General features: G+C 63.3%; 43 protein-coding genes. 20 read left to right on the plus strand and 23 right to left on the minus strand.

The window, feature by feature from the left end:
• The coding region (locus IV500_RS22340; protein ID WP_196398435.1) for a Cys-every-fifth RiPP peptide CefA at positions 1–151 on the minus strand (151 nt) is incomplete at its 3' end.
• Positions 152–813: 662 nt separating this feature from the next.
• Here IV500_RS22340 and IV500_RS19040 point away from each other — a divergent pair.
• The 4 genes from IV500_RS19040 to IV500_RS19055 all read left to right on the plus strand — a co-directional run bounded on the left by IV500_RS19040 (position 814) and on the right by IV500_RS19055 (position 3,961).
• Positions 814–1,671, plus strand: a complete 858-nt coding sequence (locus IV500_RS19040; RefSeq protein WP_196398399.1) for a MurR/RpiR family transcriptional regulator — start codon at positions 814–816, stop codon at positions 1,669–1,671.
• A 31-nt stretch (positions 1,672–1,702) separates the two neighbouring features.
• The gene (locus IV500_RS19045; RefSeq protein WP_196398400.1) at positions 1,703–2,467 is read left to right on the plus strand and encodes a DUF1684 domain-containing protein; all 765 of its coding nucleotides are present in this window, start codon (positions 1,703–1,705) and stop codon (positions 2,465–2,467) included.
• A 93-nt stretch (positions 2,468–2,560) separates the two neighbouring features.
• A complete protein-coding gene (locus IV500_RS19050) occupies positions 2,561–3,403 on the plus strand; it encodes a fumarylacetoacetate hydrolase family protein (protein WP_196398401.1) in 843 nt (280 codons plus the stop codon).
• 87 nt (positions 3,404–3,490) lie between these two features.
• Positions 3,491–3,961: a GtrA family protein gene (locus IV500_RS19055; RefSeq protein WP_196398402.1), complete on the plus strand. Its 471-nt coding sequence runs from the start codon at positions 3,491–3,493 to the stop codon at positions 3,959–3,961.
• A gap of 19 nt (positions 3,962–3,980) precedes the next feature.
• Here the strand turns inward: IV500_RS19055 and IV500_RS19060 are convergent, their stop codons facing one another.
• The 6 genes from IV500_RS19060 to IV500_RS19085 form a co-directional block, all read right to left on the minus strand.
• Positions 3,981–5,216, minus strand: coding sequence for a cysteine desulfurase family protein (locus IV500_RS19060; RefSeq protein ID WP_196398403.1), 1,236 nt, complete (start codon positions 5,214–5,216; stop codon positions 3,981–3,983).
• Positions 5,213–6,139 (minus strand): carboxylating nicotinate-nucleotide diphosphorylase, encoded by a 927-nt coding sequence (gene nadC / locus IV500_RS19065; RefSeq protein ID WP_196398404.1) that lies wholly within the window; start codon positions 6,137–6,139, stop codon positions 5,213–5,215. Before nadC ends, IV500_RS19060 begins: the two co-directional genes overlap by 4 nt.
• Positions 6,136–7,884: an L-aspartate oxidase gene (locus tag IV500_RS19070; protein ID WP_312875989.1), complete on the minus strand. Its 1,749-nt coding sequence runs from the start codon at positions 7,882–7,884 to the stop codon at positions 6,136–6,138. The genes nadC and IV500_RS19070 overlap by 4 nt, the downstream gene beginning before the upstream one ends.
• Entirely contained in the window at positions 7,881–9,206 is a 1,326-nt protein-coding gene (nadA, locus tag IV500_RS19075; protein WP_196398405.1) for a quinolinate synthase NadA, read from the minus strand. Before nadA ends, IV500_RS19070 begins: the two co-directional genes overlap by 4 nt.
• 141 nt (positions 9,207–9,347) lie before the next feature.
• Positions 9,348–10,094 carry an NUDIX hydrolase gene (locus IV500_RS19080; RefSeq protein ID WP_196398437.1) on the minus strand — a complete coding sequence of 249 codons (747 nt, stop codon included), beginning with the start codon at positions 10,092–10,094 and terminating at the stop codon, positions 9,348–9,350.
• A gap of 302 nt (positions 10,095–10,396) precedes the next feature.
• A complete protein-coding gene (locus IV500_RS19085; RefSeq protein ID WP_196398406.1) occupies positions 10,397–10,870 on the minus strand; it encodes an Lrp/AsnC family transcriptional regulator in 474 nt (157 codons plus the stop codon).
• Between the two features lie 597 nt (positions 10,871–11,467).
• Here IV500_RS19085 and IV500_RS19090 point away from each other — a divergent pair.
• The 4 genes from IV500_RS19090 (at position 11,468) to IV500_RS19105 (ending at position 15,075) form a co-directional block, all read left to right on the plus strand.
• Complete coding sequence (locus IV500_RS19090; RefSeq protein ID WP_230855199.1) at positions 11,468–12,436, plus strand: thiamine pyrophosphate-dependent enzyme; 969 nt, start codon at positions 11,468–11,470, stop codon at positions 12,434–12,436.
• Positions 12,437–12,581: 145 nt separating this feature from the next.
• A complete protein-coding gene (locus IV500_RS19095) occupies positions 12,582–13,634 on the plus strand; it encodes an alpha-ketoacid dehydrogenase subunit beta (protein ID WP_230855200.1) in 1,053 nt (350 codons plus the stop codon).
• Positions 13,627–13,956, plus strand: coding sequence for a biotin/lipoyl-containing protein (locus IV500_RS19100; RefSeq protein ID WP_196398408.1), 330 nt, complete (start codon positions 13,627–13,629; stop codon positions 13,954–13,956). Before IV500_RS19095 ends, IV500_RS19100 begins: the two co-directional genes overlap by 8 nt.
• 297 nt (positions 13,957–14,253) lie before the next feature.
• Entirely contained in the window at positions 14,254–15,075 is an 822-nt protein-coding gene (locus IV500_RS19105; RefSeq protein ID WP_196398409.1) for an alpha/beta fold hydrolase, read from the plus strand.
• A gap of 194 nt (positions 15,076–15,269) precedes the next feature.
• On the opposite strand, the gene IV500_RS19110 is transcribed toward IV500_RS19105, so the two are convergent.
• Both IV500_RS19110 and IV500_RS19115 read right to left on the minus strand, forming a co-directional pair.
• Positions 15,270–16,421: an aminotransferase class V-fold PLP-dependent enzyme gene (locus tag IV500_RS19110; protein WP_196398410.1), complete on the minus strand. Its 1,152-nt coding sequence runs from the start codon at positions 16,419–16,421 to the stop codon at positions 15,270–15,272.
• Positions 16,422–16,542: 121 nt separating this feature from the next.
• Complete coding sequence (locus IV500_RS19115) at positions 16,543–18,036, minus strand: MFS transporter (RefSeq protein ID WP_312875990.1); 1,494 nt, start codon at positions 18,034–18,036, stop codon at positions 16,543–16,545.
• A gap of 142 nt (positions 18,037–18,178) precedes the next feature.
• On the opposite strand from IV500_RS19115, the gene IV500_RS19120 reads away from it, so the two are divergent.
• Both IV500_RS19120 and IV500_RS19125 read left to right on the plus strand, forming a co-directional pair.
• Positions 18,179–18,424 (plus strand): hypothetical protein, encoded by a 246-nt coding sequence (locus tag IV500_RS19120; protein WP_196398411.1) that lies wholly within the window; start codon positions 18,179–18,181, stop codon positions 18,422–18,424.
• Between the two features lie 105 nt (positions 18,425–18,529).
• Positions 18,530–19,177, plus strand: a complete 648-nt coding sequence (locus IV500_RS19125; RefSeq protein ID WP_196398412.1) for a phosphoribosyltransferase — start codon at positions 18,530–18,532, stop codon at positions 19,175–19,177.
• A gap of 17 nt (positions 19,178–19,194) precedes the next feature.
• Here the strand turns inward: IV500_RS19125 and IV500_RS19130 are convergent, their stop codons facing one another.
• From IV500_RS19130 to IV500_RS19140, 3 genes are all read right to left on the minus strand, one after another.
• A complete protein-coding gene (locus tag IV500_RS19130) occupies positions 19,195–20,523 on the minus strand; it encodes an MFS transporter (RefSeq protein WP_196398413.1) in 1,329 nt (442 codons plus the stop codon).
• Positions 20,524–20,702: 179 nt separating this feature from the next.
• The gene (gene hpaB / locus IV500_RS19135; RefSeq protein ID WP_196398414.1) at positions 20,703–22,157 is read right to left on the minus strand and encodes a 4-hydroxyphenylacetate 3-monooxygenase, oxygenase component; all 1,455 of its coding nucleotides are present in this window, start codon (positions 22,155–22,157) and stop codon (positions 20,703–20,705) included.
• A gap of 122 nt (positions 22,158–22,279) precedes the next feature.
• Entirely contained in the window at positions 22,280–22,867 is a 588-nt protein-coding gene (locus IV500_RS19140) for a flavin reductase family protein (protein ID WP_196398415.1), read from the minus strand.
• A 201-nt stretch (positions 22,868–23,068) separates the two neighbouring features.
• Between IV500_RS19140 and IV500_RS22445 the strand changes: the two genes are divergently transcribed.
• Positions 23,069–23,770: an IclR family transcriptional regulator gene (locus tag IV500_RS22445; RefSeq protein WP_196398416.1), complete on the plus strand. Its 702-nt coding sequence runs from the start codon at positions 23,069–23,071 to the stop codon at positions 23,768–23,770.
• Positions 23,771–23,773: 3 nt separating this feature from the next.
• Here IV500_RS22445 and IV500_RS19150 read toward each other — a convergent pair whose 3' ends face one another.
• The 6 genes from IV500_RS19150 to IV500_RS19175 all read right to left on the minus strand — a co-directional run bounded on the left by IV500_RS19150 (position 23,774) and on the right by IV500_RS19175 (position 31,672).
• On the minus strand, positions 23,774–25,036 hold the full coding sequence (locus IV500_RS19150) for an MFS transporter (protein WP_196398440.1): 1,263 nt from the start codon (positions 25,034–25,036) through the stop codon (positions 23,774–23,776).
• A gap of 251 nt (positions 25,037–25,287) precedes the next feature.
• Entirely contained in the window at positions 25,288–28,464 is a 3,177-nt protein-coding gene (locus tag IV500_RS19155; protein ID WP_196398417.1) for an AAA family ATPase, read from the minus strand.
• On the minus strand, positions 28,461–29,633 hold the full coding sequence (locus IV500_RS19160) for an exonuclease SbcCD subunit D (protein WP_196398418.1): 1,173 nt from the start codon (positions 29,631–29,633) through the stop codon (positions 28,461–28,463). Before IV500_RS19160 ends, IV500_RS19155 begins: the two co-directional genes overlap by 4 nt.
• Positions 29,634–29,729: 96 nt before the next feature.
• On the minus strand, positions 29,730–30,833 hold the full coding sequence (locus IV500_RS19165) for an aquaporin (RefSeq protein WP_196398419.1): 1,104 nt from the start codon (positions 30,831–30,833) through the stop codon (positions 29,730–29,732).
• A 78-nt stretch (positions 30,834–30,911) separates the two neighbouring features.
• On the minus strand, positions 30,912–31,319 hold the full coding sequence (locus IV500_RS21700) for a DUF202 domain-containing protein (RefSeq protein ID WP_230855192.1): 408 nt from the start codon (positions 31,317–31,319) through the stop codon (positions 30,912–30,914).
• Positions 31,316–31,672, minus strand: coding sequence for a YidH family protein (locus IV500_RS19175; RefSeq protein ID WP_196398420.1), 357 nt, complete (start codon positions 31,670–31,672; stop codon positions 31,316–31,318). The genes IV500_RS21700 and IV500_RS19175 overlap by 4 nt, the downstream gene beginning before the upstream one ends.
• A 126-nt stretch (positions 31,673–31,798) precedes the next feature.
• On the opposite strand from IV500_RS19175, the gene IV500_RS19180 reads away from it, so the two are divergent.
• Positions 31,799–32,887 (plus strand): ADP-ribosylglycohydrolase family protein, encoded by a 1,089-nt coding sequence (locus IV500_RS19180; RefSeq protein ID WP_196398421.1) that lies wholly within the window; start codon positions 31,799–31,801, stop codon positions 32,885–32,887.
• Between the two features lie 36 nt (positions 32,888–32,923).
• Here the strand turns inward: IV500_RS19180 and IV500_RS19185 are convergent, their stop codons facing one another.
• A complete protein-coding gene (locus tag IV500_RS19185; RefSeq protein WP_230855193.1) occupies positions 32,924–33,160 on the minus strand; it encodes a DUF1905 domain-containing protein in 237 nt (78 codons plus the stop codon).
• Complete coding sequence (locus IV500_RS19190; RefSeq protein WP_196398422.1) at positions 33,157–33,810, minus strand: maleylpyruvate isomerase family mycothiol-dependent enzyme; 654 nt, start codon at positions 33,808–33,810, stop codon at positions 33,157–33,159. Before IV500_RS19190 ends, IV500_RS19185 begins: the two co-directional genes overlap by 4 nt.
• A 52-nt stretch (positions 33,811–33,862) precedes the next feature.
• On the opposite strand from IV500_RS19190, the gene IV500_RS19195 reads away from it, so the two are divergent.
• The 4 genes from IV500_RS19195 to IV500_RS19210 all read left to right on the plus strand — a co-directional run bounded on the left by IV500_RS19195 (position 33,863) and on the right by IV500_RS19210 (position 36,338).
• Complete coding sequence (locus tag IV500_RS19195; RefSeq protein WP_196398423.1) at positions 33,863–34,534, plus strand: winged helix-turn-helix transcriptional regulator; 672 nt, start codon at positions 33,863–33,865, stop codon at positions 34,532–34,534.
• Positions 34,535–34,877: 343 nt separating this feature from the next.
• On the plus strand, positions 34,878–35,186 hold the full coding sequence (locus IV500_RS19200) for an immunity protein CdiI family protein (protein WP_196398424.1): 309 nt from the start codon (positions 34,878–34,880) through the stop codon (positions 35,184–35,186).
• A gap of 133 nt (positions 35,187–35,319) precedes the next feature.
• The gene (locus tag IV500_RS19205; RefSeq protein WP_196398425.1) at positions 35,320–35,868 is read left to right on the plus strand and encodes a hypothetical protein; all 549 of its coding nucleotides are present in this window, start codon (positions 35,320–35,322) and stop codon (positions 35,866–35,868) included.
• 215 nt (positions 35,869–36,083) lie between these two features.
• Complete coding sequence (locus tag IV500_RS19210; RefSeq protein WP_230855194.1) at positions 36,084–36,338, plus strand: hypothetical protein; 255 nt, start codon at positions 36,084–36,086, stop codon at positions 36,336–36,338.
• 147 nt (positions 36,339–36,485) lie between these two features.
• On the opposite strand, the gene IV500_RS19215 is transcribed toward IV500_RS19210, so the two are convergent.
• The gene (locus tag IV500_RS19215; protein ID WP_196398426.1) at positions 36,486–37,463 is read right to left on the minus strand and encodes a 3'-5' exonuclease; all 978 of its coding nucleotides are present in this window, start codon (positions 37,461–37,463) and stop codon (positions 36,486–36,488) included.
• Positions 37,464–37,495: 32 nt separating this feature from the next.
• Between IV500_RS19215 and IV500_RS19220 the strand changes: the two genes are divergently transcribed.
• On the plus strand, positions 37,496–38,101 hold the full coding sequence (locus IV500_RS19220) for an HAD family hydrolase (RefSeq protein ID WP_196398427.1): 606 nt from the start codon (positions 37,496–37,498) through the stop codon (positions 38,099–38,101).
• 284 nt (positions 38,102–38,385) lie between these two features.
• Positions 38,386–39,102 carry a VTT domain-containing protein gene (locus IV500_RS19225; protein WP_376770229.1) on the plus strand — a complete coding sequence of 239 codons (717 nt, stop codon included), beginning with the start codon at positions 38,386–38,388 and terminating at the stop codon, positions 39,100–39,102.
• A 68-nt stretch (positions 39,103–39,170) separates the two neighbouring features.
• On the opposite strand, the gene IV500_RS19230 is transcribed toward IV500_RS19225, so the two are convergent.
• Entirely contained in the window at positions 39,171–39,854 is a 684-nt protein-coding gene (locus IV500_RS19230; RefSeq protein WP_196398428.1) for a non-canonical purine NTP pyrophosphatase, read from the minus strand.
• A gap of 2 nt (positions 39,855–39,856) precedes the next feature.
• On the minus strand, positions 39,857–40,615 hold the full coding sequence (rph, locus tag IV500_RS19235; RefSeq protein ID WP_196398429.1) for a ribonuclease PH: 759 nt from the start codon (positions 40,613–40,615) through the stop codon (positions 39,857–39,859).
• 43 nt (positions 40,616–40,658) lie between these two features.
• On the opposite strand from rph, the gene IV500_RS19240 reads away from it, so the two are divergent.
• Positions 40,659–41,519, plus strand: a complete 861-nt coding sequence (locus IV500_RS19240) for an aldo/keto reductase (protein ID WP_196398430.1) — start codon at positions 40,659–40,661, stop codon at positions 41,517–41,519.
• Positions 41,520–41,948: 429 nt separating this feature from the next.
• On the plus strand, positions 41,949–42,506 hold the full coding sequence (locus tag IV500_RS19245; protein WP_196398431.1) for a DUF6318 family protein: 558 nt from the start codon (positions 41,949–41,951) through the stop codon (positions 42,504–42,506).
• Positions 42,507–42,986 lie beyond the last annotated feature (480 nt).

A 42,986-nucleotide genomic window follows, 5' to 3' on the forward strand; every position in this document is an offset into this window, starting at 1 on the left:
GGTCAACACTGCACAGGTCAACACTGCACAGGTCAACACTGCACAGGTCAACACTGCACAGGTCAACACTGCACAGGTCAACACTGCACAGGTCAACACTGCACAGGTCAACACTGCACAGGTCAACACTGCACAGGTCAACACTGCACAGAACGACGGGCTACAGAACGACGGGCTACAGAACGAGGCTGTAGAGAATGAGGCTTCCGGGACGGAGCCGGTCTGCGCGGTGACTATGCTGGCCGGTTTCCGCGTCATTACCGTCGACAGTTCAGTTCCGGGCCGCACGCATGGGTATCTGAGCCCGGAACAACTTCACTGGCTGGCGGGCGAGTTGGCGCAGGATGCCCGGAACGGGTCAATTCTGGTGGTCCACCATCCCCCGGTCGGACCGGTATCGCCGCTGCATTTCGGCATTGAGCTGCAGAATCCTGCGGACCTTGGACGCGTCCTCGCGGGGTCGGATGTGAAACTGATTCTCTCCGGCCACTACCATCATCATCTGATGGACAGTATCTTCACCGGGGAACGGCAAATTCCCGTGGTGGTGGCCGCAGCTGCGGTGCACACCAATGACCTTCTGGTGCCGGCCGGGCACGAGCGGGCGGTGACCGGCAGCGGCGGGAACGTCATCGAGCTCTGGGCAACATCGGCAGCCGAAACGGCCAGGGTTCGAGTGCTGCCCTTCACCACGCACACGGGCACCGAAATTTTTAATCTGGGGCCGGACGAGGTGGCTGAAATTTCCGGTCGGATCGCCATCCGGGACGAGGAACGGCTGGCCATGAAAATCGATACCGAAGAACACACTTCATGACTCCTGATCACGCTCCGGGACGGATCCTTGCGCAGATCCGTTCTTTACAGCCTTCCCTGTTGCCCGCAGAGCAGTCGGTGGCGGGTGTATTTCTGGCGCGCTCGGATCAGATCGTTGAGCTCTCCTCGCAACAGGTCGCCGAACTCGCGGGAGCCTCGCGCGCTACCGTGGTGCGGACATGCCAGAGCCTGGGATTCAGCGGGTATCAGCAGTTGCGTGTGCTGCTGGCCCGCGACGCCGGGTACGATCAGCCTCAGTCCCGGCCAGCCGCCGTCGGTCCGGCCGGCATGGTGACGGAGACGTTTGCGCAGGTGGCCAGCGCGGTGAAGTCGATGACAGCTTTGCTGGAACCGGCGGCCGTTGAATCCGCAGTGCGGGCCATTGCCGCTGCCCGCCGCGTTCTGGTGGTCGGAAACGGCCTCTCCGCGGCGCTGGCCCTGGATACGGCGTCCCGTCTGGGTGCCATCGGCCGGCAGGCGGAAGCCCCCATCGACGTGATCGGTCAGCAGATTGCCGCGCGGCTGCTCGGGCCCGATGATGTCCTACTGATCATCAGCGGCAGCGGCGCCAGCAGTTCCACTCTGCGGGTGGCGCAGGCCGGGCTGGACGCAGGTGCCCGGCTCCTGGTGGTAACCGCCTTTGCCCGTTCTCCGCTGGCCGCGATGTCCGGTACCGTGCTGGTGGTCGGGATGCCGGAGCTGACGTTCCGCGACGAAGTCACGGTTACTACACGAATTCCGCAGACGATTCTGGTGGAGGGCCTCATTGCCGCCCTGACGGAAGAACTCGGGGACTCCGCTGCCGCGGCAAAGTCCCTGGCGCTCGCGGTGATCGGGGACAACCTGGGGGAATAGCGGTTCGGCTGCCGGCGGTAAGCTTTCGCACATGAGTGCCCACAGCAACCCGAACGAAGACAGCACCACATTACCGGCGCCAACGGCAGAGAAAACCGGAGAGAGAACGGCCCTGGAATCGGCAGACGGGCAGCCGGGCCCGACAGCACCGGCGGACGCACAGTCAGCCGTGCTGGAAGCCGCGGCGGTACTCAACTGGCGGCTGCAGACCTTCGCGCTCTATGCCGAGGTCAGGGAAGCCGCTGCGACGTCACCGTCCCACGCTCACGCACTCTGGCGCGGGAAGCGGGACACCATGTTTGCCGGCCATCCTGCGTCCGCGCTTGGGGACACGCAGAAAGCCGCCTTCACCGGACTCCCCGTGGCTGCGTACGATCCGGCGTATCGGTTCGAATCCACCTTGACGGGCGAAGGTGCAGGTGAAACGTGGGATGTGCGCACCGGAACGGATGGGGTGGTTCCGTTCGTCCGGCTCGGGACGTTTGAAATCCCCGGAATTGGGGAACTTGCTGCCTGGAAACTTGCCGGCTATGGCGGCGGAATATTTCTCCCCTTCAGGGATATGACCGCTGGACGCGTGGATGGCAGCTATGGCGCCGGCCGGTATTTGCTGGATACCATCAAAGGCGCCTATCTTGGCAGCACGGGCTCCCGCTTCATCCTGGACTTCAACTTTTCCTATAACCCGTCCTGCGCTTATAACGAGGCATGGGCCTGCCCCCTCCCCGGCCCGGACAACAGACTCGAAACCTCGATCACTGCCGGCGAGATGTACCGTTCACCAACCAGGCAATAGCTGCTCCGCTGCGCTCTGTTGCCATGCATCTGCTCCACGCTGGCTGTGTCCGGCCACACAAATCCGACGCGGCGCAGGAGGTAGGATGTCTTCATGACCACGACCGCTCCCGCCCGGCCAGCACCCTTCCGTATTGCCCGCATCCGTCCGCTGAACAGCTCGGAGCAGTTCTTCGTGACCAATCCAGCACAGGACTTCGGCGGCGATGCGGGCTCGGTGTGGGAAATTATCGAGAGTCCGTTTCCCGGCTCCCCGGCAAATCAGAATAGCCCCGAACGCGCCGGATGGACGCTCGGCAGCCGCGTCGCCGAAACTGACTTCACCTTTCTGGCTCCGTGCTCCCCGGCCAATGTCTTCGGCATGGCGCACAACACCGGAGCACCGGGCCGGGCGCTGCCGGCGCAGGCCTTCCACAAGGCATCGACCAGCGTCGTCGGTCCGCACGAGCCGATTCTCCTTAGTCCCGACGTCGGTTACGTCGACCCGGAAGCCGAGCTGACCGTCGTCGTCGGCCGCACCAGCCGCAATCTGACGCTCGCCACGGCTCGGGCAGCGGTTCTTGGCTTCACCATTGGTAACGATGTTTCCGCCCGGGATCTGCAGAAATCCGATGAATTGTGGATCAGCGCCAAGAGCCAGGACACATTCACCCCGCTGGGACCATGGATCGTGATCAACTTCGACGACGACGACGCGGCCATCTCGATCGTGCATAATGGCACCGAGTTGGCCGCAGCCAGTACCAGGGATCTGGGCTGGGGCGTGGACGAGATCCTCATCTACCTCAGTTCGTTCATGACACTTCACCCGGGAGATGTTATTCTGACCGGATTTCCCGCCGAATGCCGTCAGCTTCGCCCCGGTGACACTGTGACCTGCCGGATCGCGGGCCTGGGCGATCTCACTAATCCTGTCAGGGCGACGCCGGTGGTCTAAATGCCTCAACCGGCCCGCAGCACAGCTGCGTTCCAGCCGATTCTTGGAAATGACCGGATTTAGTGGAAGAGTCTAATCACTATGTCGATGAGAATTCCTGCCGAGTCAGCCGCCGCGCGGCCGGATGAGACGGTGAAGTCATCTGCGAGGGGACGCGCCGGAATCCGTCATCAGGTGCGCGGCTTCCTGATAGTTGGTGCTGTCTGTACCGTCGCGTCGGTGGCGATTTTTGCGCTGATTCGTCCCCTCGTTGGGTTGCAGTGGGCCAATCTGGTTTCCCTGGTGCTCACGTCCGTCCTGAATACGGACCTCAACCGCCGACACAGCTTTGGCATAACCGAACGCGCCCGTTGGATCGGTGATCAACGGCGGGGGCTGTGGGTCATGCTGCTCGCGTTGGGGCTGACGAGCGGAAGCTTATGGCTACTGCACACCGTGGCCCCGGATGCGTCCGTTCTGGATGAACTGCTGGTGATCACCGCGGCAAATGTGCTGGCCGCGGTCACCCGATTCCTGCTCCTGCGCTACTGGATCTTCCGCCGCATCCGCAATAGCTAAAGCGACGCTTAGGCTCCCGCTACCGCCCAGGCTGTAGCCGGCCGATCGCTTCCAGAGAACCCACGACGGCGTCGGCCGCAGTTCCCAGCTCCGCTTCTGTGATGGAGTTGGAGAAACTGAAGCGGACGGCTGTTTGGGCAACTTCCCGGCGCACGCCCATTGCGGTCAGCACAGCCGAGGGTTCATCCGATCCTGCGGCGCAGGCAGATCCGCTGGAACACAGAATGGACCGGCGTTCCAGCTCCAACAGGACCGATTCGCCGCTGGTGCCTGGAAAACAAAATGATGCTACCGTCGGCAATCGCTCGGTTGGGTGCCCGGTGAGCCTGGAACCGGGAATGCGGCGGAGAATTTCGGTGATGAATTTCTTCTGCAGACTGCCAACGCGCGCGGCGGCAGTCTCCCGCTCCAGCTCCACCAGCCGCAATGCCGTGGCGAAAGCAACTGCAAAGGCTACGTTCTCCGTACCCGAGCGCGCTCCACGCTCTTGCCCGCCGCCATGCAGCACGGGCTCCGCTGGTACGTTCCCGCGCAGGTAAAGTACACCTGATCCTTTCGGGGCACCCAACTTGTGCCCGGACAAACTCAGCGCGTCCACGCCCAGCTCCGCCACTTTGACCGGCAGCCAGCCCGCGGCCTGGACCGCATCGGTATGGAAGAGAACTCCTGCCGCCTTGGCTGCCGCAGCCAGTTCACGGATCGGCTGGACTGTGCCTACCTCGTTGTTGGCGTACATCACGCTGGCCATCGCCACGTCCGAAAGCCCCTTGAGACCGGCGGAACCGGTCGGATTGACCGGGCCGCTTTCCGGAGCCGCTTTTTCCAGCACCGCTTTTTCCAGCAGTGAGGCGAACACGGTTGGCTGGACCCGTCCGTGCGCATCGACGGGCACCACGTCCACGTCGAATCCGTGCCGGCGCTGCAGGTATGCGGCGGATTCCTGCACGGCCGGATGCTCGACGGCGCTGATAAGTACCCGCCGACGTCCTGGTTCCGCTGAGCTGCGGGCCAGAGCGATTCCCTTGACAGCCAGGTTGTCCGCTTCCGTGCCGCCCGCGGTAAAAATGACTTCACCGGGGCGGCAGCCGAGCACGCCGGCAACTTCCTCGCGCGCGCCGCGCAGCCCGGCCGCCGCGCTCTCCCCCAACCCATGATGACTCGATGGGTTCCCGAACTGACCCGTGAGGTACGGCCACATCGCTTCAATCGCTTCGCGGCGCACCGGGCCAGTGGCAGCTGCATCGAGAAAGATCACGATCGCGGGCCGGTGCCCACGCTGATATCCAGACCAAGGTCCAGGGCGCGAACGCTGTGGGTGAGCGCGCCGACGGAAATTATGTCCACCCCCGTGCGTGCAATAGCAGCGATGGTACCGGGATTTACGTTTCCGCTCGCTTCAACCAGTGCCCGCCCCGCCACCTGCTGCACCCCCGCCGCCAGTGCGTCGAGCGCAAAGTTGTCCAACATGATTGTGTCCACACCGGCGGCGAGCACCGGTTCAATCTGTTCCTGCCGATCCACCTCCACCTCGAAATGAACGGTGTGGGGCAGCCGCGCCCGGGCGTTGGCGAGCGCCGCCGTGAGCAGCCCATGATCCGAGTTGGTGAGCACGGCCAGGTGGTTGTCCTTGGCGAGGACAGCATCGGAGAGCGAGAACCGGTGGTTGTATCCGCCACCGCAGCGGACCGCATAGCGTTCCAGCACCCGCAGTCCGGGCGTCGTCTTCCGGGTGTCGGTCACCCGTGCCTTCGTTCCCGCTGCCAGCGCAACGTACTCGGCAGTTGCGGTGGCAATGGCGCTCATTCGCTGAGTCAGATTCAGCGCCACTCGCTCGGCGGTTAAGACCGCTTGTGCCAGCCCCGTGACGCTCGCCAGGCTGTCCCCGGCAGCAAAAGCCTCGCCGTCGGCTTTCAGAATGTTCACCTCCGCGGCCGGATCCGTCAGGCGCATCATTGCGGCAAAGACGCCGCCGCCGCTGAAAATCCCCGGTTCCCGCGCCACCAACCATGCGGTCGCCACCGCATCCGCTGGCAGCAGGGTCGCGGAGGTGATGTCCCCGTATGGTGCATCTTCTTCCAGCGCCGCGGTCAGGATTTTATGCACGGCTGCCGGGGGCAGCAGTCCGGGGTCGACGGGCAGTTGAGCGCTGACAGTGAGTCCGGGGTCGACGTCGTTCATGAGCTACTGCTTTCTTTGATCCTGGCAATGGTGGGCCGGCACGCCTGTACAACTGGCTGCTGTTCGAACGAGTCACTGCGGTAGTGGGCGCCAAGCGAGCCGGACCGCCGCCTCGCAGCTGCGACGAGGAGACCGGCAGCGGTGAGCAGATTCCGGCGCTCAAGATCCTTCTGGTCCGGTTGCCCGGCCTGCGCCGCTATCTCCGGTTTCGAGTCGCTCGCGGCCATCCAGCTGTCCAGCTGCTTTGCCGCAAGTTCGAGTCCGGTGCCGTCACGAAGTACCCCGGCACAACTGGACATCAGCCTGCGCAGGTCCAGCACATCGAAGATGGGTAGTGGCCGCACTTCTGCCTGCAGTGCCCGCAGTGGTGGCAGTGCATGCACTGCAGGCAGACTTTCGGGGTCGCAGCCGGGATATGAGCGGAATTCGGCGTCGGGCCCGGTCTCGTCCGAGCTGTCGGTGAGCACGGCAGTAACCGAACGCCGCGCAAAGACCAGCCCCTCCAATAGTGAATTGGATGCCAGCCGGTTTGCTCCGTGGACCCCGGTGCAGGCCACCTCACCGGCGGCAAATAGTCCCGGCAATGAGGTACGTCCATGCAGATCAGTGGCCACTCCGCCCATCCAATAATGCGCAGCCGGAAGCACGGGCAGGAATTCGCGGGTCCAATCAAAACCGAATCGACGGACGGCGGCATCGATGCCGGGGAACCGCGCCGCCAAATAACCAGCCCCCTGCTCCGCCTCCACGCCGGTGGCATCGAGGTATACGCATCCTTCCGTGCCGGCTCCCGTGACGGAGAGGTGAAGGGCGATGCTCCGTGCCACCACATCGCGCGGAGCCAGTTCAGCATCAGCATGGTAGTCCGGCATGAATCGGTAACCGCTGTCATCGCGGAGCACAGCGCCCGCGCCCCGGACCGCCTCGGAAATCATAAAGCTGCCCGGAACCACGAGCGCGGTGGGATGGAACTGGAAGAATTCCGCGTCCTTCACCACAGCCCCGGCCCGCCAGGCTGCAGCAAGTCCGTCACCGGTGGCTACGTCCGGATTCGTTGTATTCTCGAACATCTCTCCGGAACCTCCGGTGGCAAGCAGCACGGCATCCGCTTCCATCCGGTGCTCAGCTTCCTCCCAAAGGTAACGGACCCCATTAACCCGAGTCGTCGTCGTCAGTTCCATCATGAAGGCGTGCTCGAGTACAGTGATCGTCCCTGCATCGCCGGGGCGAGGGGAAGCCTGACCGTCAGGGCCCGGCCCGGCGCCACCCGCACGTGACAGCACGGCATCGATCAGGGTTGATGAAATGGCGGCACCCGTTGCGTCGCCGCCCACGTGCAGAATCCTGGCCGCGGAATGCGCGGCCTCCAGCCCTAACGCGCGTGCGCCGGAGGAAGCATCGGTGTCAAAGACCAGTCCCAGGCTTTCCAGCCGGGCGATGTCACCATTCGCCTCCGTGCACAGGACCCGAACAGCTGCCGGGTCGCAATGCCCTGCACCGGCCTCGAGCGTGTCTGCGATATGGGCTTCCACCGAATCGCCGGGTGCAGCCTCGCCCGCTCCCAGCACCGCACTTATCCCGCCCTGCGCAAAGCCGGTGTTGCTTTGGCTCAGAACTCCCTTGGTCAGCAGCGTGACGGCAGCTCCACCGTCTGCGGCAAGTACGGCGCCGTACAGTCCAGCGATACCACTCCCGACGATGATGAGCCGAAGCGGGGCTGCCGTGCCGGTTTCCACTGCTGTCACGGCTTTGCCGCCAGCATTCGTTCCAAAGCCACCCGGGCCGGGATGGCGGTAGCCTCCGGGACAGTGATTTGATTCAGCACTTCGCCTCGCACCAGGCCTTCCAGCACCCACGCCAGGTAACCGGGGTGAATCCGATACATCGTGGAACACGGGCAGATCACCGGGTCCAGGCAGAATATGGTGTGCTGCGGATACTGCGCGGCCAATCGGTTGACCATATTGATCTCCGTGCCGATGGCAAAAGTGCTGCCCGCCGGAGCTGCCGTAATGGCCTTCAATATGTAATCCGTAGATCCCGCTTCATCCGCCGCATCCACCACAGGCATGGGGCATTCCGGGTGCACGATCACCCGCACACCGGGGAATTCCGCTCTGGCCTTCTCGATCTGGCCAACGTTGAAACGTTTGTGCACGGAACAGAAGCCGTGCCACAGAATCACCCGGGCGTCCCGGAGGGTCCGCTCGTCGGTGCCTCCCCAGGCTTGGCGCGGGTTCCACATGGGCATCTGGTCCAGCGGTACTCCCATAGCCTTGGCTGTGTTCCGCCCCAGGTGCTGGTCGGGAAAGAACAACACGCGCTGGCCTCGTTCGAAGGCCCAGTCCAGCACGGTAGCCGCGTTCGACGACGTACAGACAATTCCGCCGTGCTCGCCGCAGAAGGCCTTCAAAGCGGCCGAGGAATTCATATAAGTCACCGGAATTACCGGAACCCGGCCTTGGGCATCAGGCTCGGTCCCGTACAGTTCCGCCAGCTGCTCCCAGCATGCGGAAACGGACTCGATATCCGCCATATCTGCCATTGAGCACCCGGCAGCGAGGTTGGGCAGGATCACCGATTGTCCGGGGCCGGAGAGCATATCCGCCGTTTCAGCCATGAAGTGCACGCCGCAGAAGACTATGGCTTCCGCGGCTGGTTTTGCCTTGGCCGCGTTCGCCAGCTGGAATGAGTCTCCGACAAAGTCCGCAAATTTGATCACCTCATCGCGTTGGTAAAAGTGCCCCAGAATCACTACCCGGTCCCCCAACGCCGCCTTGGCGGCCAGAATACGGTCCTCCAGCCCCCCGTCATCGGCATCTTTGTATTCCTGCGGCAGCTGGCCCTGCCGCGGAGTGGAAACGGGCGCAACATCCGAGGACGACGCGCCGGGTCCATAGCCGGGTGTCCCGGCCAGTGCTTCGGCCAGATCGAATTCCCACGGTGCCGACGCCAGATCGGGGCCGCAGGTTCCGGCGGAGACCGCAGGAATGCCCGCGGCGTCCAGCACCGGGGAGGTCGCATCTCGGTGCGCGATCAGTGAAATGGCGGTCTTGACTGATGCCATCGGGTCTTCCTTAGTCTCAGGGGGTTGAAGGTCTCTGTTGCTGATGGAGGCTGTTGCTGATGGAGGCTGTTGCTGATGGAGGCTGTTGCTGATGGAGGCTGTTGCTGATGAATATGCGCGCTGATGCACATTTGAACGGTCTCAGCTGCTTGGCGGCCCGGTCCCGGGTACTACCGCTTCGTCGTCGTCGAAATTCCCGAAATTGTCCCTCGCAACACCGGTGTATCGGTAGAGCCGCGGTGGGCGGTGTTTCCCGCCCTGCAGGTACTCGCCGGTGGCTTCAATCTGCCGATCCGCAGTTAGTTGTCGGCGGAAGTTGGCTGGATCCAAGGTGCGATCCAGGACTGCTTCATATACCTCGCGGACCTGGGCCAGCGTAAATTTTTCCCCGAGCAGGTGGTAGGCGATCGTGCCGTAAGTCATTTTGTTGCGTAAGCGCCACAGGGCGTAATTGACGATCTCGTTATGGTCAAAGGCCAGTTGCTCCAGCTTGTCTGCACGGAACCACTTCACATTGGCCGATTCTGCTGCCAACGCGGCCTCCGTGGGCTCGACCAGCGCCCAGTACGCAATGGAAACCACCCGCTGTCCCGGCGATCGGTGCAGACCGCCAAATGCATACAGCTGTTCCAGATACTTGGGTACCACAGCCGTGGTTTCCTGCAGATTCCGTGCGGCAGCGTCCTGCAAAGATTCCGCTTGGGTGAGTGGACCGCCGGGGAGGGCCCAATGGCCTTGGAATGGCTCTCGGATCCGCCGCACCAACGGCAACCACAGAACCGGCCGTCCGGATGAGGCGCTCGGACGCAGGGCGAAAATGACCGTGGAGATGGCCAGCGCGGGAGGCTGCTGACGGCGCTCGGTGACATTGGCTGCCTCGGAAAACATGAATCCTGTCACACCACGCTCCCTTCGCGCACTCGGTTCCTTCGTTCGTGTGGTCAGCTGCGTCTACAGAGTTATAGTCATAATGACCCGAACTAAGTTTACGACTCGGTGGCGAAAAATCAAAACCTGACGACGGCGACGGACGGGACGGCGACGGACGGGACGGCGACGGACGGGACGGCGGCCGGTCCCGCACAGGGGCAGTACCGGTGCGGGAGCGCAACGAGGTACTACCCGGGCCATTCATCCCGACACCCGTGATGGTGGAGTTAGTGCCAGGAGCCCGCGCTGCCGGCGATAGATCAGATTTGGCCTGCTGCCGCTTCGAGCAACGGCAGAGTTCTGCCCTGGAAATGCGTATTGAGCACCATAACCGAAGCCGAGCGCCGCACTGACTTGGTGGCAATCATGGCGTCCAGCACGCGCTGCAAATCCGCATTGGACCGTGCCGCCACCCGGGCCATCAGGTCGCTGCCGCCGGAGACCGTATGGATCTCAAGGATTTCCGGAATAGCTGCCAGCGCCTCGACGACGGCATCATGCCCCAGGTCCTGGTTGATCGTCAGAGAGCAAAAGGCAACGACGGGAAACCCGAAAGCTGCCGGATCCGGCTGCGGGGCCCAGACGGAGATCACTCCCGATTCCAACATCCGGTCGAGTCTGGACTGCACCGTGGCGCGGGCTACCTTCAGGACCCGGGAAGCTTCCAGGACGGAGATGCGCGGAGAGTCCGTGAAGACCCGCACAATTTTCGCATCCAGACGATCAACAGCCATCACAATTCCTTTATCGAACGCCACCAGCGGGACAGCTATCCGTCCTATCAGGCAAAGAGCTATACAACCTGCAGCCATTGTTTCACGCTGCTGCAGTCAACCCTGATTGACGCTCCCAGGTGAATGACCAGTTTGCCCGTGGCTGGAGATCGAGGTCATAACTTTCCGATGGGAAGCTGCAATCGCCGGAGGGATGCGCGGCAGGAACTGCAGAAACAGACCGGATCCGGCCGGATTTCCCGGATAAAGTCACCGATAACGCCGTCTTGGGTCAGCGACGCGCGTGCAGCGCAGGGAGAGGTCTGCCGCGCTGTGTTGATCAGTAAACAATTTGTTACCCATTCTGCATCTCTGAGCGCATTAAGTGCACAGGTTGATGGAAATCTTTCGCCGGATTGCGCATGGGGCTGCCGGTGATTAGGGTCACAGGTGGACGGCGTGCTCAAAGACGCGCACGCCACCATTATCTGCTGACCTGAAAGACCCTTAATGACTGCACACTCCGTTCCACACTCCGACGGCGAAACGGGTGCCGGCGAAACCGGCCCGTCCGGCAAAGAGCCGACCGGCAAAGAGCTGCGAGCGCTATACCAGCTCATGGTTGCCGTGCGCCACCTGGACACCTCGGCCGTCGCCTGGCAGCGGCAGGGCCTGATTCCCGGGTATGCCCCCGAGCTGGGACAGGAGGCGGCCCAGGTTGGCAGCGGATACGCCGTCGACCTGAGCCGCGACTTTGTCTTTCCGACCTACCGCGAAATGGGCGTGGCCCGTGCGATGGGCGTGGACATGGTCGGCTATATGTCCACCCACAAGGCGAGCTGGCACGGCGGGCTTTACGATCCGGTGAAGTCCCGGCTGGCTCCCATCCAGGCCGTCGTGGCCGGGTCGGTCCTGCACGCGGTCGGTTGGGCGCACGGGCAGAAGCTTTCCGGACTCCCGGCGGAAAAGCAGGGGGTCGCCGTAAGTTACTTCGGCGACGGCGCCAGCTCGCAGGGGGACGTGCATGAGGCGATGAACTTTGCCGCCGTGATGAAGGCACCGGTGGTGTTCTTCACGCAGAACAACGGCTGGGCCATCTCCGTGCCGACCGAACGGCAGGTGGCCGGTGGCTCCGTTGCTGCCCGGGCCGCAGGTTACGGCATCCCGGCACTGCAGATCGACGGGAACGACGTAGTTGCCGTTGTCCGTGCCATGCGAACAGCCCTGGCGCACTGCCGCGCCGGGTACGGTCCGATGGTGATCGAAGCGATGACCTACCGGCGCGGACCGCATTCCACCAGTGATGATCCGGGCCGCTACCGCACGCTGGATTCGGAAAGCGCTGATGCGGGCACCGATCCGATTCTTATGCTGCGCGACCGGCTTCTGGCCGAGGGCCTGGCAGATGAGGCGTTCTTCGCCGCCGCCCTCGAATCCGCCAAGGTTGAAGAGGAGCAGGTCCGTGCCGGCGTTGGAGCACTGGCTGCCCGGCCGGGCAGCGAAATGTTTGATTTTGTTTTCCAGGAATCCACTCCGGCCCTGACCGGACAGGCACGGCGCTGGCGCGAGGAGTCCGAACATGTCTAATTCACCGATAGATCAGATGGACGTCCATTCCAGCGATCTCGAAGCCGCACAGCACAACGTAGACGCGGCGGGCGATGGGGCCGGGGCAGAGGGAATCAATCAATCGCCTGAAATTGCAGCACAGCCTGGTCACCGGACGGAAATTATGTCCATGCAGCAGGCGCTGAACCTGGCCCTGCGCGAGATCCTCGGCAGTGATCCCAAGGCGCTGGTACTGGGCGAGGACGTCGGCGTGCTCGGTGGAGTCTTCCGGATCACCGACGGTCTGCAAAACGAGTTCGGCGCCGAGCGGGTCTTCGACACCCCGCTGGCAGAATCCGGCATCCTCGGTATGAGCGTAGGCCTGGCCATGGCAGGCCTGCATCCCATCCCCGAGGTTCAGTTCGACGGCTTCTCCTACCCTGCCGTGAACCAGATTGTCTGCCAGCTGGCCCGCATGAACTACCGCAGCCGGGGCACTTTGCCCATGCCGGTGACCTTGCGGGTGCCCAGTTTCGGTGGCATCCGGGCACCCGAACTGCACGGTGAAAGCCTGGAATCGCTCTTTGCGCACGTTCCGGGGCTGAAGGTCGTTTCACCGTCATCACCGCACGAGGCCTATCATCTGCTCAAATATGCCGCGTCCCGGCCGGATCCGGTCGTGTTCATGGAGCCGAAGTCGCGCTACTGGCAAAAGGGCGAAGTCGTGTTCGACGACGGCATTTCCGGATCCAACGGCGGGTCCCGATCCCACGGCGGTGCGTCCGCATCCACAGCGGTAAGCTCCGGAGCCACCGTTGCGTCCGCCAATCTGGGTTCCAAGGTCGTCCGCACGGGCAAGCACCTGACCCTCATCGCGTGGGGCGCCATGGTGTCCCGGTGTCTGCAGGTGGCCGAGCTTGCCGCCGAAGACGGCATCGACATCGAGGTGTTGGACCTGCGCTGGCTCAAACCGATCGATGCCGAGGGGCTGGCCGCCTCGGTCGGCAAAACCCGGCGCGCCGTCGTCGTCCATGAAGGACCGCTGACGGCCGGACTCGGCGCCGAGGTGGCCGCTCTGGCTACCGAACACTGCTTCGGCTCGCTTAAGGCTCCGGTGGAACGCGTCACGGGATTCGACGTGCCGTACCCTTCCGGCGATCTGGAAGACGAATACATCCCCAACATTGACCGGATTCTGTTCGGCATACAACGCGTATTGGAGTACCGCCGTGGCTGAAATTTCCTTTCCCCTACCGGACCTCGGCGAGGGACTGATCGAGGCCACCGTGCTGGAATGGCTGGTAGCACCCGGAGACCAGGTGGAGCGCAATCAGCCGATGGTCGAGGTGGAAACCACCAAGTCCGCGGTAGAACTGCCCTCGCCGCAGGCCGGTAAGGTGGTCCGGATCCATGGCGAGCCAGGCGGTACCATCGCCGTCGGCGAGCCGCTGATCGTCTTTGAGGTTCCGGACAATACAGCCGGGATCGTGGGCACCGTGCCTGCTGAAGAGGCCCCGCGGCGCCGGGTCCGGCTCAGTGCTCTGCCGGAGGATGACTAGGCACGACGACGACGCGGGCACGATGACGACGCGGACATGACAGTGACTGCGGGCCCGATGATCAAAGCTGCGCAGTGTTAGGCCTCGCGCGGGCGCATGGACGAACCTGCGCAGCCGGAGCGGCCAAGTCTGCGCAGCTTTGTCGCGACGGCATCCGCAAATCGCGGTCAGGCTCACAGCCGCAGTTTAAGCACTGCCGCTGCTCAATCGGCGCCCGCAGCCCGGCGGGAATGATGAAATACTTGTAGCTGGGACTAATCTCCACCTTTCTGCACCAAAAACACAGGAGCCACGCGAATGGAAACCCACGGAAAGCACTCCGCGTCGCGGCCCGCCCACACCGTCGAGGGCACGGATCCCCAGCTGCATGTCGGAACGTATGAGCCGGCAGTGGATGCCGGGCTTCGTCCGGTCCTGCTGCTGCACGGATTCGCTTCCTCCGCGAAGCTGAACTGGTCCGACACCGGCTGGCTCAGCGCCCTGAATAGCGCGGGCCGCCGGGTCATCACGGTGGATCTGCCCGGCCATGGCGGCAGCGCCGCACCTGACGACCTTGATTCCTACACCCCCAGCAGGATCCGGGCGGACATTCTCCAGCTGGTCACAGATCTGGGCGCACGGCCGCTGCATGCCGGCGATGCCGCCAGTGGATTGGACATCATCGGATACTCGCTGGGGTCCCGGTTGGCATGGGAATTCGGCGCCACACAGGGTGAGCTGGTCCACCGCATCGTGCTTGGGGGCGCGGGTGGACTGGACCCGCTGGCCGCTTTTGATCTTCCAGCGGCCCAGCAGTATCTGGCGGACGGGACTGCGATCGCGGACGATTCCACTGCGGCCCTATTACAAATGGCGCAACTGCTGCCGTCTAATAACCTTTTCTCCATGCTGTCCCTGATCGAAGCTGCCAAGCTGGAACCGTTCGATCCGGCAGAGGCCGTTCCGCGGATGCCCATGCTGCTCATCGCCGGGGACAAGGATGAACGAGCCGCAACAATGGGAGATCTGGCAGCCCTGAGCCCGGCTACGGAGCAACTGCTGCTGCCGGGGCGCAACCATACGAACGCCGTAACCTCGCGGGCGTTCAAGCATGCCGCCATCGAATTCCTCGCCCAATAGCGTAACTTCGCTCGGCACGCACCCTACGGACCGGCAGCATGTGCGCTCCGGGCCGCGATCTGCCCTTCACTTCAGCCGCTTGGCGTTTGTCCTCTGCCGTGCGGTGGCCCCGCATTTGTACTGCCCGCCGTGCGGCAGCGCCTGCAAGCTGCCGCCGTCGTGCTGCCGCGCTGGATGCAATGACCCCGGTACCGTCAGGAAAATTGTCCCAGAACTTTTGCCGCCGCGCTCAGCGGCCCAGCCGCCGTGGTGGCGTGTACCGAGAGGCGGATGCGATCGTTGCCGTGGAGGGTGGTGCTCAGACCGGCTGCGGCAAGTGCTGCGTGTGCCTGCGCTGCCCTGCCCTCTGGTATCTGCGCGGCAACGATGCCTGCGCGGCGGGTTGGCTCGCGCGCCGAGACAACCTTTACTCCAGCGGTATCGAGGCGATCGATGAGAAGGTCAACGCCGGCTGCCACCTTCGCTTCAATGGCCCGGACCGTGACACTGCCAACGAGGTCCAGTGCGGAGGCAAACGCGCCCACGGCGAAGGGGGAAAGGCTGGAGATGGAAAAGCGCAGCGCGTCGGCACGGGGTTCGTGCACGACCCCGTCGAAATTCATCGGTTCAGCCACACCGGTCCATCCGCTCAGGACGGGACGGATACGCTCAAGCCCCGCCTGTGAAAATGCCATCGCCCCGGCGCCCCAGCCGCCGCGCAGCCATTTCTGCGCGCCAACAACGAGTGCGTCCGCGGGCGACCAATCGAGATCGACGACGCCGAAGGCCTGAATACCGTCAACAATCAACAGCCGGTCGGGCCCGATGACGTTACGAATCCCCTGCAGGTCGGCGCGAAACCCGGTCCGGAAGTCGACTGCACTGACCGTGACTGCCACCGTGCCGGGAGTCAGTGCCGCTTCCACCACGTCGGGTGTCACCGGCTCGCCTGGTCCGGCCATGAATTGCACCGCTGCCCGGCCAATATCCCGGCCCCGCAGCCAAGGGTACAAGTTCGCGGGGAACTCGCCTGCGCTAACAAGAACGGAGCCACCGCAGATGCCGAACGCCAGCTGAAACAGCCCCCCAGAGGTGTGCGGGACGAGCGTAACCCGCTCCAGCGGGAAGCCGCTGAGCCGGGCGAAAGCCTGGCGGGCTCTGACGTCGTCACCATGCAGTAGTTCGTTGGCACCGACCGCTCCCGCTGCTGCCGTTGCCAAAAGCTGTGTGGACCTGGCGACAACGTCTCGAGAGGGAGGCCCATAGCTGGCGAAGTTGAGGTATCCCGGTTCTTCACTGAACGCGTGAAGGTAGGAGGTCGGCAGCTCCAACGCTCCGGTGGAGGCTCCAGTGGTTGTGCGTTGCATGAAACGGATTCCTTTGGATCATTTGCCCCACGGGTCGGGGGCGGGTGCACACGGATGTCAAAACGTTACCGCAGTTACTGCCTGTCCGCCCGGCCACAGTCCGTGCGCATGCCGGACACGGTCAGGGGTTGATCGGCCGCCGCGATCGAACGTCGTGTATCGCTACCAGCAGGGCCGCACCAATGACGACGGCGATCAGCGCAAAGCCGGCAGTGATGCCCTGCGCCCAATCGGAGGCGCCCAGCACAGTGAAGGCAACTGCCGTGACAATGGCGATTCCCACCGATGTTCCAACTCGCTGTGCGGTCTGCATAATGCCGCCGGCGCTGCCTGCATACTGCAGCGGAACCTCTGCCAGCGTCAGGGTCTGGTTCGGGCTGACGACGGCGCCTTGTCCCGCTCCGACCAGAGCCAAGGTGGCCAGCAACCACCACTCGCTCACCAGGGCCTGCTCACGCAGTTCGATCACCAGCACGCTCAGCCCAAGCCCCACGAGGACGCTGACCATGCCCACTGCGACGAGCTTCCTGCCGTAGCGGAAGACACGCCGCCCCGCCAGGTTGGCAGTCACTGCCGAGAGCACTGCGTTGGGCAATCCCACCGTGCCGCTTTCCAGCGCGCTGTGACCCAGGCCCTCCTGCATGTACTGGGCGACTAGCACCCAGACACTGGTGACCCCCAGAAAGTACAGACCGATCAGCAGTGTGCCGTCGGAAAAGCTCTGGGTCTTGAAAATTGCCAGATCCACCATGGGGCTACGGCCGCTTGACTTGTACCTGCGTTCCCACAGCAACCACAGCACCCCAAGGAGCAACCCCACGGGCAGCAGCGCCCAGAGCCAGGCGGAGACGCCGGCCCGCGCCTCAACGAAGGGCAGCAGCAAAGCAAGTACGGCCAGGCCCAGCAGAGCGGCCGCTACCGGATCGAGCTGACGCGGTTGAGCCGCCGCGTCCGAGCCGTTTCCGCCATTCCCCTGGGCCGCTGCCGTCCCTGAATGCCTAGGGTTCAATAGCGGTCGCGGAAACCACAGCAGCGCCAGAACCACTGCCACTATGCCGACCGGCACATTGACAAAAAACGTCCATCTCCAGCCCTGTTGGACCCCGCCGAGTTCAATCAGTGCCCCGCCCAGTACCGGACCGATCGCCACCGAAATGCCGACCATGCTGCCGAACATTCCAAAAGCCTTGCCGCGTTCGGTGCCGCGGAAATACTGCTGAATCATCCCCACGGCCTGCGGATTCAGCAAGCCTGATCCCAGCCCCTGGACGAATCGCGCAACGTTGAGCATCAGCGGATCAGCAGCGAAACCGGCGGCCACGGACGACAGCGTAAAGGTGACCACTCCCGCGATAAAGAGCGGACCGCGCCCGAAGATGTCGCCGGCCCGGCCCGATGCCACGAGCACCACGCCGAAGGTGAGCGCATAGCCGGAAAGCACCCATTGAATCTCCGACTGGCTGGCGCCCAGCCCCGTTTGAATCGAAGGCAGCGCCACATTGACTATGCTCACCCCCACCAGCGACATGAAAATGGTCACCAGAAGAACTGAGAGGACGCGCCAACGCGCCGGATCCGGGACAAAGGCCGTCTCCTGCTTCCGTTCCGTCGTCACACGCCATCTATACGCTTTTTGTGTTCCGGCGACAAACCCGTCTCAGCGTGTGAACCCGCGATCTGTCGTCGTGATGCGCACAAATTGTTTGGTTCCCGGACGCGATCCTCGTGAGAGCTGGAGTTGCTGCAGGAGGCGCCCCATGACGATCATTGCGCACCGTGAGCTGCGAAACAACAGCAGCAAGATCCTGGAACGGGTCAAAAAACGGCGGAAATCCTGGCCGCACTGCGCGGCCCCTGGTGAGCATCCGGCTGGATACCTCCGCAGCACTGGAGGTGATCGTTCAGGAGCAGAGCCCGCCGTACGAGTGGAACGCCTGATGGAAATGACACGCGGCTCGGAGCGCTTGGTAGCCTCGATACTGCTCTATCCCGAGGTGCATTGAAGCAATGACGACGGTCCTCGCCTCAACCGGGGCACAGTACCGCAGCTCCCTCGTTCCCGCACTGCCGCGTAGGCTGGAGCTGAAAGCGGAGAGCTTGGGGCCATCATGAAACGAAACTACAGCGACCGCGCCGAAGCCGGGCAGTGCCTTGCGGCAGCCCTGCCGCAATTCCGGAACAGCACGCAGGCTATTGCACTTGGGCTGGCGCGCGGGGGCGTTCCCGTGGCGGCAGCCGCCGGCGCCGGCCTTAATATTGCCTTCGGGGCTCTGATCGTGCGCAAACTCGGCGTTCCGGGCCAGCCGGAAACGGCCTTCGGGGCCCTTGCCATCCACCAGGGAAACGTTGTCCGCGTGACTAATCCGTCGTTTGTCGACCGGCTGCTGCAACACGGGACCTGCTCAGAGGATATGGAAGCCGTGGAGGAACGCGAGCGAGCCGAGCTGATGCGCCGGGTTGCGGACTATGAACTTTGCGAAGCTGATCTCACCGGCAAGGCCGTCATCCTGGTCGATGACGGCCTTGCCACCGGTTACACCATGCTCGCCGCTGTGGAAGCCGTGCGCCCGAGCGGGCCGGCCGCCGTCGTCGTCGCCGTTCCGGTTGGATCGATCGGGGCGTACAGGGCGCTGCGCCCCGCCGTGGATTCCATAGTCTGCCTGCAGACTCCTGGCGATTTCCGGGCGGTCGGCAGCGCTTACCTGGATTTCGGACAAGTCAGTGACGAAGCGGTGATCCGGATTCTTAGGCGCTGATCATTAACGGCTGCCCGCTAGTGCAGCTTGCCGTTGCCTACGCCGAGCGGGACGCCTCTGGTCTCTTTCACCATGGACGCGCCGATGAATGAAATCGCACACAGGGCCATGATGTAAATGCCCACCGCGGGTGACCATTTGAAGTGCGTCATCAGGGCATCTGCGATCAGCGGCGCAAACGCGCCGCCAAGGATGGCGCCCAGAGCGTATCCAATGGAAACGCCGGAGTAGCGGACGTTGGCGGGGAACATTTCGGCGTACATGGCGGACATCGGACCGTAGGACAGTCCGAGTCCGATCGTCAGGACGAAGATTGCCAGACCGAAGATCCAGATGTTCCTGGTGTCGATCAGCAGGAACATCGGAATCATCCACACGAAGATCCACGCGTAGCCGATCTGGAAGGTCCGTACCCGCCCGATCCGGTCCGACAATGCACCGCCGTAGAGGGTGAAGATCAACCAGCCTACGGATGCCAACAGAATTGCCAGCAGCACCTGCGCGGTATCCATCTTCAGCGTTTTGGTCGCGTAGGAGGAGAAGAAGGCGATCACCATGTACCCGGCGGCATTGTTGCCGATGAAGATAACCGCGGTGAGAATGACACTGCGCTTGTGGCTGCGCATCAGGACGCCCAACGGTGCCGAGGATTCTCTCTTCCGCTGCGCCATTTCCACAAAGACCGGGCTTTCTGCCACGGCACGGCGGATCAGATAACCGACCACGATCAGCACCACCGACAGCAGGAACGGCACGCGCCAGCCCCAGGCCAGGAACGCCTCGGTACCCAGCGACGCCCGGAGAATGAAGATCACCAAAGAAGCCAGGATCAGCCCCACCGGAACACCGATCTGCGGGTAGGCCCCGAACAGTCCTCTGCGTCCCAGCGGCGCGTGCTCTACGGACATCAGGGCCGCTCCGCCCCATTCGCCGCCGGCGGAAAAGCCCTGCAGAATGCGCAGTAGAACCAGCAGGATCGGCGCCCAGATGCCGATCGCAGCATACGTCGGGAGCACACCGATCAAGGCTGTCGCCCCGCCCATCATCAGCAAAGTCAGCACCAGCATGGCCTTGCGGCCCACCCGGTCCCCCAAGTGACCGGCCACCACAGCCCCCAACGGCCGGAAGAGGAAGCTAATGCCCAAAGATGCCCACGAGGCCAGCTGTGCCCCGGTGGAGCCCAACGGGCTGAAGTACAGTTGCGCGAAAATCAGTCCCGCGGCCTGGGCATAGATGAAAAAGTCATACCACTCGATGGTGGTGCCCACCATTGTTGCAGCCACCACCTTGCGGTCGCCGCCGGACATCTTGACCCGCGGAGCCCGCCGGATGCCCTCAGTAGCCATACCGGCCATTTTTCCTCCGAAGTTTATAACGCGATTACGGAATTACTGACAGATCGTTCAGTCGGTACGAAATCTACCATGCGATTGTGATCTGTTCCACAAATCGTTCCGGCGGCATCCACCGCGGCGCTCAAATGGAGCCGCGGCGCTCAGGCGGAGCCGGGCGTGGGAAGGAGCCGCTAATCTTCGCGCTGCAGGAACCCGCGTACCCGGGCGCGGACCGGTTCGCGATCGTAGCTGTTGACGAGTGCGCCCGCCATCCGCACCGGATCCCCGAAGAAGAAGTACTCATAGAGTGCCTGGCGTCCGGAGAAGGAGGAAATACTTGCATCGTAGGCCAACTTGAATAAGCGCACCCGTTGGGGTCCGGTCAGTGTCTTGGCCTGGAGGTACAGTTCAATATCCGGCAGTGCGGAACTGTTCACATCGGCTTCCCCGGGCAGTGCCATCAACCCGCTGGCAGAGAATTTGCGGATAATCGCCGGGAAGCGCTGCGCCACCTTCGGGTACCAGTTGCGTGCGGCGTTGAGCGTCGTCCAGTTAGGCAACAGGACGCCGTCGTCCGTCATTTCGGGCTCCGCCTCCGACGCCGTCATCAGCGCCTTACCGATTTCCACTGTCTGGATCAGCTCGGCCAGGTCTTCCTGGATGTGCTGGAAGCCGTCGATGCCGATGGAGGCGGCCAGCTCGCTCGCCAACCCCAGGAAGAACTCACTCTTGGCGATGGTCCTGGTCACGACCTGATGAGTCATCAGCGCGGCGGCCCCGGTTTCGGAGTAGAAACCGTTGCACAATTCGGGGTGACCGAGCATAAAGATGCGCTCGTTGGGCACGAACACGTCCTCAAAGACGACGACGGCGTCCATCTCCTCGAAGCGGCTGGCGAGCGGTTCGTCAAAGGTACTGCCGCCATTGTAGAGCGATCCGCGGCAAAGGTACCGGACCCCGGGGGCGTCGTTGGGGAGCGCAAAGGCATAGGAGTACGGAGCGTCCTCGGGGGTATTGCGCAGCAGTGTGGAGGGGAAGACAAGCAGTTCGTCCGCAATTGGCGCAAGGGTGGCGAGCATGCGCGCGCCATTGATGATAATGCCATCATCGCGCTCCTGGGTGATGCGGGCCGAGAGCTGGCCGCCCAGCTGTTCGCTGCCGGAAACGGAGCGGTTTGCCTGCGGTGGGATCAGAGTGTGGGTCGCCAGCAGGTCGTTTTCACGGCAGTGTTCGTAATACCTGCGGATGTTCTCCCCGTACATCGGATCGGCCTGGGAGAACCACTTCTCGGCAGCGCTCAGCGCTGTCAGTGAACCGTTCATGTAGTCACCGGTCCGGCCCAGGAATCCATTGGAGTATTCGGCCCACGTCCTGATCGCGGCGCGCCGGTGCTGCAGGTCCTGAGGAGTCCGCGGAACCAGGAACGAGGCACTGACTTTGTCCCCGGTAGTGGGCGAGGTGTACGTGAGCGCCTCCTGATGGGCGGGATCGTGCTGCATATCAAGGAGCCTGGCGTAGGTCCGGGCGACATTGCGGAAAGCCGGGTGCTCAGCAATGTTCTCCGAGACCGCTTCGCCGCCGATCACCACGTGCGGGTGCATCGCGTTAAGTTTGGCCAGGTACTGCGCTCCGGTGCGGATGCCCATGGAAGGTCTCCAGTCGTCGTTGATCGGGTGCTATGGAATCTGGGGCGCTTTCATGCGCGCAAACTGCGCCGCCGGCGCCCTTCGCGCGCACCTCAGCCGGCAGAATGCGGTTTGCCGAGCCGTCAGAGGACGTCCTCCATGCCCCGTTGGCCCTGGGGAATCGTAGTGAAGGTGCTGTTGGCAAAGGCCAGGGCGTCCCCGCTGCGGTAGTTAAAGTGCGCGACTTCCCCCAGATACAACGTGTGGTCCCCGCCGGGGTAGGCCGCCCACGGCCGGCATTCGAAGTATGCCAGCACATTGGAGAGCCGGGGCGCCACCTCACCCTCGACCCAGAGCGGATCCGGTCCGGGGCGGCCGGCAAAATGCATGGCCAGCGTCCGTTGTTCGGCGCCGAGGATGTTCACTGCGAAGGGCCTGCCGGCCAGTTCATCGTGGGCCTTGGTACTGCGGGCAATGCTGACCAGTACCAGTGGCGGGTCCATGGACACCGAGGTGAAGGAATTGACTGTAATCCCGTGCCGCTTGGTCATGCCATCAAAGGTCACGATGGCCACCCCAGTGGCATAGCGGCCAAGACTGCCGCGGAAGTGATGCTCACGCGGCGCCAACGCGCTGCGTGAGCGCACAGCCGCGCCCTGGGCCTTGGCCCTGGCTTGATTCGGGGCACTTGGAGCCGAGGTTGCGGCGCTCTCATTCGGTTTGGAGATCATGGTCGAATCCTCCCACTGATCGTCTGCCGGACCTCGAACTACGGCGTTGTATGTCCGGATCGCGATGCCAATCCAGAACTCGAGAAAGTGATTTAGCCTTTTCGTTCGATACCTGAACCTATTGCTCTACTATTGAACTCTATACCGACTTAAACGACGGCACAACGTCCTGCCCGGGCCTGTTCGAAAAGAGGATTTCGCGTGCCAGATTCTCCTAGTCCGTCCCAGACCCTTTCCCGGGGGCTGCGCGCGTTGGAAATTCTTACTGACGCTCCCACCCCGCTGTCCATCGCAGAGCTTGCGGCCGGGCTGGGCGTGCACCGCTCCATTGCCTACCGCATCCTGCGCACGCTTGAGGACCATGCCTTGGTAGTGCGGGACGACGCCGGCCGGTTGCTTCCGGGAGCCGGGCTGGCCGTGCTGGCCCGCGGCGTCGCCCGTGATCTGCAAAGCGCTGCGCTGCCCGAGCTGAGCGCCCTTGCCGAGGAACTGAATATGACGGCATTCGTCGGGGTGTGGACGGGTGAAGACTGCGTCACGCTGATCACGGTTGAACCACGGCATTCCGGGGCCGCCCTGGCACAGCGTCCGGGAACGCGCCACTCCTTGGCGTTGGGCGCGCCGGGACTGGCAATAGCCTCAGCGCTGACTGCCGAGCGTTGGCATAAGCTGGCACCGGGCCAACCATACCGTCCCGCGGCTGCTGCGGCACGTAAAGCCGGCTTTGCCGTCAGCCACGATGAGGTCATCAGCGGAGTGTCGTCGGTGGCGTGCCCGATTCTGGTTCCTGGCCACCGGCCGGCAGCCCTCGCCGTCGTCTATGTCCGCGCCGACCAGCAGCCGGAAAGCATCGGCAGCCGGCTTGTTGTCAGCGCGCTGCGTATTCAGACGGCGCTGGGCTGACCTTCAGGCTGCGGCCCCAGCCGTGCGGATGACCTTCGTCGCAATAGTTCCCAGGATAAAGAGCCCGACGGCGGCACAAATAGAAACCAGAAAAGCGGCACCATAACCGGAGGTCTGCGCCAACGCTCCCGCCATCGAGGACCCGACGGCCGTCCCGGCAACAATGCCACTGGCCAGCGCCGTCATAATGGTGCCCAGCCATTGCTTGGGTGCCAGCATCCCACCGATGCTGAACATCGTGACCATGGCAGGTCCCACCGGCGTTCCCAGGACAAACAGCACCGCAATCATGACCGGCACGGAGGCCGGCAGCAGCAGGAGGGCCGCGAACGCCACCATTAGCGCGGAGACGAAAAGCCAGCGGCGCGGATGGCTGAACCTCGCTGGCCAATAGGCCATGGAGAGCGCGGCGACGGCGGAGCTCAAACCCATCACCGCATACAACAGGCCGGCCAGATCGGAGGAGCCAAAGCTGCCGCTGAAGGCGATCAGCCCGGTCTGTGTGGCACCAAAAAATGTACCCATGCAGAGCATACCCAGCACCGGAATGGCGATCCATGCCAGCCGGACCGGCTGTGCCGTCTCAGCGTTCTCCCCGGGGAAGGGCTTGCGGTGCCGGAGCACGGCCGCCTCCGTCGGGTGGACGGCAAAGAGTGAAACTAGCGTCAACGTCATGGCTGCGGCCAGTATCAGCGGGAGCCACGATGCCACCAGCGAGGCTAAAATTCCCACCAATGCCGGTCCCATGACGAAGGTCAGCTCGTCCGCGGTGCTTTCGTAGGACAGCGCGGTTTCTACGGCGTCATCGCGTTGGCCGGCGGGCAAACGAAGACTGAGCGACATCCAGCGGACCCGGGCCAGCGGTCCGACCTGCGGCGAGGTGGCTCCGCTGAGAAAAGCGGCCGTGAGTACCGAAGCGACAGCCGGTGCAGCGAAGTCACCGGCACGGTAGGTCAGGATGACGACGGCGGACAGGGCCAGCGCGTTCAGGACGGCAGCGGTGAGAAGCACACGTCGTTGGCCGAATTTGTCCGCGAGGAAACCCAGGACCGGAGCGCCGACTGCGGAGCCGACGCCGACTGCACCAGCGGCGAAACCGCCGATGGCGTAGGAGCCGCTGACTCCGGTAACCAGCGTCAAGACCCCGACTGTGAGCATCGCCAGCGGAACCCGGGCAAACAGACCCAGTGGAATAAATCCCGCCCCGGCCAGCCGCGGCAGCGCAGCGTACCTCCCGAGCGGTCCGCGTGGCTCCGGCGGGAAAATAGGCTGGGCGGATGTGGACGGGCCAGATGTGGACGGGGCAGATGTGGACGGGGCAGACGGGGACGGGGCAGACGGGGACGTGGCAGACGGGGCTGCGAGGTCTTCATCGGCTTGCCGGCGGGAAACGCCAGAAGGGGAAAGCTGTTGCGGGGGTAGAGGGGTAATCATTGCTTTTGCGGTCACCTCAAGCTAGGCGCATCGTCCCTCCTCCCGATGCGCGCAACCCGGATACGTCTTCCATTATAGGCGCGTCATTGACCTGCGGTCTCGGTCACGGACAGCGTCGACCCTGTCCGCCCCTTGTGCACATGAAGTTGGCTGGGAATGCGCAGTTTCATTTCCGCCACATGGCTGACCAGCCCAACGACGCGTCCACCGGAACGCAGCCCCTCGAGCGCATCCATGACCTGTTCCAGCGACTGCTCATCCAGTGAACCGAACCCTTCATCAACGAACAACGTCTCAATATCCACGCCACCGGCCTCCTGCTGCACCACGTCCGCCAGCCCGAGCGCCAAGGCAAGCGATGCCATGAAAGACTCCCCACCGGAGAGCGTGGCAGTATCCCGGCGCTGGCCCGTCCATTCGTCAACTGCCTGCAGGCCAAGGCCGGATTTTTGGTTTCCCCCCGCCAGTGCGTCACTGTAGCTGAGCGTGTAACGGCCATCGCTCATAGTCAGCAGACGTTCCGAAGCCGCGACTGCAACTTGTTCCAACCGCGCGGCCAGGACGAAACTGTTAAGCGGCATCTTGTAGGCGTTCTCTCCCAGGCCCCGGACAGCATCCGCGATTCCGGCTACCCGGATGGCATGATCACGCAAGGGCCGGACGGAGGCATCCAGAGCCGCGTGTTTCTGCGCTGCAGTTCGGACTGCAGCCAGCGCCGTTGCTGCCAGCTCACGCCGAAGCGCCGCCTCGTGCACGGCATCGGTGGCCGCTCGGGCGTCGACGCCCAGCTGTTCCAGCCGCTCATCGTCCGGAATAGTTAATCCCCGTTCCGCTTCGGCTGCAGCCGCTTGAATATCCGCGGCGGCAAAAGACGCCGCACACCGGACCAAGTCCTCGTCGTGTCCGCGGATCAGTTCCCGGAGCACCGTAGCGTCGGCGGACGTCAGCAAGGCGACCCGGACGGAGGGCACATCCATGAAACGGGTTGTCGGCAGGGCAAGTTCCAGCGCCTCGCGTGCATCCGCTGCAGCTTTAGCGGCCGTGTTTCGCGCCTGAACAGCTGTAACTGCCCGGCTCAGCAGCAGGGCCGCGCGTCGAAGTTCGGTCAGCCTGTCCGCCAGAGAGGCAAACCCACCGCGTGAGGCAGCCAATCTGGAGTCCAGCCGTTGCACATTCTCCGCACCGGCGGTCTTCGACGCCACCAATCCCGCTGCCTTCTCCCGCGCCGAGGCGGCGAGCACGTCCTCCTCCTTGATCCGAACGCCCAGCAGCTCCAGCTCTTGCTCGTGGCGCAGCAAAACCGCGGCCGCAGCTGCTGCCTCGGCCAGGGCCCCACGGGCAGCCGCGACCTTCTCCTCTGTTTCTGCCACATCCAATGTCCCGCCCTTGGCGGCCAGGACGGCTGCTTCCTGGCGGGCTTGAGCAAGTTTCCGGGCAGCAGTAACGGCTGCTGTCTCCGCTCGATCACTTCCCGCCTTGGCCAGCTTTTCCTCTTCTACCCTCTGCTGCCCTGTTGCAGAAAGTTCAGAGGGATGTGGGTGCTCCGCACTGCCGCAGACCAAACACGGTTGCCCGGCTTCAAGCTTGGCCGCGAGTTCACCGGCCGCCAGCTCGAGCCGGCGGTCGCGTTGTTCCAACCAGTGTTCCTTCGCCTGCAGGAAAACCAGCTGCGCCTTCTGATACTCCTGCTCGCAGGCGGTCGCCAGGGCTGCGGCGCCCTGATGCGCACGGATAGTGGCCAGTACTTCCGTTCCGCTGTCAACGGCACGCTGGTGCTCCGCTGCAGCCCGCGCAGATTCGAGCAGATTCGCCAAACCCTCACGCAGTTGGTTGTGCCGCACCGAGGCCCCGGCAGAAATCCGGGCGTGCTCCGCGGCGGCGGCGGTCGCCTCGTGGGCTCCGGCTTCGGCGGCCAACAGCTCGGCCTGTTGCGCTACCAGTCGCTCCTCGTCCGGCAGCGATTCTTCGACGACGATGATTTGCCGTTCCAGCCGCTTTTGCGCAGCCGCCAACGCGGATCCGTCCGGCCCGGATCCGTCCGCGCCAGCTCCGTCCGGCCCGGATCCGTCCGCGTCAGCTCCGTCCGTAACGGATCCGCTCAAGGCAATGGGACCCGGCACTACGTCCAGCCCCGCGAGTGCGCAGGCCGATGCATCCGCTTCGAGCTGCGCCAATTCCCGGCCAGCGGATTCGTCCGCGTCGCCCAGCAATGATGCCGCCCGATCCATCGCCGCCAGCTGGCCGGCCAGGACCTCGGCCTCGCGATGCGCCAATACCTTGCCCTGCCACAGTGCGTAGTCCGGGGCTGCCGCAGCCAATCTGGTGCGCTCCGTTTCTGCCTGCCGGAGCCTGCCGTGCCTGTCCCGTAGCCGGTCCGCCTGCAGCAGCGCGTCCGCGGCAGCCTGCTCGTCGCTTCGGCTTATTAACGCTGCGGATTCTGCCGCAGCGTGTGCTGTACCTATCATTTCCAGCAACCGGGCAAAAAGAAGTCCGCCCGCAGCCTCTCCCACCACCGCGTGTCCGCCAGCGCCACTGGCGCCGCTGGCGGACAGTTCCCGACTGTCAGCGGAGCCCCCGGTCAGGTCGATTATTCCTGCTGCCTGACTTTGGGCCAGCGCCTCCAGCCGCAGGAGCTCCTGCTCCTTTTCCGTCAAGGCAGACTTCGCTGTCGCCGCATCAGCGGCGAGTTGACGTTCGACCCTTTTGTACAGCTGCGTACCGAACAACTTCTGCAGCAGTTCCTGCCGCTCCTCGGCTTTGGAACGCAGGAAGGCCGCAAAATCCCCCTGCGCCAGCAGGACGACCTTGGTGAACTGATCCTTATCCATTCCGAGCAGTGCCACAATCTCTGCCCCGGCTTCATCGTTCCGGGTGGACTTCTCCACCCACTCGCCGTTCTCCCGCTCCCGTAGCTGCGTCTTGGCCTGCTGCAGCGTGGTTCCCTTCCCCCGTTTTGCGGGGCGTTCCCAGGCGGGACTGCGGAGCACTTCCAGCCGCCGGCCGCGGGCGCTGAACTCACACACTACCTGGGGTTCGGTGCCCTGATCCGCGTGGTCGCTGCGCAGGCGCTTGCCGCTTTGTCTGCTTCCCGGAACGGAACCATACAAGGCGTAACAGATGGCATCAAGGATACTGGTTTTCCCCGCACCGGTGGCGCCGTTGAGCAGGAACAATCCCTGCTCCCCGAGGGCGTCGAAATCGATGGCCTGCCGACCGGCAAAAGGACCGAAGGCCTGGATTTCCAGCTTGTGGATTCTCATTTTTCCGACTCCTGCATGCGCACGGTTTCGAGAACCTCGGCGAGTATTGCTTCGTCCTCCACGGATGTACCGCGGCCGCGCACGTGCTCCAGAAAGCCGGAGCAGAGCTGGAGTTCACTTCCGGCTGCGGCCACCCTGTCGCTGTAGCTGATGATGTCTTTGGAACGGGCGTCCGCCGGTTCGAAGGCCAGCACCAGGGTGTCAGGAAAACGAACGCGCAGCCGCTCCATCGCCTGGGCCGGGCGTTCATTGTCCGTCAAGGTGATTTGGCAGTAGGCGGATTCCGCCGGCGCATGCTCCGCGGCGCCGAGAAGTTCCTCCAGCGTGCCGCGCAGGATCGCGAGCTCCTTCTGCGCGGTCCACTGGACGGGTTTGACGATTTCCAGCCCGTCGGGACCAATCTCCAGCAGCCAGCCGCCCTTGTCGTGCCGTGCCTCAGAGAAGGAATACGCCAGCGGCGACCCGGAATACCGCACGGTCTCGCTGAGCATTTGCCGGCCGTGCAGATGACCCAGCGCGGTATAGGCGAATCCGTCAAAGAGGTCCAGCGGGACGGCTCCCACTCCGCCGATACTAAGTTCGCGTTCACTATCCGAGCTGATTCCGCCGCTGGCAAACGTGTGCGCCAGTACCACCGCATGCGTTGGCAGGCTCTGAGTTGCCAGGTGGTCCCGAACGCGGTTCAGCGCTGCCTCGGTGACGGAAAAGTGCGAGGGCTGGTCCACTCCAAGGGTCTCGGCGACCATGCGCGGCTCCAGGAACGGCAGGCCGTAAATGGCCAGCTGCGTTTTTTCTCCGGTAGCCGATACTCCCAGTGGCAACATCACCGGATTTTCCAGATCCGCCAAACGGGTACGCAGATGAACGCCGCCGCGCTCCAGGACCCTACCGGCAAAACCAAGTCGAGTTGCAGAGTCATGGTTGCCGCTGGTGAGCACCACGGACACTCCCTCGGCCGTCAGCCGTGCCAGCGCGTCGTCGAGCAGGTTTACCACATCCACGCCCGGGAGCGCACGATCATACACATCCCCGGCCAGCAGCACTATGTCCACCATGTCCTCGCGGACGGTTTCCAAGAGCTGGTCCACAAAATCACGCTGTGCAGCCAGCATGCCGACGCCGTGGAAGGACCTGCCCAGGTGCCAGTCAGAGGTATGAAGTAAACGCATGCTCCTACGCTAACGGCTGCCAGTGACACTATGGTCACCGGCAGCCGTTTGGAGTGTCGGAGCAGGTCCGGCAGGAAATTCTTTACCCAGTTCTGACTACTTAACTGCGCCCTTATCGTCGAAGAAATCCTGGGCATCCGTCGTCGGCTCAGCTGCCCCGGCTGCAGGCTCGACGACGGCGGACCGGTGAGCGGCGCCGTCGGCCCGTGTGGCTGCTACCGGTCCCGGAAGTCCGGCCTCGGTCACGGCCGGATCCGTCTCGAGCACAACGTCCTTGCTCTGCACATGGCCCCCTCCGTTGCCGGGAGTGCCATCGATGTCCTCGTAATCAAGGTCCTCGTCCTCATCGCCGGCAAAAGCGTCATCACCGTCAAAAGCGTCATCACCGGCAACGCCTGCAGCACCGGCGCGGACGGCCGAACCCGTACTGAAGGCCCGGAACAGCAGACCCGCAACGGCCGCACCAAGGAGCGGAGCAACCCAGAACAGCCACAGCTGCTGCGCGGCCCAGCCATCGGCGAAAATCGCCGCGGCAGTGGAGCGGGCCGGATTAATCGACGCGTTGGTGATCGGCAGCGCAACCGTGATAACGGCGGCGTAAGCGAGCCCGATGCCGATCGGAGCCAGCGTGCGGTTGGCGCGGGCCTGAGTTGCACCCAGAAAAACCGCGACAAAAATGGCCGTGCCGACAACTTCAATCAGCAACGCTCCCGCGAGCGGCACGGTCGACGGTGAATGCGAGTCAAAGCCGTTGGCCAGGCTGTTGAACAGTGTGTGTGTGGTCAGCTTGCCACCGCTGCCCGAAACTGCGGGCAGAACATTCAGCACAGCGAAAAGCACCAGTGTCGCGACAATCGCGCCGATCACCTGCGCCACCACGTACCAAAGCGTCTGCAGCCATTTGATCTTGCCCGCGAGCGCGGCGGCAAAGGAAACGGCCGGGTTAAAATGGCCGCCCGAAATGTGGCCGAAGGCGACAAGTCCGGCAATCAGCGCCAGCCCGAAACCGATGCCGACCGGCACGCCCGCCGAGCTGCCGGAACCGTTGAACAAGGCAATGCCCAATCCGCCAAAGACCAGCAGGAAGGAACCGAGCGCTTCCGCGCAAAGCCGTCCCGCGAGCCCGGATTCCGGTACCCGGACAACGGCGGCCCGGGTTCCCGGGACCGCCCGGCCCGTAACAGTTTTCGGTGAAGTCATAAGTCAGTGATCCTTTGAAGTCGTAAGGTTCGAAGTTCTCCAAGCTACTCTACCGAGTTGACAGAAAGCTGGACGTCCTCAGACCAGGAAGATGGCCGCTGCGGCAGCCACGGCCAGGGCGACGACGGAAGCAGCGGCCGCGCGCAGCACGGCTGCTCCGGGACCGCCGGGACCGCCCGGACCGCCCGGCACGCCGGGACCGCGCCCGTGCAAAACCCGAAGCCGCACCAGCGCACAGATGATCAGGACCGCCGTCGTGCCAGCGGCTGTCGTGGCGCACAGTCCCAGGCCCAGCGATTGGGCCGACAGCCCCGAAGTACCCGATTCGCTGTCCGCCCCCAGGGAGACCAGCCAGCCACGCCAGATGAAAACATCAGCCACCAGCATGGACAAAACCGTCCGTCGCCAGGCCAAGGAGGTCCGCTCCGGCTGAAGGCCAGGATCACGCGGCGCCGCCGGCCCGGCTGCGTCTGGCTGCCCCGTCATGGCCGGATCAGGATCAGCACCGCGAAAACCAGTGCCGCCAGCGAAACCCCCAGCGTCATGGCCAGCAGCATCCACGAATGCGCCAGCTCCTGCCCGTTGCGCATGGCTTGCTCCTGATGCCCCCAGCGACGGTAGCTCACCACTGCCAGCACGGCTCCGATCGCCGCAAGCACCACGCACAACACCACGCGAATGGCCCCGGGGGCAAACTCCGGGGCCAACTGATCAATAGCGACGGAGCCGGCCAGCAGCGCCAGCGAGGTGCGGATCCACGCGAGAAAAGTCCGTTCGTTTGCCAACGAAAACCTGTAGTCCGGGGTCGTGCCGGTCCGGCGCCAGGCGGGCTCGCGCATAGTTCTCCATCATTTGCAGGGTCGGGTGCTGTCCCGAGTTTACTGCGTCGCTCTGCTGGCACGGTTCCCGGCCAGCGTGCAGCACCCCCGATCGGCAGCCGGCGCAGAACGCGGTAAATTGGAGACATGGAGCCCTCCCCCGCAGCCACACTTGCCGCACCTGTCAGTTTCGCCTCGCGGGTGCAGGGTGCGCTGATGGGAGGTGCTTTGGGGGACAGCTTCGGCTATCTGGTGGAGGCCGACGACGTTGCCGCCATCCGCGCCCGTTTCGGCAGTGCCGGGCTGCTGGACCTCTCGCAGGCTCCGGGGCCGGTGCATTTTTCCGCCGCCACACAACTGGGTCTGTACACCGTCGATGCCCTGGTCGAGGCGCTGGAATGGGCCAACGACGGCACCGCAGCCGACGAGACAGCCATCCTCTGGCTGGCATATCTGCGCTGGCTGTCCACACAAGGGGTCACCCCTTCAGCTAATGCCCCCTCGCCACAGCCACGCTGGATCGATGCACAGGAAGCACTGCGTCACCGTCGTGGGGCGGACACCGCATGTTTGAGCGGGCTGGCCAGTGGAGAAATGGGTACCCGGGGACGTCCCGTCAACCCGGGTGCCAAAGGGAGCGGATCGCTCTGTCGATCCGCGCCGTTCGGCCTGGTACCGCATATACCGGCCGAAGCCGTCTACACGCTCAGTTCCAACGGCGCAGCCCTGACACACGGCCATGCACTCGCGCTCCAGCCGACCGCCGCGTTCAGCTGGTTGATTCATCAACTCGCAGTCGAAGCCCTCCCGCTGCGCGCCGCTGCCGTCTCCATGCGGAAGCGGGCAGGCGCGGAGACTGCAGCAAGTGCGGATCTGCTGGACGGCCTCGATGTCGCGCTGGAACTGTCGACGGCGGCAGCCCGGGAGCCGGCGGAGCTCAGCTCCGCTTTGGGTACAGGAGCGGACGCCGGCGAGGCTTTGGCGATCGCCCTGTATGCGGTATTGGTCACCGAAGCCGCTGCGTCCTCGCCCGTTGAACATTTCCTCACCGCGATCCGGATCGCCGCTAACCTTGATGGCGCCAGTAGTTCCACGGCTTCGGTCGCCGGAAATATCCTCGGCGCCTTATACGGCGAGGACTGCCTGCCCCAAGCCTGGCTGTCCTTGTCCGAAACGCCCGGCCTGATCCGTTCGATGGGCCAGCAGCTGCTGAAAGTCACCGGCTCCGAGGACTGACCCGCGGCTTCCCTGCCGTCCGCCCCGGACTTTTCGTCAGTCGGAAAAGGCCACATGCTCATCCGGTGGCCGGCCTTCGCCGGGTGAATTTGGGCCGGTGCAACAGCCAACGTACCCGTCAACAGTGCCACCAATTTTGACGGCCTTGCCGGTGCCGAAGAACTCCGCATAGTCGGGCATCTGCACACAGAGCCATCCACTGTTCGAATCGGCAATGACCGTGGCCTCGAACGTGACATCGATATCGTGGCCGATTTGGTTTGGGTTTGTCATGCTGGCTCCTTGATCGTTGCAGCATGGAAGGCCGCGGCTCCCGGTCCGGTGAGTTCGTTTGCGGCCACGGGGCGCCCGGAGGCCGCAAGCAACAGCGTGATCGCGAGGGCATGTACCTCGGGGCCGTCACCGTGCTCGAACCCGGTATCCGTAGCCACTAGGCGCCAACCTTGGGCGATTTCCTTTCCGCCTCCGATCTTGACGCTGGTCTTGACCTGGTAGCCGAGAGCTGTCGCCACATGCTCAGGTGGATAATCACGGATGATCTTCAGCGGGCGGCGGATGTCTTCGCCGTGCACGAATGCCTCTACCAGCCTGGTGGCCAATGCTGCCGGCGGGGTGGACGTGCGCAGTCGCACCGCTTGAAACTTAGCCAAGGTTTCAAGCGGCTCTGCTGTCTTCTCTCGGGTCACCCCCACGGCATTGTCGCGATCGAAGTTGAAACCGGCAGCCAACATTCGCTGGATGAAACCGAGCCGTGTTGTCTCGGCAGAGTCGATGAGATGAGCCACCACGTCGTGGACATCCCAACGCAGACACAGTGAGTTGGCGCGCCATGCCGCGGGTTCAAGTGACGCCAAGTCATCGATCAGTGCTTGACGCTCGTCGTGGACCACTGGCCAGATCAGGGCTCCGAGTCGCTCCTTCATCTCGCTATTGAAACAGTAGTGAAGGCTCCTTGTCAAGAAGTACTATGATCATATGACAGGTAGAAGAACATACGGTTCCTACAATGACGGATGTGCTTCCGCCCATGCCCTTGACATGATTGGCGAGCGTTGGGCGCTGATCGTGGTCAGGGAGTTGTTGTTGGGGCCGAAGCGTTTCGTTGACATCCAACGCGACATTCCGGGAATCGGACCGGGTCCGCTCTCGCAACGGCTGCAGGAACTCGAGGAGACCGGAGTCGTAGAGCGGCGCTTGCTGCCGGAACCGGCACGAGTGACGGTTTACGGTCTCACTAAGTGGGGGCACGGCTTGGAAGCCGTCAATACTGCGTTGTCCCTGTGGGCCGTTCAATCACCACGCCTGCCGCTCGAGGCCGACATGGGACCGGACACCCTGGTTCTGGCGATGCGGGCCCACGCCCGCCCGCTGGCCGCCGGTTCGCCCGACCGCACGGTCGCGCTGAAACTGACGGACTCCCGCACCACCGGCCGGGAAGCGGTGGCGTATCTGGCGACGCTGACAAGCACAGGATCATGGATCGATAAGACCGCCGTTATTGATGGCGCGGACGCGGAGGTCAGCAGCACCACACGGGCGTGGAAGAACCTCATCATCGGCGGAGCAGTCCTCGATAGGGCCGAGGACATCACCAGCAGCGGCGACCGCAAAGCGGTACAAGCTCTAATCAATGCCACCAAGCTATAAACACCGACCAGTGACCTCCGATTATTGGCCTTTGTCTTCCATCGTCGCTGTAGGCGGTCACAGACGTGCCAGTTGGCGGCCGCCACAGGGCGGCGTTTCACCGTCCGGAATCAACGCGCTCGAAACCGGTTTTCGACCAGCACCGCCTGCCTGCCTGCCTGCCTGCCTGCCTGGGATTGTTGCGGTCCCTCAACGTGCCGCTGACCGTTCCCCAAACGGTAGCGTGATTCGCTCATGGCACGCCAGTTCGACCCCAGACACCGTGCAGGATGCAGGATGTTGTTGGCCGCCGCCCTTCAGCAGCGTTTCCACAACCTGATGGGAAGCGAGTTACGATGCGGCTATGTCAGATAAGTACGCTCGACGCGTCCTACGCTTATTTCCTGATTACGGACATCGGTGGCCGCTGTGGGAGAACAGTACCGCCGAGCGACCAACTAAATACACCATGGAGCCAGCAGATTTTGGGCTCTCGCAATGTCTTACCGAGCGACTACGAATCTGGTTCGACGTTTGGGATGCCGAGAACCTGTATGAGAACGGTTGGAGCTCTCCCGGAAATGAAAAGTCCTGGAGAGCAGAAGGTGCCAGTATTGTTGAGCAGCTTCGCGAAGAAGTTAAAGCCTTCGCCGATGTGGAATACGAAGAGTAAAATCCACTTCGATACATGGAACCTTGAGTGACTCACCCAAGACTCCACGAACGCGACAGGAGGGGCAGAGCGCGGATTGGTACCCCGATCTTCGCGGGCCCGGGCGGCGCCAGCGCGGTGAAGGAATGAGACGATGAACGTTTACTCATTCCAAGAAGGTGCCTTCTATTCGATGACGAAATCGATGAAACCTGTGAATGTCCTCGCGAGCGACGGTTCAATCGTCGGGATCATCACCCGCGGTAAGATACCCGGTTGCGAGATAACCGGAACGTTCCAGTTCACACCAGAAACAGGGCAGCACACGAGCATAGGCGTGCGAAAAGGAACACTTCGATCCGCCATTTCTCGACTACTCAGGCCTTCCTACGAGGTCATTCATGACGGCAAGACCGACCAGTTCGTAGAACGGTTCGGAGAGAACTTCCTCTACTTCGCCGTCAGAGGGGAGCTTCACGGGCGACAGATCAACGCTCGAGAAGACTGGGATGGATCCGTAAAGGTGACTGCTCAAGCCAAAGAGATCGGATGTTTTTGCCCAGGCGGATTTCTAGCCGATACACGAGTAGAAATTGCGGCGTCAAAGCCAGGCTCGCCTGAGTTCGGGCTCTTAGTCTTGTTGCCGCTTATGCACCGCATATACAAAGCTGAATCAGATGCTTTAACTTCACTGTTCGAGTAGCAGTTCTAGTTCCGAGCGTCTTCCGACCCCAGGCTCAGGAGAGCGTGCAGGCTACTCAGCCGCAGACAACGCGTCGTCTGCGGTAACGCGTCCGCAGACAGATCCGGATTCCGCAGGGACTTGTCCCGGATAACATTCCCCTTTCGGCGCGACGGTGGCCGGGCCGAGCGCGAGCACATCAACCGCTCCGATGCCATCCGCGCTGCCTTGGCCGCTTGGTCGCACGCGGCGGAATTATCGGCCGCTCCGCACCCAAGCACGGCATAAGCTCCGTGGACGGGATCGAGGCAGCGACCTGGCCGCTGGTATCGGTTCCCCTGGACGCTGACGACCCGCGCAGGTTCCTCCGTCTCGGCTTCGACGCCCAAGGCCGGCTACTGGAACTCGTGGTGCTGGTCCGGGACGACGGGAGCGAAGAACTCATCAATGCGATGAGATGCCGCCCGCAATATTCCGGGATGCTCGGCTAGCACTATCCCGCCCAACCCGCAGAGGATTCCCCATACGGAACAACCACCAACTCACTTCTTGCCTGCGCCGCGCCGAGCCGAGGGCGTGTGATGGGCGCTGGTCACATGAAATCCGGATTACTGACACGCAACGTCGGATCCTCCCGTTCAGCCGATCATCTGCATGAATTCGCCTTCGGAAAGGACTTCAATACTCTGTCCCCGGTCGTGCAGATCCAGTACCTTGCGGGCCTTGACCGTCAGTCTTCCATTGCGCAGATCCGACGCCACGAAGCCATCTCCGACCACCAGTACGGTGGTTTTTCGGGTAACCGCGCTGGCCGGTTGGGCGCCGAAGCCGGCTGCCCGCTCCTTGGCGGTGCTGCGGGCCAACTGCAGATTACCGGTAAAGACCACCATTTGACCGAAAAGCGGGTGATGCGGATCCGCATGCCCATTGGCGGCCGGGTTTGGGCCCTCCTCCGGCCAGCCCTGCCAGCCGGATGTCGTCGCGGGCTCACTCAACCGCTTTAGCGCGGTGCGGGTGGCTTTGGATATCTCATTTAGACCCGGCAGGTAGGCCTCAGCCCGCGGCATTTGCAGCTTCAGTACTGCAAACAGCTCGGCGATGCTGCCGGCCTCATTGCGGGCAGCGATGTCCACCATGATGCCGGCGCAGGCACGGGCATCATCAACCGCGTCATGGTGGTTCAACAGCGGCACGCCAGCGGCCTCGGCTACAAAAGGCAGGGAATACGATGGCAGCGAATAGTTCCGGCGCGAGAGCAATACGGTGCAGGCATAGTCGAAAGCCGGTCCCGGCAGTTCGGAGACCTCCAGAGCGGAGCGGATCACGCCCATGTCAAATGCGGCGTTGTGCGCCACCAAAACATCACCGCCGATGAACCCGCCAATCTCAGCGAACAGCTCACCAAACCGGGGTGAGGCTGCCACTTGGGCAGCGGTGAGCCCATGGATCTGCACATTGCGCGGTTCGAAGTGGTCGTGGCCCTGCGGCGGCCGCATCAGCCAGGACGCTTCCTCAACAATGATGCCGTCGCGGACCTTGCTCAGGCCCACGGAGCACGGCGAGCCGCGGAAGCCATTGGCCGTCTCAAAATCGATTGCAGTAAACTCCAAAGCCACCCATCAAGAGTACCCCGGGCTAAGCTGGCCGGATGGATGATCCGAGCACTGTCCCGCACTGGTATCTATTCGACTACGGAATGGTGATTTCCACGGCACCGGAGCCGGAGGACTGGGAGGCGCTGCAGGAAGCCGCCGGACTGCCGCTGGAGGACAGGAACAGCAGCTATTGGCTGCACCGGCACGGGTTCGACTCCGGCGCGTTAACTCCGCAGGACTACTGGACGCGGGTGCTCGGCAGAGAAATCACCGACGGCCTGACCTCGCGCCTGGAAGCCCTGGACGCCTGCCAGTGGTCCCATTTGAACGCCGAGACGCTCGATGTCCTCGACGACCTGCACCTGCGGGGGGCCCGGCTGGCCCTACTGTCCAACATGCCGGCCGGAATGGCCGAGCAGTACACTCGGAGCTCGCCGTGGGCCGGTTACTTTGATCAGCTGTTTTTCAGCGGCCATCTTGGCTTGGCCAAGCCAGACCCACAGCTCTTCCGCGACGTCATACAGCAGCTTGGGACGACGCCGGCCCACGTCACCTTCGTGGACGACGTTCAGGAAAACCTCGACGCCGCAACCGCGCTGGGCATACAGACGGTGCTGCATTCGCCCGGAATCAACCTAAGTGCCGAGCTGGGGCTTTGACCGTGTCCAAGACGGCCGCCGCGGAGAGACTCAGCCGAACAGGCAAACGTGCCGGCGCGGCTCGATGGCCTTCGCGCCACCGTCGAAGCGTCGAAGCACAGGGCTCCAGGAGCAAGCGCGGCTGGGCCGCATCTGCCTGAAGCGAGCCGGGCCTAAGGCTGAGGCTGAGGCTGAGGCTGAGGCTGAGGCTGATTGTGCTTTCCAGGAACGAGCCGAATCTCATACCGGCGGCTGAGTCGCACCGTCCCTGCGTACCGTAATCTTGGAACGTGACTTCTTCAGCCATCAGTTCCTTTGCCCTGCCCGCCATGTTAGGGCACGGACATGCTCCCACTGGTTTCCTGCCGCCTTGGCTTGACCCCGCAGTTATCCTGGACAACCCCGCGCTGGGGCCTTGGGTAGTGCTCCTTGCCTGCGCCATTATCTTCGCGGAGACGGGACTGCTGATCGGGTTCTTCCTGCCGGGAGATTCGTTACTGTTCACCGGCGGTCTGCTGGTGGCCACGGGAGTCATTCACTTCAACATCTGGGCCGTGCTCGCGTTGCTCATCCTATCGGCGTTCCTGGGCAATCAGGCGGGCTATCTGATTGGTCTCAAAGCCGGTCCCGCTATTTTCAACAAGCCCGATTCGCGGCTGTTCAAGCGGGAAAATGTGCAGAAGGCGCATGCATTCTTTGAAAAGCACGGCGGCAAGGCGCTGATTCTGGCCCGCTTCGTCCCTATTGTGAGGACCTTTGTGCCCGTTATTGTCGGTGTGGCGCGGATGGACCGACGGCACTTTGTTATTTTCAATGCCATTGGTGCCGTTCTCTGGGCCGGCGGTGTCACCCTGCTGGGCTACGTCCTCGGTGACCGGGTGCCGTGGGTGCAGAAAAACCTGGACCTGATCTTCATCCTTATTGTCCTGGTTTCCATCATTCCCATCATCGTGGAGTTCTCCAAGGGTTACCTAGCCAGCCGCAGGACCCGCCGGAACGCCAAGAACCCCACCGGCAGCTAACGCTTCGCCATCCCAACTAGGTAGCAGTTGCGGCATTCAAAACGCGTTTTGGCTGCCGCAACTGCTACCTACTTGGGTTCCAGGGCCGCAATGATGTGCGGAAGCAGCTTCCGGAAGGCCTGGCCGCGGTGGCTAATGGCGTTTTTATCCGCCGGGTCCAGCTCGGCGCAGCTGACGCGGAGCCCGTCCGGGACCAGGATCGGATCGTAACCAAAGCCGCCGTCTCCGCGCGGTGCACGCAGCAGCACACCGGGCAGTTCGCCGTGTTCCACATGCTCGACGGCGGCAGGAACAGAACCGCTGTCGCCGCGAACACCGCCGTCGCCACCGGTTCCGCCGCCCGGCACTGCCAGGGCTGCGGCGCAGATAAAGCGGGCAGCACGGTGCCCGCCGTCGATGTCCGCCAGCTGGGCCAGCAGCAGCGCGGTATTGGCGTCGTCGTCGCCGTGTCGTCCGGACCAGCGCGCGGAGAAAATCCCCGGCGCGCCACCCAGGACATCCACGGCCAGGCCGGAATCGTCGGCCACGGCCACCAGCCCGGTGGCAGCAGCGACGGCACGGGCTTTCAGCAGCGAATTCTCCGCAAAAGTCACGCCAGTTTCGCGCACGTCCGGCGCGCCTGCCCCCGCGGCGTCGAGGACCTGGGTGTTGACGTCGAGCCCGGGAATCTGGTCCCGCAGCAACTCGCGGAACTCACGCAGTTTGCCCTTATTATGCGTCGCCAGCACCAACCGCGGTTCCACGTCGGCCATCCTCACAGGCCTAACGTGTCGCGCTGGATCTGCGCCAGCTGCCGCGTTCCCAGCAGGGCAAGATCCAGCAATGCATCCAGTTCGTTACGGTCAAAGGGCGCACCCTCGGCTGTTCCCTGCACCTCCACGAACTTCCCCGAGCCGGTCACCACCACGTTCATGTCGGTTTCCGCCCGCACGTCCTCAACATACGGCAGGTCCAGCATCGGAACGCCATCAATGATCCCGACCGAGACGGCGGCCACCGTGTCGATCAGCGGCTGGGCGCTGCGGGCAATCAGCTTGTTCTCCCGCGCATAATGAATCGCGTCGGCCAGCGCCACATAGGCGCCGGTAATCGCCGCGGTCCGGGTGCCGCCGTCGGCCTGCAGTACATCGCAGTCCAGCACAATCGTGTTCTCGCCCAGGGCCTTGGTATCGATGATAGAGCGCAGCGAGCGGCCGATCAGCCGCGAGATCTCATGCGTGCGGCCGCCGATTTTGCCCTTAACGGATTCGCGGTCGTTGCGCGTGTTCGTGGCGCGCGGCAGCATCGCGTATTCGGCCGTCACCCAACCGCGGCCCTCCCCCTTGAGCCAGCGCGGGACTCCGGCGGTCAGCGATGCGGTGCACAGCACCCGGGTGCTGCCGAACTCGATCAGCGCGGACCCTTCCGCCTGTTTGGACCAGCCGCGGGTGATGCTGATGTCCCGGAGCTGGTCGGGGGTGCGTCCGTCGGCACGGAGCGTGGACGTTGCCGCTGAAATTTCGCCTGTTGTCATAATTCCAGCTTAGCCAGTCCATACCGGAGTAAGGTCATTCGATATGGACACAGGGCATGGAGTGGTCTCACTGCCGAGCGGCGAAGGGGTCCCGCGGCTGGGCCAGGGAACGTGGTATATGGGCGACGACGACGGCACCCGGGCGGCGGAAATCCGAACGTTACGCACCGGTCTGGACCTGGGGCTGACGCTGATCGACACGGCGGAAATGTACGGGGACGGCCGGGCCGAGGAGCTGGTGGGCGGAGCCATCGCCGGGCGCCGCGATGAGGTATTCCTGGTCAGCAAGGTGCTGCCCTCCAATGCCAGTGTCCGTGGCACTTCCCGCGCGCTGGAAGCGAGCCTGGAACGGTTGGGCACGGACTACCTGGATCTGTATCTGCTGCACTGGCGCGGCGGCATCCCGCTTCAGGAGAGCATCGGCGCCCTGCAGGAACTGGCGGTCGCAGGGAAGATCCGGCATTGGGGAGTGAGCAATCTGGATATTGACGACATGCATGAGCTGGACGCCGTCCCGGATGCCGGGGCGCTGCAGACGAATCAATTGCTGTACAACCTTTCCCGCCGCGGCATTGAATACGACCTGCTGCCACTGCTCGCGGAGCGGAAGATCCCGGTGATGGCGTACTCTCCCATTGAGCAGGGACGGCTGCTTGGGCACCCTGAACTGCACCGGATCGCCGGTGAACATACGGCGGGGAAGAATGCAGCGACGCCAGCGCAAATTGCCCTGGCCTGGGTGCTTCGCCGCCCGGACATTATCGCCATTCCGAAGGCCTCCACGGTGGAACACGTTGTGGCGAACCACGGCGCCCTGGGAATCCAGTTGACGTCCGACGATCTGGCAGCCTTGGACTCGGCGTTCCCACCGCCGTCGCGCCCCGAGCCGTTGGAAATGCTGTAGCCACACTCCCGCACGGTGACCGATCACGCGAGCTCTGCGAACGCGCGGAGATTCAGCTGACAACCCAGTCTCCACGCTGCCGCGCGGGGAAACCTTTCACCGGGCACATCTGCGCACTCTCGCATCCGGAGACTGCGCAGGCGTGTTCTGGCGCAGGGTTCGCGGCGAAGTCTGCGCCGGTTTTATCGAATCCCGAAAAAATTCTTACCTGTGGAAAACCTTGGACCCACTTCCCGATCTGCGCTACCTTTAATCCACCCGTCGCAGTACTCCACCTCACCGGTTGGGGAATTGATGTACCCAGTTTCGGCAAGACATGGAAAAGCCCGCCTCGCAACAGCGGTGGCCGGCACGGCGATCATCCTTGTACTCACCTCGTGCACCGGAGCCCCCAGCGCAGAGCCGCCCAGCACCTCGACTGCGCCCCCAATGACACACGGAGCAGCGACCTCCAGCGCCGCTGCATCGCCGGGAATCACGCCCTCTCCGACCGCGGCGATCCCCGTCTACAAGCCGGCCGACGCAACCGGACCGGCACAAAACGTCCCCCTCCCAGTCAAACCACCCCTCGCCGACGAATTCTCCAAAGCAGGGATAGAAGCCTTCGCCCGCTACTGGTACGACACGCTCTCCTACGCCTTTGAGACAGGGGAGATGTCACCCTTGGAGTCGATTTCGGATCCTGGGTGCATTCCATGCGCGCGAACCAAAGCAGGAGTAGCTCCGTGGCATCAGGAGGGTCGATGGACGGTTGGAGGCCAAATGATCGTGGTTGGCGCACAGTCATCGTTCGAGGTGGCACCCGATGGGACACACCAAGTAGTTTCTAGCGTTCATCAAAAGCTCATTTCGTACTATCGTGCCGATGGAACTTTGGTTGAAAGCCATCCCGAGACGACTCCGGCTGCGGATATTTTGATCGGCTCCTATGAGAACGGAAAATGGACGGCGATGACAGTCGAACATTTGGGTGGGTCGGCACCGTGAGTCGGCGATTTCGTTGGTTTCTGGAAACAGCTATGGCGATAAGCTTCGTCGCTATAGTGCTCGTTCCATCAAGCTCCTCTGCTGGAACGGACAAAACCGACCCTTCCATCAGTCATGAGTGGCACGCGTTCGGCGTTGCGTCCTCTAGCTGGAGTCAGGTGCCTGGTACAGATATGTGGGGCTCCGTTCCTGTCGGTGTACCGGATGATCCCTATGACTATAAATACGAACTCACCTGCCAGTCTGCGGATGATCTACTGCCCCAGTGTGTGGCCTCTTCGCCCAAATGTGAAGCTAGTCAGGGTGGAGTTGCGGTGCTTTGGTACCGCAACCCGAAAGCAATTCAGCCGCCCGTCTGGAGCTTCCTGAGCGGGCCCACCTGCATCTATTCGGAAAAGCCACGGGACATCCTCGCCGAGATAGCCGCCGGCATCGAACACGAATTTCAGAACTCCCCCGTCGCCCCGGCCACGGTCGGCA

The organism is Arthrobacter terrae (genome assembly GCF_015708085.1).
Lineage (GTDB): Bacteria > Actinomycetota > Actinomycetes > Actinomycetales > Micrococcaceae > Arthrobacter_M > Arthrobacter_M terrae.

Coding starts and splice junctions, on each gene's coding strand:
- IV500_RS19040 (WP_196398399.1), top strand. CDS start 814: ATGACTCCTGATCACGCTCCGGGACGGATCCTTGCGCAGATCCGTTCT.
- IV500_RS19045 (WP_196398400.1), top strand. CDS start 1,703: ATGAGTGCCCACAGCAACCCGAACGAAGACAGCACCACATTACCGGCG.
- IV500_RS19050 (WP_196398401.1), top strand. CDS start 2,561: ATGACCACGACCGCTCCCGCCCGGCCAGCACCCTTCCGTATTGCCCGC.
- IV500_RS19055 (WP_196398402.1), top strand. CDS start 3,491: ATGAGAATTCCTGCCGAGTCAGCCGCCGCGCGGCCGGATGAGACGGTG.
- nadC (WP_196398404.1), bottom strand. CDS start 6,139: ATGAACGACGTCGACCCCGGACTCACTGTCAGCGCTCAACTGCCCGTC.
- nadA (WP_196398405.1), bottom strand. CDS start 9,206: ATGGCATCAGTCAAGACCGCCATTTCACTGATCGCGCACCGAGATGCG.
- IV500_RS19080 (WP_196398437.1), bottom strand. CDS start 10,094: ATGTTTTCCGAGGCAGCCAATGTCACCGAGCGCCGTCAGCAGCCTCCC.
- IV500_RS19085 (WP_196398406.1), bottom strand. CDS start 10,870: ATGGCTGTTGATCGTCTGGATGCGAAAATTGTGCGGGTCTTCACGGAC.
- IV500_RS19090 (WP_230855199.1), top strand. CDS start 11,468: ATGGTTGCCGTGCGCCACCTGGACACCTCGGCCGTCGCCTGGCAGCGG.
- IV500_RS19095 (WP_230855200.1), top strand. CDS start 12,582: ATGTCCATGCAGCAGGCGCTGAACCTGGCCCTGCGCGAGATCCTCGGC.
- IV500_RS19105 (WP_196398409.1), top strand. CDS start 14,254: ATGGAAACCCACGGAAAGCACTCCGCGTCGCGGCCCGCCCACACCGTC.
- IV500_RS19110 (WP_196398410.1), bottom strand. CDS start 16,421: ATGCAACGCACAACCACTGGAGCCTCCACCGGAGCGTTGGAGCTGCCG.
- IV500_RS19120 (WP_196398411.1), top strand. CDS start 18,179: ATGACGATCATTGCGCACCGTGAGCTGCGAAACAACAGCAGCAAGATC.
- IV500_RS19125 (WP_196398412.1), top strand. CDS start 18,530: ATGAAACGAAACTACAGCGACCGCGCCGAAGCCGGGCAGTGCCTTGCG.
- IV500_RS19130 (WP_196398413.1), bottom strand. CDS start 20,523: ATGGCTACTGAGGGCATCCGGCGGGCTCCGCGGGTCAAGATGTCCGGC.
- hpaB (WP_196398414.1), bottom strand. CDS start 22,157: ATGGGCATCCGCACCGGAGCGCAGTACCTGGCCAAACTTAACGCGATG.
- IV500_RS19140 (WP_196398415.1), bottom strand. CDS start 22,867: ATGATCTCCAAACCGAATGAGAGCGCCGCAACCTCGGCTCCAAGTGCC.
- IV500_RS19155 (WP_196398417.1), bottom strand. CDS start 28,464: ATGAGAATCCACAAGCTGGAAATCCAGGCCTTCGGTCCTTTTGCCGGT.
- IV500_RS19160 (WP_196398418.1), bottom strand. CDS start 29,633: ATGCGTTTACTTCATACCTCTGACTGGCACCTGGGCAGGTCCTTCCAC.
- IV500_RS19165 (WP_196398419.1), bottom strand. CDS start 30,833: ATGACTTCACCGAAAACTGTTACGGGCCGGGCGGTCCCGGGAACCCGG.
- IV500_RS21700 (WP_230855192.1), bottom strand. CDS start 31,319: ATGACGGGGCAGCCAGACGCAGCCGGGCCGGCGGCGCCGCGTGATCCT.
- IV500_RS19175 (WP_196398420.1), bottom strand. CDS start 31,672: ATGCGCGAGCCCGCCTGGCGCCGGACCGGCACGACCCCGGACTACAGG.
- IV500_RS19180 (WP_196398421.1), top strand. CDS start 31,799: ATGGAGCCCTCCCCCGCAGCCACACTTGCCGCACCTGTCAGTTTCGCC.
- IV500_RS19185 (WP_230855193.1), bottom strand. CDS start 33,160: ATGACAAACCCAAACCAAATCGGCCACGATATCGATGTCACGTTCGAG.
- IV500_RS19190 (WP_196398422.1), bottom strand. CDS start 33,810: ATGAAGGAGCGACTCGGAGCCCTGATCTGGCCAGTGGTCCACGACGAG.
- IV500_RS19195 (WP_196398423.1), top strand. CDS start 33,863: ATGACAGGTAGAAGAACATACGGTTCCTACAATGACGGATGTGCTTCC.
- IV500_RS19200 (WP_196398424.1), top strand. CDS start 34,878: ATGTCAGATAAGTACGCTCGACGCGTCCTACGCTTATTTCCTGATTAC.
- IV500_RS19205 (WP_196398425.1), top strand. CDS start 35,320: ATGAACGTTTACTCATTCCAAGAAGGTGCCTTCTATTCGATGACGAAA.
- IV500_RS19220 (WP_196398427.1), top strand. CDS start 37,496: ATGGATGATCCGAGCACTGTCCCGCACTGGTATCTATTCGACTACGGA.
- IV500_RS19230 (WP_196398428.1), bottom strand. CDS start 39,854: ATGGCCGACGTGGAACCGCGGTTGGTGCTGGCGACGCATAATAAGGGC.
- rph (WP_196398429.1), bottom strand. CDS start 40,615: ATGACAACAGGCGAAATTTCAGCGGCAACGTCCACGCTCCGTGCCGAC.
- IV500_RS19240 (WP_196398430.1), top strand. CDS start 40,659: ATGGACACAGGGCATGGAGTGGTCTCACTGCCGAGCGGCGAAGGGGTC.
- IV500_RS19245 (WP_196398431.1), top strand. CDS start 41,949: ATGACACACGGAGCAGCGACCTCCAGCGCCGCTGCATCGCCGGGAATC.